The 53,502-nt window shown below is 41.7% G+C and carries 47 protein-coding genes; 44 read left to right on the plus strand and 3 right to left on the minus strand.

All coding sequences use genetic code 11. The features are described 5' to 3' along the window. Positions 1-580 precede the first annotated feature (580 nt). The 10 genes from R7D93_RS23070 (at position 581) to R7D93_RS23115 (ending at position 11,770) form a co-directional block, all read left to right on the plus strand. A complete protein-coding gene (locus R7D93_RS23070; protein WP_025624732.1) occupies positions 581-1,024 on the plus strand; it encodes a DUF2787 family protein in 444 nt (147 codons plus the stop codon). 2 nt (positions 1,025-1,026) lie between these two features. Beyond that, the gene (locus tag R7D93_RS23075) at positions 1,027-1,272 is read left to right on the plus strand and encodes a hypothetical protein (protein WP_025624734.1); all 246 of its coding nucleotides are present in this window, start codon (positions 1,027-1,029) and stop codon (positions 1,270-1,272) included. Between the two features lie 72 nt (positions 1,273-1,344). Further along, on the plus strand, positions 1,345-3,186 hold the full coding sequence (locus R7D93_RS23080) for a VWA domain-containing protein (protein WP_318129523.1): 1,842 nt from the start codon (positions 1,345-1,347) through the stop codon (positions 3,184-3,186). Between the two features lie 74 nt (positions 3,187-3,260). Further along, entirely contained in the window at positions 3,261-3,545 is a 285-nt protein-coding gene (locus R7D93_RS23085; protein WP_318129524.1) for a hypothetical protein, read from the plus strand. Between the two features lie 387 nt (positions 3,546-3,932). Next, the gene (locus R7D93_RS23090; protein ID WP_025624995.1) at positions 3,933-4,268 is read left to right on the plus strand and encodes a hypothetical protein; all 336 of its coding nucleotides are present in this window, start codon (positions 3,933-3,935) and stop codon (positions 4,266-4,268) included. After that, positions 4,255-5,433 carry a toprim domain-containing protein gene (locus R7D93_RS23095; protein WP_318129525.1) on the plus strand — a complete coding sequence of 393 codons (1,179 nt, stop codon included), beginning with the start codon at positions 4,255-4,257 and terminating at the stop codon, positions 5,431-5,433. Before R7D93_RS23090 ends, R7D93_RS23095 begins: the two co-directional genes overlap by 14 nt. Continuing rightward, positions 5,433-5,675 (plus strand): hypothetical protein, encoded by a 243-nt coding sequence (locus R7D93_RS23100; RefSeq protein WP_025624993.1) that lies wholly within the window; start codon positions 5,433-5,435, stop codon positions 5,673-5,675. The genes R7D93_RS23095 and R7D93_RS23100 overlap by 1 nt, the downstream gene beginning before the upstream one ends. Positions 5,676-5,946: 271 nt before the next feature. Beyond that, the gene (traF, locus tag R7D93_RS23105) at positions 5,947-6,942 is read left to right on the plus strand and encodes a conjugal transfer protein TraF (RefSeq protein ID WP_225492084.1); all 996 of its coding nucleotides are present in this window, start codon (positions 5,947-5,949) and stop codon (positions 6,940-6,942) included. 17 nt (positions 6,943-6,959) lie between these two features. Next, positions 6,960-8,357, plus strand: a complete 1,398-nt coding sequence (locus R7D93_RS23110; RefSeq protein WP_118121293.1) for a conjugal transfer protein TraH — start codon at positions 6,960-6,962, stop codon at positions 8,355-8,357. 2 nt (positions 8,358-8,359) lie between these two features. Next, positions 8,360-11,770: a conjugal transfer protein TraG N-terminal domain-containing protein gene (locus R7D93_RS23115; RefSeq protein WP_140150395.1), complete on the plus strand. Its 3,411-nt coding sequence runs from the start codon at positions 8,360-8,362 to the stop codon at positions 11,768-11,770. A gap of 239 nt (positions 11,771-12,009) precedes the next feature. Here R7D93_RS23115 and R7D93_RS23120 read toward each other — a convergent pair whose 3' ends face one another. Beyond that, positions 12,010-12,246: a hypothetical protein gene (locus R7D93_RS23120; protein ID WP_140134545.1), complete on the minus strand. Its 237-nt coding sequence runs from the start codon at positions 12,244-12,246 to the stop codon at positions 12,010-12,012. A 305-nt stretch (positions 12,247-12,551) separates the two neighbouring features. Between R7D93_RS23120 and mobI the strand changes: the two genes are divergently transcribed. From mobI to R7D93_RS23135, 3 genes are read left to right on the plus strand one after another with little or no spacing between them, the layout of a single operon-like run. After that, positions 12,552-13,058, plus strand: a complete 507-nt coding sequence (gene mobI, locus R7D93_RS23125; RefSeq protein ID WP_140134543.1) for a conjugative transfer protein MobI(A/C) — start codon at positions 12,552-12,554, stop codon at positions 13,056-13,058. A gap of 22 nt (positions 13,059-13,080) precedes the next feature. Beyond that, positions 13,081-16,005 carry a helicase HerA domain-containing protein gene (locus R7D93_RS23130; protein WP_318129526.1) on the plus strand — a complete coding sequence of 975 codons (2,925 nt, stop codon included), beginning with the start codon at positions 13,081-13,083 and terminating at the stop codon, positions 16,003-16,005. 59 nt (positions 16,006-16,064) lie between these two features. After that, complete coding sequence (locus R7D93_RS23135; protein ID WP_140134539.1) at positions 16,065-16,565, plus strand: hypothetical protein; 501 nt, start codon at positions 16,065-16,067, stop codon at positions 16,563-16,565. 904 nt (positions 16,566-17,469) lie between these two features. Here R7D93_RS23135 and R7D93_RS23140 read toward each other — a convergent pair. After that, positions 17,470-17,814: a hypothetical protein gene (locus R7D93_RS23140; RefSeq protein ID WP_225492091.1), complete on the minus strand. Its 345-nt coding sequence runs from the start codon at positions 17,812-17,814 to the stop codon at positions 17,470-17,472. 187 nt (positions 17,815-18,001) lie between these two features. Here R7D93_RS23140 and R7D93_RS23145 point away from each other — a divergent pair, with 187 nt between their 5' ends. The 6 genes from R7D93_RS23145 (at position 18,002) to R7D93_RS23170 (ending at position 25,258) form a co-directional block, all read left to right on the plus strand. Beyond that, the gene (locus tag R7D93_RS23145; protein ID WP_140134537.1) at positions 18,002-18,541 is read left to right on the plus strand and encodes a hypothetical protein; all 540 of its coding nucleotides are present in this window, start codon (positions 18,002-18,004) and stop codon (positions 18,539-18,541) included. Positions 18,542-18,974: 433 nt separating this feature from the next. Further along, positions 18,975-19,316, plus strand: a complete 342-nt coding sequence (locus R7D93_RS23150) for a hypothetical protein (RefSeq protein ID WP_118121310.1) — start codon at positions 18,975-18,977, stop codon at positions 19,314-19,316. A 1,341-nt stretch (positions 19,317-20,657) separates the two neighbouring features. Then, a complete protein-coding gene (locus R7D93_RS23155) occupies positions 20,658-21,728 on the plus strand; it encodes a replication initiation protein (protein WP_025624500.1) in 1,071 nt (356 codons plus the stop codon). A gap of 518 nt (positions 21,729-22,246) precedes the next feature. Continuing rightward, the gene (locus R7D93_RS23160; RefSeq protein WP_158297105.1) at positions 22,247-23,479 is read left to right on the plus strand and encodes a ParA family protein; all 1,233 of its coding nucleotides are present in this window, start codon (positions 22,247-22,249) and stop codon (positions 23,477-23,479) included. Positions 23,480-23,487: 8 nt separating this feature from the next. Next, positions 23,488-24,459, plus strand: a complete 972-nt coding sequence (locus tag R7D93_RS23165) for a ParB family protein (protein ID WP_140134535.1) — start codon at positions 23,488-23,490, stop codon at positions 24,457-24,459. A 613-nt stretch (positions 24,460-25,072) separates the two neighbouring features. Then, entirely contained in the window at positions 25,073-25,258 is a 186-nt protein-coding gene (locus tag R7D93_RS23170; protein ID WP_118121315.1) for a hypothetical protein, read from the plus strand. 424 nt (positions 25,259-25,682) lie between these two features. Here the strand turns inward: R7D93_RS23170 and R7D93_RS23175 are convergent, their stop codons facing one another. Further along, complete coding sequence (locus R7D93_RS23175; protein ID WP_140134533.1) at positions 25,683-26,198, minus strand: hypothetical protein; 516 nt, start codon at positions 26,196-26,198, stop codon at positions 25,683-25,685. A 140-nt stretch (positions 26,199-26,338) separates the two neighbouring features. Between R7D93_RS23175 and mobH the strand changes: the two genes are divergently transcribed. From mobH to R7D93_RS23300, 25 genes are all read left to right on the plus strand, one after another. Continuing rightward, positions 26,339-28,186 carry a MobH family relaxase gene (gene mobH / locus R7D93_RS23180; protein WP_140134531.1) on the plus strand — a complete coding sequence of 616 codons (1,848 nt, stop codon included), beginning with the start codon at positions 26,339-26,341 and terminating at the stop codon, positions 28,184-28,186. After that, complete coding sequence (locus R7D93_RS23185) at positions 28,179-28,511, plus strand: hypothetical protein (RefSeq protein WP_140134529.1); 333 nt, start codon at positions 28,179-28,181, stop codon at positions 28,509-28,511. Before mobH ends, R7D93_RS23185 begins: the two co-directional genes overlap by 8 nt. Then, positions 28,486-30,033 carry a conjugative transfer system coupling protein TraD gene (traD, locus tag R7D93_RS23190; protein WP_025624834.1) on the plus strand — a complete coding sequence of 516 codons (1,548 nt, stop codon included), beginning with the start codon at positions 28,486-28,488 and terminating at the stop codon, positions 30,031-30,033. The genes R7D93_RS23185 and traD overlap by 26 nt, the downstream gene beginning before the upstream one ends. Before the next feature lies 1 nt (position 30,034). Further along, positions 30,035-30,685 (plus strand): DUF4400 domain-containing protein, encoded by a 651-nt coding sequence (locus tag R7D93_RS23195; RefSeq protein WP_140134527.1) that lies wholly within the window; start codon positions 30,035-30,037, stop codon positions 30,683-30,685. Positions 30,686-31,400: 715 nt separating this feature from the next. After that, positions 31,401-32,435, plus strand: coding sequence for an IS110 family transposase (locus tag R7D93_RS23200; protein ID WP_222802168.1), 1,035 nt, complete (start codon positions 31,401-31,403; stop codon positions 32,433-32,435). 326 nt (positions 32,436-32,761) lie between these two features. Continuing rightward, positions 32,762-33,682 (plus strand): IS5 family transposase, encoded by a 921-nt coding sequence (locus tag R7D93_RS23205; protein WP_012196880.1) that lies wholly within the window; start codon positions 32,762-32,764, stop codon positions 33,680-33,682. A 205-nt stretch (positions 33,683-33,887) separates the two neighbouring features. Further along, the gene (locus R7D93_RS23210) at positions 33,888-34,412 is read left to right on the plus strand and encodes a hypothetical protein (protein ID WP_225492287.1); all 525 of its coding nucleotides are present in this window, start codon (positions 33,888-33,890) and stop codon (positions 34,410-34,412) included. Positions 34,413-34,642: 230 nt separating this feature from the next. Beyond that, positions 34,643-34,987 carry a hypothetical protein gene (locus tag R7D93_RS23215; RefSeq protein ID WP_225492289.1) on the plus strand — a complete coding sequence of 115 codons (345 nt, stop codon included), beginning with the start codon at positions 34,643-34,645 and terminating at the stop codon, positions 34,985-34,987. Between the two features lie 13 nt (positions 34,988-35,000). Further along, positions 35,001-35,384 carry a hypothetical protein gene (locus R7D93_RS23220; protein ID WP_225492290.1) on the plus strand — a complete coding sequence of 128 codons (384 nt, stop codon included), beginning with the start codon at positions 35,001-35,003 and terminating at the stop codon, positions 35,382-35,384. A gap of 11 nt (positions 35,385-35,395) precedes the next feature. Continuing rightward, the gene (locus R7D93_RS23225) at positions 35,396-35,854 is read left to right on the plus strand and encodes a hypothetical protein (protein WP_140301938.1); all 459 of its coding nucleotides are present in this window, start codon (positions 35,396-35,398) and stop codon (positions 35,852-35,854) included. A 233-nt stretch (positions 35,855-36,087) separates the two neighbouring features. Continuing rightward, a complete protein-coding gene (locus R7D93_RS23230) occupies positions 36,088-36,387 on the plus strand; it encodes a type IV conjugative transfer system protein TraL (RefSeq protein ID WP_025624840.1) in 300 nt (99 codons plus the stop codon). Between the two features lie 21 nt (positions 36,388-36,408). Then, positions 36,409-37,011, plus strand: a complete 603-nt coding sequence (locus R7D93_RS23235) for a TraE/TraK family type IV conjugative transfer system protein (protein WP_140134614.1) — start codon at positions 36,409-36,411, stop codon at positions 37,009-37,011. After that, positions 37,008-37,820, plus strand: coding sequence for a type-F conjugative transfer system secretin TraK (locus R7D93_RS23240; RefSeq protein WP_318129527.1), 813 nt, complete (start codon positions 37,008-37,010; stop codon positions 37,818-37,820). The genes R7D93_RS23235 and R7D93_RS23240 overlap by 4 nt, the downstream gene beginning before the upstream one ends. Further along, entirely contained in the window at positions 37,817-39,130 is a 1,314-nt protein-coding gene (locus R7D93_RS23245; protein WP_140301936.1) for a TrbI/VirB10 family protein, read from the plus strand. Before R7D93_RS23240 ends, R7D93_RS23245 begins: the two co-directional genes overlap by 4 nt. Beyond that, entirely contained in the window at positions 39,127-39,732 is a 606-nt protein-coding gene (gene traV / locus R7D93_RS23250; RefSeq protein WP_140134608.1) for a type IV conjugative transfer system lipoprotein TraV, read from the plus strand. Before R7D93_RS23245 ends, traV begins: the two co-directional genes overlap by 4 nt. Before the next feature lie 25 nt (positions 39,733-39,757). Beyond that, positions 39,758-40,090, plus strand: coding sequence for a TraA family conjugative transfer protein (gene traA, locus R7D93_RS23255; RefSeq protein WP_212733967.1), 333 nt, complete (start codon positions 39,758-39,760; stop codon positions 40,088-40,090). Between the two features lie 16 nt (positions 40,091-40,106). Next, on the plus strand, positions 40,107-40,826 hold the full coding sequence (locus R7D93_RS23260) for a hypothetical protein (protein ID WP_140134606.1): 720 nt from the start codon (positions 40,107-40,109) through the stop codon (positions 40,824-40,826). A gap of 11 nt (positions 40,827-40,837) precedes the next feature. Beyond that, positions 40,838-43,420 (plus strand): type IV secretion system protein TraC, encoded by a 2,583-nt coding sequence (gene traC / locus R7D93_RS23265; RefSeq protein ID WP_140134604.1) that lies wholly within the window; start codon positions 40,838-40,840, stop codon positions 43,418-43,420. Then, the gene (locus R7D93_RS23270; RefSeq protein ID WP_180766959.1) at positions 43,413-43,964 is read left to right on the plus strand and encodes a S26 family signal peptidase; all 552 of its coding nucleotides are present in this window, start codon (positions 43,413-43,415) and stop codon (positions 43,962-43,964) included. Before traC ends, R7D93_RS23270 begins: the two co-directional genes overlap by 8 nt. Further along, complete coding sequence (locus tag R7D93_RS23275) at positions 43,958-45,109, plus strand: TrbC family F-type conjugative pilus assembly protein (protein ID WP_025624951.1); 1,152 nt, start codon at positions 43,958-43,960, stop codon at positions 45,107-45,109. The genes R7D93_RS23270 and R7D93_RS23275 overlap by 7 nt, the downstream gene beginning before the upstream one ends. Before the next feature lie 10 nt (positions 45,110-45,119). Further along, complete coding sequence (locus tag R7D93_RS23280) at positions 45,120-46,154, plus strand: TraU family protein (protein ID WP_318129528.1); 1,035 nt, start codon at positions 45,120-45,122, stop codon at positions 46,152-46,154. Between the two features lie 15 nt (positions 46,155-46,169). Continuing rightward, positions 46,170-46,616: a lytic transglycosylase domain-containing protein gene (locus R7D93_RS23285; RefSeq protein ID WP_025624954.1), complete on the plus strand. Its 447-nt coding sequence runs from the start codon at positions 46,170-46,172 to the stop codon at positions 46,614-46,616. A 144-nt stretch (positions 46,617-46,760) separates the two neighbouring features. Continuing rightward, the gene (locus tag R7D93_RS23290; RefSeq protein ID WP_025624955.1) at positions 46,761-47,432 is read left to right on the plus strand and encodes a hypothetical protein; all 672 of its coding nucleotides are present in this window, start codon (positions 46,761-46,763) and stop codon (positions 47,430-47,432) included. Positions 47,433-47,467: 35 nt separating this feature from the next. Continuing rightward, on the plus strand, positions 47,468-52,918 hold the full coding sequence (gene traN / locus R7D93_RS23295; protein WP_225492296.1) for a conjugal transfer protein TraN: 5,451 nt from the start codon (positions 47,468-47,470) through the stop codon (positions 52,916-52,918). A 278-nt stretch (positions 52,919-53,196) separates the two neighbouring features. After that, the gene (locus R7D93_RS23300; protein WP_318129529.1) at positions 53,197-53,448 is read left to right on the plus strand and encodes a hypothetical protein; all 252 of its coding nucleotides are present in this window, start codon (positions 53,197-53,199) and stop codon (positions 53,446-53,448) included. The last annotated feature ends 54 nt before the right edge of the window (positions 53,449-53,502 follow it).

The raw sequence follows: 53,502 nt of genomic DNA on the forward strand, positions 1-53,502 counted from the left end.
GACCAGTATCCCGATCCCGGCTGGCCGTCCTGGCCGCCACATGAGGCATGTTCCGCGTCCTTGCAATACTGTGTTTACATACAGTCTATCGCTTAGCGGAAAGTTCTTTTACCCTCAGCCGAAATGCCTGCCGTTGCTAGACATTGCCAGCCAGTGCCCGTCACTCCCACTCCAAGGTTTTTTCTATTAGACTAAGCACGATACACACTAACCCTACGTTAGTGTGTATCTCAATGCTGACTTGGGCGCATTGAGATACACATTATTTTGAAAACTAAACAGAGTGTTATAGAATCAAAGAAAGTTAGATTTTAGCCGAGAGTCCTATTTGGACTTTCACTAAATGCTCCACTTGGAGCAAAACCAAGTCCTCTTTATGAGGCAAAAAAGTGGTTGCCGGTAACGGTATGATGTCGGACGAGAATCGTCATAGATCGCGCAAGCGGCGAAAGCAGCGACACCACAAAATCTGCTTTTAAAACATAACCTAATAGTTCCGCTTAACGTGGAATCCTATCAAACCTACGGGTGCAACCATCCGTAGGGTAGTTGTACCCATTTTATTTTAATGAGGTACATCATGCTTACTCTTAAACAAAACCTACCGATTACTGTTCCAAACGAACTCATTGAGTTTATTTCTGAACATGTACAACGGGACGGTATATCAATCATTAGCTTCAACGACACAAAGTACCACCCAAGTACAGGTGGCTTCCGTCCTGTTGAAATCATGGTTGAAAAGCTCGGCAACTATGTTGCTTTGCACTACTACACTGAATTTGCTTATGAGGGACAAGGCAGCTATGCCCAACTTTGTAAGTCAAATGACTTCGATTTATCGCTGAATACCTACTATTCAGAGTTCATGGGTCTAATTCCACTGAACGACGAAGTAGGCGAAACGTTTGAGATGTTTGTAAAGAACACTCTCTCATACGCTAGCTTAGGTATGTATGACGAACTTAAAGTTAGCTTTATCGGCGGTCACTTACTGCTGCATAAAGACATGGTGGAGGCGTAATAATGGAACTAAATTTCTTCATTATCGCCAACGTAAATAACATGGTTCGAGATTGGATAGATGAACTCCGTCTATTCAAGTACACCAACGACTCCTGCTCAGATTTTTTGGTCGATGTAATAGCGACAAAAGAAATGAATGGCGAGTTGGACGAACTACTTACACTTATCAATGCAAACTGCACTGAGAGTTACACTTTGAACGAACTGGATAATTGCCAATACGTTCATGTGCATGTAATCAACTAATCCACTTTAAATACTCCCACTAGGGCAAATACTGCCCTTGGGGTCTAGTGTTTGCCCGTAAAGGAAAACACTATGAACAAGCAAAATCAGCTTATACACAATTCCCTACCATTAATCGCAGCCGGACTTGGAGACAAGTTAGGTGTTCGTATAACGGTATCGGGTAATCAGGCGTGGACCGATGGTAAAACCATCAACATTCCAGATTTCAATATCAAATCGAAAGAACACAAAGATGCGGTACTTGGCTTTGTGTCTCATGAAGCTGCACACCTCAAATTTGATTCTTTCAACCTGCAAGGTGACTTCAGTTCCGCAGCGTTGCAAAACTATTGGAATATCTTTGAAGACTTGCGAATTGAGAATGCAATGATTGAAAGCATGGTAGGTACTAAGAACTGGATTAACCAAATCTGGATCAACCGTCAAAATGACGGTAGCCGACCACCAATCCAAACTGACGCAGAACCGGCAAGCTGTATTTGTGAATTATTACTGATGACTTGTCGTGTTAATCATCGGGGGCAAACGCACTTACAGCCTTACTTAGATGCTGCTGAAGACGCATTTTGTCTCAACCTTGGGTTCAAGCTTTATATGCAAGTCAATAACTTGTTAAACAATGAACTTCCTAACCTATCTTCATCTAAAGATGCTTACGACTTAGCGGTAAAGGTAAATACCCTTATCAATGAGTTTGATCCTGATGAAGATGAACCGGATGAGCCAGATGAGCCTAGTCCAGACAGTTCGAGCCAAACACCGGAGGAAAGTAATCCAGGTGACTCGGCATCTCCTGATGAATCAAATGAACCTGACAGTTCAGATGAAACAGATGAGGGCGCAGGGCAAGCTAATGATGCTGAAAGTGAAGAATCCAACTCGCAAGGGTCGGACAATTCACAATCTAGCAGTGTAGATCCTGAACAGTCGATGGAGAGCGAAGGAAATAACTCTAGCTCAAATTCGACAAGTTCTGGTCAGCACGACTTAAATCAACCAACGTCAGATCAAATCAGAGCAGCAATACAAGCAGCAAATGATTCAACTGAAACGTTTGACGATATGAGTAGTTTCGCTCAATCGCTCGAAGTATTGGCAGAAGCCAATCCAGAGCAATCCAGAGTGTCGCTACCAGAAGTCATCAACGTTGATCCCATAAGCGGAATACGTTGGGGGATTGAGTCAAATGTGAATAGCACTTCATCGCAGATTACTGCAAAACTGCAATCCATCGTTGAACATGAAATGAGAGTGCGCTGTAGAACGAAGTCTTCAGGTTTAAAACTGAATTCTAAAACTTTACACCGTTACGCTGTAAATGATGCTCGGCTTTTCAAACAGAAAAGCAAAAAGCTTCAGATCGATACAGTTGTTGAAGTCTGTGTAGATAACTCAGGCTCGATGACATCTCGTAATCTGATGAGCACAGCAAGGGAAGCACAGCTCGCTCTTGCAAAGGCTCTATCTCGAATCAATGGGGTAGGCATCGGTGCATCTGCGTTTCCTGACTCCGATTGCGATAGCAACATACTTAACTTGTTAGATGAAGGTGAAAACGTCAGCAAACTAGCCATGCGTTATCACAGAGTAGATGGTAGGGGGGATTCAACCCCAACAGCTTCTGCATTGTGGCATTGCATACGCAAAGTATGTAGCAGTAGAAAACATCACAAGGTCATCATCATTATCACTGATGGTTATCCGAATGGTGGTCAAAGAGAAGAACTTGCTCGTTTGGTCAGTAAAGCTACCCAAAGTGGCATTACTGTTATAGGCGTTGCCATTGGCAGCATTTCTAGTAACAAACAAGCGTTCTACCAATACTTCCCTAATGCACTGTTCATTCAGGACATTAGAGAACTCAAATCAGAGTTATTCAAAGTAGCTAAAGATATTTTAGTGACTCGATAACTTATTAATATCAAACCCAATCGGGCAATACTGCCCGTAGGGAATGGTGTTGCCCTTTTTTAAGGAACAACATCATGGAACAGCTATTAATTCCACTAGAGGTTAAGAGCCAAACCGAGTTTTATGGTGTATGGACTGAAAGCGAAATCGTTATGATGCAAGAGGGCATGTTAATTCAAGCTCTTAATGAAATTAATGACGGACGCAAATCTAGCACAATGCGGAAAGAAGCAATCGAATGGTTAATGAACGAAAGTGATGAACCATTTAGTGCCGATATCTGCGCATTAAGTTGTGGCTATGACATAAACACCTTACGTGCTTATCTACGCCCAATTGTTCGGAAATACTACTCTTAACAATCCACTTCTAATTTGATACCCGCCCACACCAAACTCAATTTAAGCCTTGTGCTTAAAGGTCATGATTTGGTGATAGGGCATAAATTTGCGTCTAACTATTGGGCACAAATTTATGGGTTATCACTCATACACCCAAACGGGGCTATTTCCCCGTATGGGGATAGTCCCTGTTAATCAGGAGGCTACATGAGCATTTCTATCCCTCTCGCTATTGTTATTGCTATCAAGGTATCTGTTATCGCTTATGCGTTGCAGGTATATGGCACTCCGATACCTGAGAGTTCAGACAAGTAATTCTATCGACTTCTTCTACTTGGGGCTTTTCAAAGCCTTGCCTGTCCCTTGCGGGCTTCGAAAAGCCTCAAGGACTATAGGAGAAGCATCATGATAGGCATTACTACACAACCAACCAATCAAAAACATCATTTACAGGCACAGCAAAATCAAAGCCTTGTAGATGACATTTCAAATCCAACTTGGACTGACCAAATGATTGAAGATCTTCAATACGGCATGATCAAAAGTGCTATTGACGATATTCGGGATGGTCGGAAATCCAAGTTAATGCGGCAAGAAGCAACCAAATGGCTACTAGAAGATGACTATGTTCATCCTCTGTCATTTTGCAATTGTTGCCGTTCATTAGGTTTAGACGCTGAGCTTTTACGTTCAATGCTTAGCCGTCTACTACAAGGGAGATTCCACTATGAATCAATCTAAAGTAGCTGTAGTAAAAGCAGCGGCAAAGGGTCGCTGGTTAGAGGTTCTTGAGGCTGTCGCGCCAAGTCTTTCCGAAGCAACAAAAAACGTTGAGAACCACGTACCTTGTCCAATAAATGGTGGTACTGATGGATTTAGACTTTTTAAAGATGCAAAGGAAACTGGCGGTGGGGTTTCAAACCAACACGGTGTATTTCGCAATGGTTTTGACCTACTTATGTGGGTTTTAGATCGAGATTTTCAGTACGTTCTAAATGAAGTTGCAGACTATCTTGGTCTTAGTGGCAAGGAGTGGAAGGGTGCTAGTATCCAAACACAACAAACACAGCCACAACCAAAAGTGGATGCCAGTCATCTCAAAAAATGTCGGTATTCATTGCGAAAAGCATGGCAAACCGCATATGACTTGACTGCACCGGAAGCCAAGCTAGCTCGGATTTACTTGTCTCGTAGAGGCTTAGACTTAAAAAAGCTAAACCTCTATGGTTTAAGTAAAACTATGCGCTTTAACCCTGCAATGCCCTTGTATGAAACACGTAAAGTCAACGGCATTAAGAAGAACCTTTTCATTGGCAAGTTTCCAGCTCTCGTTTCGCTGGTCACTTATCCCGATGGTAAGGCAGCAACAATTCATCGAACCTTCTTGGATCATCAAGGCAATAAGCTAAAGATGGCTGTGGAAGGTATCGAGGTTAATGCTAAAAAACTGATGTCTCGATGTGAGTCTCGTCCTTTAACGGGAAGCGCAATACACTTGGCAGAAATCAATGGAGAAATCCTGCACGTAACTGAAGGTATAGAAACAGCATTGTCAGTAAAGCAAATGCTTGCTGACAGAGGTTGTCAAAATGAACCCGTATGGGCGTGTATATCATCAACTATCTTGGAAAACTTTCAGCCACCTAAAGGGGTCAAGTACATCTTTGTTTGGGCTGATAAAGACACTAAACGTGTTGTTCATGGCAAAACCGTAGAAGCTGGATTAGATGCTGCTATGGGGCTTGCAGAACGCCTAGAAGATAGCGATGAATGGGTCGTGATTATGTATCCGACCTGGGATATCCCAACCGGAGTTAAATCTATTGATTGGAATGATGTCTTAGTTGAACACGGCACAAGCAAATTTCCTCATCACCATACACAAATATGGAAGGGGGCTTGCTAATGATTCGTTTCATTACAGATATTCAATCTCAGCAAGAGCCTGATATTCTCACGCCGAACCGGTTCAACCGGTTGTTAATTGTGAGCTTAGAGGGTCAACTGTTAGCTAGCTATAATGCGCCAATGAGTGGCTGGACACACGATGTTCTAGTCAGCCTATCGCAGCTATTCCCTCAGCAGTGGGAGTATTGCGGGGCAGATGCTCTACTTGGTGATCAATTTGTTGGTTCAACAGAAATTTAATTGAGATAACCCACACGCCAAAGGCGTGTGGGATGTCTTTAACTTATACCTAAACACACTTACTCCTTTGATACATTTCCCTCTGAACACCTAATACCCGACATCCAACACCAAACGTCTTAACATTGTTAAGTTGTTCGCTTATCACACTGTTCTAATAATACCCGCAACGCAATCTAGCCTCATTTCTCGCTGACTTTGGAAATTCGAAAAGTGTGAGTCAATAAGAGATGAAACACATTCCGTCGAATTAAGACTAAGGGATTATTAAATGAACAAACTCTTACTACCTATAGCTGTAGGTGTAGTCATTTCCAGTTTTGCTCACGCGCAAAACCAACCAACGCAAACCAAGAAACAAACCTTAGCTAACGAAAGTGGCAGCGATAACAAATACTTCGCAGATAGTGAAAGAGGTTGGTATTGGTATGAACAACTACCGCAAGATGAGAAAGAAAAGTTCCTAGAAAAACTAAAGCAAGAACAACCGCAACCTACACCCAAGCCAGCCAAAACCAAGCCAGAAGAACAGCCACTATCAAGCGCATGGTTTAGAGAGAATTTTCAAAAATATGCTGATGCCGCGATGAACAATCCATATGACCAGGAGGCAATGCGAACTTATCTGTATTTAGAAAAGTTTATGCGTGATCGCGCCGTTGCGTTTGGTATGGAACGACAAAAAGCGGTAATGGCTGAACCGTTCCTTGACCAAACCTCATCTCGCCCAATCGCTAACTTTGGGATGAAGACTATGAATGTACAAGCATCTCAAAATAAGCATGCGCTACTAGAGGAAATGGGTAACGAGTCCGGCTTATATTTCTTCTACCGTAGTGAAGATGTATTCAGTGAACAGCAAGCAGAGCTAGTGGCACAGTTACAGTCGGAATTTGGCTTCACTGTATTCCCTGTTTCAATGGATGGCACACCTCCACCAACCGTTCTTGGTGAAGCCTTTGAAGTCAACACAACACAAGCCCAATCACTAGGTATTCAAGTCCTACCCGCTACGTACCTGTTCAACCCAAAAACCAGAGCAATTGAACTAGTAGGTCAGGGGATGCACTCCATAACCGACCTAAAGGATCGCATTTTGTTTGCTGCATTGCGTTCAGGTCTGATTGACGAACAACAGTACCAATTAACCAAACCAAGCGGTCTGTATGTTGATCCAAATGGCTACGTAACCGGTGGACTTCAAGTTCCTGAGAATGCCCCACAAGAATTTCAAAAACTTTATCAACAAAGCTTATCAGCGCAATAAACAAGGAGATTACTGCAATGAAACTAAATCTATTAACGGGCAGCTTGTTTATGGTCAGCTTATTAAATACACCACTTGCTACTGCAAGCTTAGATGACCAAATGCGCGATACCTTCAATATGCTAACCAACACAACAGATCCTAATGCCTATAACACTGCTCGTCGAGGCGTGATATCCGGTGGTAGCTTGTTTATGAAAGCCCCTATCAAACGCTCAAACTTAGTATCTGCAACCGCGCCATCAGTATCCGCAGGGTGTGGTGGGATAAATCTGTATGGCGGTAGCTTCTCGTTCATTAACAAAGATGAATTTATTCAAACATTTCAGGCAATTGGCGCAAATGCTCTTGGATATGGTGTAAAACTGGCTTTGCAATCAGCGTGTCCAACCTGTGAACAGATCATGACTTCTCTGGAAAAAACAGCGCAGTTTGTCAACGACATGAATATTGATAGCTGCCAAGCGGCGCAAGGCATTGTTAATGCGGGAATAGACTTTGCGACAACGGCAAAAGCCGATACATCAGCGAAGACTCTCGGTGTCAACAGCGGTCAATGGGAAGACCTAAACGAAGCATGGGGATGGGCTAATGAAGCTGGTCGCTCTCCATCTAAAGTTTTGGCTACAGCTGATCCTACAACCACGAAAGAAAAAATCACTATCAATGCGACATGGAAAGCGATGAAGGAAAGCGAAGTTCATAGCCTATACGGTGGAGATGACGAGTTCCTAGAGTTACTTATGACCATGATTGGTACAGTAGTAATCAAAAACGGAAGTAGCGATCCAGAATCAGATCCTAAGCCTACGGTGTACCAGGGACGTACCATTAGACTAATCGACTTAATAGACGGTGGCACATTCAAAATTTATGACTGTGATACATCGGATAAAAACGGCTGTCTAAATGCACCGCTTGCACCATCTAAATCTGTCACTATCAAAGGGTTACGTGAGCGTGTATATGATGCCTTGCTTGGAAGCGATGGTGTCATTGTTGCCTACCAAAATGACACTGAGTGGAGTACTAACGCAAAACAAACTCTCAAGTTCCCAACGATGATTGGTCAGCTTTGTAATCAAAAAATCTACCAAGCCGCGGTTAACGGCACTGTGGCTACGGTTGGTACTTACATAGCCAATACCTGTGCGGAGCGTTTGGCTCTTGATCTCGCATACATGCAAGTAACGTCCTACATCCAAGTTACACAAGCTGCTCTTAAAAACCTTTTCACTACTGACAGTCAAGAATCAGCGAAAACGCAAGCTGAAAAGGTGCTCCTAGATAGCTCTAAGTACTATCTGGAAGAATATAACCTTCTATCTAAAGACTCTGATTTCCAAGATATCAAAGCGAAGCTTGATAGTGTCAACTTTGGTGAAGGTGAAACCAATACACTGACAGGTAAGTAATTATGGTTTGGAACATTGTAAGCTTTGGGGATGTGGTAACACTTCAAACCGTTTTTAACGCTGTTGGTGCAATATCGGCTAACTCAACTTACAAAGCAGCAGCGGCGGCTGTTGCTTTGTTAGTGTTCGTTATCGCTATGCTTTCTTCAGTGTCAGATGGAAAGCAGGAGTTACCCATACCACGACTACTAGCGGCGTTTTTCATATACGTGGCTGGATTCAATACATTAGGTACAGTCGGCATTGAGAATAGATATGATGGCACTACCACCACCATAGACAATATTCCTATTGCCATCGCTGTACCAGCTTCGCTAATCAGTAATATTGGGTTAGAGCTGGCTGAACTGACTGAAACCGCATTCGGCAGTACCAACCCGCAGGAACGTGTTACGGAGAGGGGCTATCTAAGCCCCTTAAAAGCATTGGCTGCATATAGAGATATCGCGTATAAGTCCTGTCCGGCAGGGGATGGTAACTCTGTATTATCCGGCTATAGATTTTGTCCTAGTTTCCACAATTACATGCGTGACTGTGCGATGGTTAAAGCAAAGCGAGATGGTTTGACTCGAACCATGAAAGAAGGGGACTTTTTTACCAACATTCAGTTCAATTCATCGTCATTCGCAACATTTCTAGTGCGCTCAAGCGGAGTTATAGAAGAACAATCCTGTAAGGACGCATATTCGAAAATTATCACTATGATCAACTCTGGTGATTTCGTCACCATGTATTCCCACTTCAACGAGAGAATGGGGGTACGTACTGGCGAGGACGTAGAGAGTGTGACTAGTGATGTCCTCGCTTCAATTGGCGCTGATGCTGCTATGAATCGTAATCTGATGAAAACGATGATGGCAAGCAAACTCGCTGAAGAAGGTGAGCTATCGTTCTACTACAAAAACAACGCTTCCGACTACGCAGAAAACCTACAAAGCTCCGTAGAACAGAGAAACTACGGCTGGATCATCCAAGGAGAGATGTGGGTACAAATCGTAAACAAGTTCATTGCCATAATGGAATGTTTGCTATACGCCCTCACACCGTTCATTGGATTGATGGCGCTATGTGGCTCTGTAGGCTCCAAGACGCTACTTCTATTCCTACAGATGCTTGCGGTCATTCAATTAATCCCGATGCTACTGGTTGTCGCTCAGAGTGTTGTTATGGGACAGATGGCTAGAGCAGTGACAGAGATAGGATTGCAATATGAAACTGGCTCAATTGAATGGATACAAGCAATATTTGAGCAAGCAAAAGATCTCTTAGGTTTAGGGGGAATGATTGCGGCTACTATCGTACCGGCTATGGCTATGTCGCTCGTTACCGGCTCTGGCATGGCGATGATGGGAGCAATGAAAGGTGCAGCAGCAACCGCTAAAGACACAGATGCCACACCAGAAATATCGAAACAGGGCGGCGCTATTGAAGATTGGGGATCATTAAACAGCGGTACTCGTGATGCGTATGGAAACACCATGACTCAGAGCGCGGAATCGCGTGTCGGCAACATTTCAAGAAATTTGGCGAACTCAAGTTCTGTATCAGATGCCCAAACTAGGATGCAAACAGCACAAGCGAATTACCAGCAAGCAGTCGAGAATGCCCTAACCAATTCGAACGGTAATGCTTTCAGCACTAACGAGATACTAAAGGCAGGTCAGTCTATTAATTCCGGCTCAAGCACCATGCAAAACTTCGCTGAGAAACACCTCACATCTCTTGCTGACTCATATGGTCTACAAGGACAAGAAAAGAATGACTTCATTCAGGCTATGTCTGCCGGACTCCAACTAGTTGGCACTGGTGGGAAAGCGGCTGAGCAATTTGCAGAATCTCTATCGTCAAATGTAGCCAAAGCATATCAAGACGCGACATCAGGTGAAAAGGGTATTGCCCTACAAGCTAAGTTCGATGAAGCGAAAAATGCAGCCTACGAAAATGGCGAGTCTGTTACCACAAATAACAGTGAAATGGACTCACGAGCAGAGAGAGTATCGCAAGCTAGACAAGAGGTAGAAGCCAGCACTGACCAATACCAAAATGCAGTGAGTGCTACAGATACAGCGTCAATCATGAACGACGACGTAAGAATGGGACTAGCCATGATTGGACAAGACGAGAATGTTCAACGTAGCCTCGATAAACAGATCAACGAAAACAGAGATAACCCTGAGTGGTTAAGAAGATTTTCTCAGAACTATCAGGAAATGGATGGTGGCGTAAATGGTACAGATTTAGACTCTGACAGCGCCAAACTAGCAGCGTTTATGGTAACGAATAACGAACTAGGAAATATGGAAGATAACCAAGCTGTTCTTAGTCAATATCACGGACAACAACCATCTACACCAGAAGAAATCAGAACTAATGGAGTCAATCCAAATATATCTGAAGGACTACCGAATAACCCAAAATATGGTGATTTGGATAGGCAACCAATTGTTGCTCCAACGCAAGGTGTAGTACCAGATAGTCTTAATGTCGATGAAAATGATCCGCTATCAGGAAATAGAGCTAACTTGATGGGTAATTTCACCAAGAATGCTAATGACGTTGAACAATTTGGGGATGACTTTTTCAACAGTGACCAATTTAAACAGTATCAAGGCAAAGTCGATGATATGAAGCAAAGGCTAGGAATTGACGATGATACCAATATTGTTCCTCTAGAACATACACAAGAGAATATAAAGGACTCAATTGCTAGCATGCTATCTGACGGTTTATTTGACGATATTTCACAGAAAGTTGGACGCGTTGCAAACCCAATATCTGAACAGGTAGATAATGCAAAAGAAGCCGTATCGAATGCATATAACACAATGAGAGCTGCCTTTTATGAATCACCAGTAGGACAAGCAGAGACAGAAGCGACTGAGGTTATTTCTGAAAAGTTCAATGCACTAAATGAATATTTGGACAGCAGTGAAGCGTTAGATAACCCACAGCAATTAAATGAAACAGTTAGTGGGTTTATTGATGATGTTAGTGGAGAAATGGCTAATCTATTCACATACGAAAATGAATCTAATACGCCAATTGTACCTAAAGAACCTGAACAATCTGAAGATGATAATCACACCTCAACATCACAGACTAGCGATAACGAAATTATTTCCCCTCTAGTTGATGAGAATGGAAACCAATCGGAGGAAAGTACTATAGGCGAAAATAGTTCACCTATAGTGAGTGATAATTTAAACTCAAACAACGAACCGTTTAGACAGGGCAATGATAGTGCGCCTGAATACAGTACCAATTATCCCCACTACGAAAAAATAGCAAATGACAGACAGGAAGAAATAGAAAAAGAAGAAAGGAGAGATGAAAATAGTAGAAATGAACTTGAAAGATTACAGTCAATAGATGACAACTATAATCCAGTAGGGGTCGATGACATACCTCGATAGAAAAGAAAAAACCTCGGATATTTCCGAGGTTTTTTTATAAGCTTTCATCATATTTGTTTTTAATAGTGTTAAAACCATCCTTATCTATAGTTGCATCACCTTTGAATTTCACATCAGGATAACTAGGACTAGAATTACCTAAGACTGAACCATAAACACATTGAATATCACCTTTAATGAGCTTATATATAATGTAGACAAAAAACGATATAGCAATACACGAAAACATAAACTAACTCCTAACGTCGAATTTTAATTGGCGCATCATCATAAGTGCCAACACTCTTATTAACAACCACACTCTTATCTACTTCAACAAAATATGCTCTATAAACAAGGTAACAACAAATACCTATAAAAGCGTCAAACAAACCAAATCCATAATTTATATATCCAAAAGAAAGAATTGCGAATATAATTATGAAAACGGTAATGTCCCCAATTTTCCATAATATGTTGATTGACCTGTCTTTCATAACCACCTCCATTTACTGATATAGTAACAAATAAATATAACTTCCAAAACATAGAGCGCATAAGAAAAAATAGAACAGCACCATAGTACAGTATTCATAATTAGAAATCACAAGATCGTTCACATAGAGCCAAAAACCTCCATAAAAGTCTTCACTTTGGCAAGCGATTTACCCTAGAGCCAAAAACCAGCTTTTTTGGCTCTGTATCTTATAGTGCCAAAAACCTACCTTTTTGGTTACTATATTTGTTATGGTATGATTTGATGAAATCAACTTATATCATAATCACTGGTATTGGAGATTACATGCAAGCGATAGTCGATGCTATCTACGAAGAAATAGATGGCTTGTATAAAAAGACAGAAGCGATTCAAGGTGTTTGGCGAAGGGCTATAGCAGAGAGAGAGTTCAATAGGGACTATTCAGATAAGAGAAACATTGAGTCAACAAATTATGAAATGCGAGTCGAGTTTGTAGGGTTTAGTTTCCGTGTTCGTTGGCATGAAGTTCGGTTTGTTAAGAATGGAAATAAAACTGTACGGTTAATAAAGTCTATTGCTGTACCTGAAAGCGGTAAATATAAGGCATCACAATTTGGTAAGGCTCAAGAATGGGAGCTTCTTCTTATAACAAGAATGGAAGATGCTCTATCAGAAATCCGTTACCAATTAAAGCATTTAGGCAAAGCTCATAATGCAGTCGTTTGGGCTTCCAAACGTTCTAAGCAAAAAATCAAGACAATAGAAATTAAACATCGTGTTGAGAAAACAAATCGTTCTATCAAAGCGATTAAAGAGTCATTGAAAAAATAGGATGTAGTTGATGGAAATAAAAGTGAGAACAATTGGCGAACATGATTTAACAGATGAAATGAATGCTTTAATGGATGCAATTGAAGCGAAAGAAGATGTTAAGGGATTCGCTTATGCTGGCTCAGGGAAAAGTACATTCCTAAGAGCTGTCGAGAAATATCAAAAAAATAAGATGGGCATTTACCTTTGCTATAACAAATCTCTTGAGCGTGAAGCTAGAAGTTTGTTTGTTGGCACTCATGTTCACATATATACATCTCACTCTTATGCTTTATCAACGTTCAGTAAGGAAGTAAAAACAGGCTTTTTAAGAAAAGTTAATTTGAAACCTAACATGAAAATGGTACTAGACCATTCAGAGTTCAATTTGGACAATCCATTATTCAATGCACTCGACATGAAAAAGAATTGGCGTGTATTAATTGATATCTGCGATTGTTTTATTCAGACCGCATCACTTGAACTAACAGAACTACATCTTACTGAGAAAGCTAAAAAACTAATCACCAGTAAAGTTAACAGCAAGGCAATAAAATCGAACCAAAAGCAAGTAGCTTTATTGTACTTGGTTAATCACGCTAACTTATTGCTAAAGTCAATGTTTGATACGAGCAATGAGTGTTATTGCTCACATGATGGATACGTTAAATATTGGCAGCTTTCAAAGCCAGTTATTAACTATGACTATGTTATGTTTGATGAGACACAGGATGCACCGCCAGTTCTTGTTAACGTAATAATGTCTCAAAAGATTCAGAAAATATTTGTCGGTGATAAATACCAAAATATCTATCAGTTCAAAGGCGGCGTTAATGCAATGACTGTGGTTCCGTGTGAGTCATTTCCATTATCTGTTTCATTTCGATATGGACAAGATTTAGCAGACTTAGCCAGCAAGATATTAAAACACTACGATACTAGCGTAAAAATTACGGGTCGAGGGTTTGACACGGAGATTATAAAAGGCTCCGACTATGATGACTCTGACAATATGTTGTACATTGCACACACCAATATTCACTTATTGGATATTCTGATTGATTGCTATAAATCTAAGATTCCAACGGTGTTTGTTACGGACAACAAAGCCAGCTTTACATTAATGAAAGCAGAGTCCATTTTGAACATTTCACAAAATGGTGAAGGTATAGGCTTTTATAAAAAGTACGACAACATTGACAAGCTAATTGCCGAACAGCGCGATTTGGAAACAAAGGTAATTATCGAGTGGTTTAAAGAAGACCGTGAAAAGTTCATGGATCTAATAATGGCATTAAGATGGACGCTAGATATTATTCCTGACAAAGCGTTTGTGAAATTATGCACCGCACATGGAAGTAAAGGCTTGGAATCTGATGTGGTGATGTTGGCTGATGACTTTAGTGCCGTTGAAGCTGCGTTCGGTGATGGACAGCCACTTGCTGAAGATGAATTGAATCTGATTTATGTTGCTGTGACCAGGGCGAAGAAGAAGCTCATTTTGTCTGATACGCTTTACGATGCTTTGAATAAGAACCTAGCATTCACACTCAAGCGCCATAAACCCGCGAAGTGTATGTCTGACAACCTCATTCCAGAGTCTTACCAAGTGAAGGGCAAAAAAGCCAAATCAAAACCTAAGCAGCCAGTCAAACCGGCACAGTCAGCAGAAAGTAACCTCGCTGCAGAAACTCACAGCGTCCAACCGGAACAATCAAATTCAAACCTCGCAGCTTCTAACAATCCAGCTTCGGATAGCGAGAACCAGGCTAAGAGCACTAAGCCTGAAAAGTCCTCTCCTTTGGTCAGCTCATCAAAGAGTGCGCCGAGCAAGGAAATGGCTATCGTGGTGGGGCAATCAAAGGAAACTGGTGAAGATATGCTTTGGTGTCCAACGGATACCAGTTTGTACTTAAACCCTAACCTTGCTGTCGCCGGTACAATGGGAACCGGTAAGACGCAGACGGTGAAAAGTATCGTCACACAGCTTCGAAGACAGAAAGAGCTCAACACCGGTGGCGAGTCACTTGGCATCCTTATCTTTGATTACAAGTCTGACTACGTTGATGATGAGTTCGTTAACGCAACAGGTGCAACCGTGTTAGAGGCGAACAATCTACCGATTAACCCGTTTGCTTTACACTCAGACCACCGCTTGGCGTTAATGAACAATGCGAAGGTCTTCATCTCCACATTGAGCAAAGTTTTCCGTTTGGGAGTAAAGCAGGAGCAAATGCTAAAGAACTGCATCCTCGCTGCCTACGAGAACAAAAACATAGACAATGGTGATGTAAGTACCTATAGCCACACTCCACCGACTCTGAGGGACGTCATCGCAGTCTATAATGGTCAGCGTAAGATTCCTCAAGACTCCCTTACCTCTGCGCTTTCTGACTTGTATGACTTCGAGATATTTGAGAGCAACGGAAGAAAGTGTAAAACGCTCTATGATCTCCTTGATGGGAATGTTGTGGTCGTGACATTGGGTGGTATTGATCCAAACTTACAAAATCTCATCGTTGCGGTACTTTTAGACCAGTTCTACACACAAATGCATCTAGCCCCAAAACCAAGCCCAATTGGTCAGAATCGAGCGTTGAAAAAACTAGTGCTCGTAGACGAGGCGGACAACTTCATGGCGAATAATTTTCCGAGCTTGCGAAAAATACTCAAAGAAGGGCGTGAGTTTGGGGTAGGGTGCCTATTGTCAACTCAGGGACTGGACCACTTCCAAACTAGTGAGAATAGCTATAGCGATTACATGACAGCGTGGATAGCTCACCGCCTCAACAACCCAAAGAGCAAAGATGTTGAGCAACTTCTAAACACCAAAACGAAACAGGAGCTTGAAAACCAGTTAAACATGGTTCGAGAGTTAGAGAAACACCACTCTCTTTTCGTTGATGGCAAAAAACATGTTACTCATCAACGTTCAACAATGTTTTGGAAATTGATTCAAAATTGTTAAGCTTATCAACGAGGAGTATCCAATCAGGGACACTCCTCTTTTTTAAAAGGAATAAAAATTTGAAGAAAGTAAAACTTTCCGTAGCTGCTAGCATTCTAGCAGTGAGCCTATCAGGTTGCAGTACGCAACTGCCCGTAAAACCAGTCACACAGCACTATTCATTTGGTCCCGAGCAAAGTGCAAAGCACACTGTGACGTTTGAGTATCAAAACCTCGCTAGTGCTCCAGAATACCAGAACTACGAGATCACGCTAAATCTTGACTCTCTGCCACAGCAAGTTGAGTTTGACTTGTGCCAATTCGTCGAAGCATCAAACAACTGCAAGAGCACTATCAAGGTTTGGGAAGAGAGCGATAGTAGAGTGTGGATTGACTATCAGATGATCGTTCCTACGGAACTCAAACAACTAAAAGGAACTGATATTTTAGCGGTTGATACCAAAGGACTCGTTGGACGTAGTGCCGGAGAGTGGGGTGAGGAATTACCATCTGGTAAAACAACGGTTTATCAAGATGGTGAGCAAAATGTTACTTATCACCTGACTATTCTAACGAACTAACCTGGTAATAAAAACGAAGGGAGCTGATTGGCTCCCTTTTTTAATGCCAGTTATTGGCTAACCTATATCACTCCGATTCAGTTAGTCTCTGAAGCACTCAAATAGGTATATTAAGCCTTTGATAACAAAGGATGGGTTCAATTTAAAAACTAAGACCACGTTTTTTAACACCTTGCCGAGCAAGGCTTTTACATTGTCAAAATCCATCGAATATTCCTTCTAAATTTCGATTTTCGATTTGCCAATCCGGTCACTGGTGATCTATAGTCTCGATTGTTCGGTGTCGAGATATGATACCAGTAGTTAGTTTCGAGTAGCTCCAACTACTCTAGATTGACTCCTATTATAAACCCTGCTTTTTTGCGGGGTTTATTCGTTTTAGGCTCAAATATACAGTGCAACCAAAACCCGTAATTGGTGTTTCTATTGCCACTACATCTAGTAGCCCTTAACCTTGCGATTTACAAGATAGTGCGATTGAAAAGATTGTTCAAGGTACATATTTGGGTTGACTTGTGGATAAGTAACCAAATGAAAAATATCAGTAAGTGACTACTTACTGATTGCGAAAGGACGGACTTGACTAGGTAAAATCACAGGTTTGAGTTCGGTTTAGAAATAACCGTACAGAAAAAAATTTTCCTTGATCTTTGGGCATTTTCCTTTGCGAACAAATGGATTTGCCAAAATGTCACTCAGACCACGAAAAATAACGCATTAGGTACTTTACACGACAGACTTGTTATTCAAGAGAATTGGGGGGAAGTACACAGGGATTCTATATTTTGTTTCGGTAACACACTTCCCATGAGCGATTTAGCTTAAGAAATTACAATGCTCAAGTAATGTGAAGCTCTTGCCAATGACAAAGCCACAAACAAAGTCATAGGACCAGAAATGCCTGCTAGTTCGAACTGAACAATATCGGGTGTCCATCCTTTAACAGAACATAAATTCCTCCGTTCAACCATGCGCCCACAACATAATGGTCGCTAGGAATTTGATTCCAGTCTCGCAGACCGTCTTCATCAAATGTATAGCCTGTCAAGTTAACTATTTTAACTCGTTTCAAATTACCAATTGGGACAATATTGGCAGCACCTAAATAGGGATAGTAAGCAAGCTCCCCATTCTTGAGCTTTACGGCAACATTGTTACCAATAACTGATTGTCCAAAGAGAACGCCATGCTCACTAAGCACTATCGAACCATAGTGGTATCGGTGTCGGATAACTAACATTTCCATCATAAAAAACTGTACAAAAATACAGTATATAGATTAGCCAATAGGCTGTGCAACCTCAGTATGCCTACGAAACAAGGAGCTTTTATCACAAACACTCATTTAGGAAACCAAGAGCACAACCGTATTCTTCTAGTGATTGGGACAATAAGCCCATACCGAAAAAACAGAACTCCATCACAAGGAATCCAACATGTTAGAAACGCTAATCATTGGTCAGCCCTATCCAAATACGATACCGGTTTATGACGGAGCCATAGCTGAGTTCCTGCGTCCAACCTACAACAGATTGTTCATAGGTCTACCATCTATGACGAATGAAGAATGGGTAACTCTGTCTGAAGGGCGTGTGAGCGCCAAAATATATGTAGATAGAGACTCATCTGCGATGATGCTCGTATTCTCATTTGAGCGCGGCGGCTTTCAATTAAATTTCGACTGTCCGTATGACGCATCAATAGTTGGTGACATACAACTGCCTGAAGTCCTTAACAACTCAAAACGACTTGCCATTGAAATTGTGATAGTTGATACCGAAACACTTGTCCTTAAAAGTCTGAGGTTCATCACAATGTCTGAAGAACTTACCTCAGCGTTTCTTGGTCAAGTAGAAAAGCAATTATCTAGGGAATTTAATGCTTCAGAAGCAAATCATTGGATTGATAAACAACGTATGTTGTTTTCAGCGAATGAACTCGCAGCGTTACCCTTTCCCAAGTTTAGGTTAGCCTGAAACCTAGTTAAACCGGCTAACGCTCAAATGAAAATCTAGACAATATGAGAACCAAAAAGACATTAAAACTTGCCAGCTATTTAGTTGGAGCTTGCTGCTGTCTAACCATCAGTGCAGGGCTAACATTTGATATTGTGTGTGTTCCATACGCTTCGCTTGATGAATCATTAATGATATTTTTTGTATTCGTAGTTTCGTTGATACTCATGGTGAAACAAAAACAATAGTGAACCCAAAAAAAGGTGCAGTGATGGATGAGTATGACTTGTTTGATGTAACAGGCGAGACAAGGTTCTGAGTCCCCATTAAAGTCGGGAGACATTGACCAAAACAGAAATGATATCCGTATCCCCTTCAAACACCACCTGATAGTTTGGAAAGCGAGAATGGCTGATATCGTTTAAGTATCTAAATTAGTCAGTGGTAAAACAACATGAATTACGACAACGATGAGAACATATTTGGAAAAGCTTTGACGGTATATCCTGGCAAAGAGTCAACGCAAGATGCTCTCCAAGAACTGCATAGCAAGCTTGTTAAATCTGGTTTGACAAATACTGAGGCTGACCAAAAAGTTAAGGTAGTATCCACGGCATTGAAAGACAACGCGATTATAGCTCAGCTTCTAGCAATATCCGTAGATTCGAAATCAGTGTCACCGCTTGGTGACTTAACACAGCTAGCATTCGAGTTAGCTCATCAAATACGAAACCGTTTACCGTTAGAGAAACAAGAAGAACTCGACTCACACTTGAATACACTCAAAAGCTCATAACGGCAGTTATTATAAAAAAAGCGTCCATTGGACGCTTTTTTTATGCCGCTAGCAGCTCTAATTGACAGACTACTACACCAAGTTCATTTTTAATCAGCCAACTCTTGTTGCTCAGCAGAGAAACATAAACACTCGAACATGCCCACGTTCTATCACTACTTCTTCTTTCGTAATACTCCATTGCAAGCTCACACCTATAAAGCTCAGTAAGCTCAAAGCTGTCAAACTTCAATGTAACGTCTTCCGATTTCAACAATCTATGACCGTCAACATCCTCAATCAAAATTGCCCAAAACTCTCTCACTTATAACTAATAAGCTAACTGCTTATTCCCAATGAATTAATATAGATCCCAAACAACATCGTTGCAGATTCAGTGGTAGTGTCACTTAAACTCAAGTACATAACTGTAATCACTGCAATTGATGTAGTTATACCGCAATGATTCAATCATACCTCGCTCACTTTCCTAAACGGACATTAGGTACACTTAACATTGTTAAGTTAAGAAAAATAGAAAAGTATTTTATTGTTTATTTTATAACCCTATGATCTTACCTTTGTTTACCTTTAGAGACTTATGATCACCTCTAAGATCTTCTATATACCTATAAGGCACGAAAAATAAGCGCAAGATTATGATTATCAATGGTTTTTTCGGTTGTTCGTGTATTTCTTTTTGGTGTTTTTGTATTTGATTTTGTGCGGAATGATCATTTTTTTGTGTTGAACGATCATTTTTTTGTGATAGGTAGATTTAATTTTGTGATCTTTCGACTTTTTTTTGTGGCTACTTGAATTTATTTTTGTGGCAAATCACAGGTTAATAACAATTTATACACAGGTTATTGTATATGGTCATGAGGTACAAGCTTCACTAAAAGCATACATATATTTGTACAGCTTAACTTTTTTTTGTGTTTGAGTGCTTAAAATTTGTGAAGCTATGCTGGTTTTTAGGTGGTTTTAACTTATTTTTGTGCTGTTTGTATTTAATTTTGTGGTGATTGAACTGAGTTTTGTGGTCGTGTACTTTGTTTTGTGGTCATGTACTTTATTTTGTGGCGGGTCTATTCGGAGAGTTCATTTACAACTTGAGGTTTAGGAAATCCAAAGGCAAATGGTATAATGCATTAAAATGTTTAAAATCAACACTTTATATTACTTGTTGCATAGAAGGGTATGTTCTTTACGAGAATGCTGCTACTAACAACTCGTGATATGCCCCCCATTGTAAACTGAGTTTTGTGCTAGTTTTTACTTAGCCTTGTGCTAGTATGAACTGAGTTTTGTGTCTATTGGACCGAGTGTTGTGGTGAAACAACAAATTTAAGTACACGTATGACGGAAATGAATATAGAGCTGGTTACTGAAGACCACTTAGATTATCACTTTAAAACGCATGGGTTAATTTATGCGTCAACTAGTCTTACATGCCGAATGATGGACATGTTCGCTTTAATGCTAACCCATATGAAAGAAAGTGACTGGAACAAGAATAACGACCAACATTTTGTTCCTGAATACAGGTTCAACACGAGTCAGTTAACTCAATGGTTTGATATTGATGTTAAGTACCTGGCTACTGCCCTGAAGAACCCCGCGAAGTCTCTTGGCGAGAAACAAATAGGGATTGAAGATGACAAGGGTTCGTTCGCGTACTATCCGCTTTTAGCTAAAGTCACTTATGCTGATGGAACGCTTACAATTAAACCTAACGGCGAACTTAGACAGCTATACATCATCAACTCTCACAAAAACGGTCACGCCAAAATTGATAACAAGATATTTAAGAAGCTTACAAACCCTAACACCAAAAGAGTTTTTGAGTTTTTGTGCCGTTACCGTTCCAATCAGACTGAAATGTATTTCATTTCGGTGGATAAGCTTCAGGTACTATTTGGTGTTAAAACCGACAAGGGCAAAGTGCTCAAGAAAACATACATGAGGCATAGTGCCTTTATTAGTCGGATTATTGCCCCTGCACTTGCGGATATTGCTACGAATCCAATCGCTAAAGATAAGTTAGAAATCATCACTAAGGACGGACTACAAGGGTATGAGGTTGAGCCAACCAGTGATGGCGGTTGTAAAATTCGATTTTTGGTCAAGTGGAAGAACCAACTCAGCATTAAGGAAGCTGAAGCTTGTTACAGCAAAATATCTTCTTTGATGAAACAGAAGCAAGATATTGAATCTGAAGGTGGTGATGTTTTACCAACACTGCGTGAGATTCATAGTTTGTTTTTACGACTTGGCAATGAAGGACATGCTGAAGTTCTGGAAGATGAAATAAATAAACTTGTTGAGAGCAATAGGATTCCAGATGAACCTAATGAAGAAGAACTGAAGCTAGCTGAAAAACGCCGTGAGGTAGACAACCTGTTTGAACAAATGTTCTTAAAGAAATAACTTAGCCAAACCAAGCAAGGCTCCCCTACCTTGCTTGGTTGATAAACTTTTCATAGTCACTATGCTGGCTGAAGATATGTATGCTTTCACCGGTCTTTACCAACCTTTCGTACTTGCCCAAGCTCAGAGTTTTATAGCCGTACCGACTTGATACACGAAACCTTACTGCTCCTTCGCTAAGCATTCTTAGTGCTTTCTCTGTCTTCTTTCTCAGTTTGTCGGGTGCGTTCTTAGGATAAATAATGTTCATGCCGGTCAAATCCTCTGTTTAATTCATAACCTTATAGTTTCAAAGTATCACCCCATTAGATCTTTCCTAAACTCATAATTTTTATTCAATAAGAAAATAGCTTATTACATATTGTTTTTGATTCTTGTAGGAAAATGAACCAAAAAATGCAAAATGAACTTGTTAAAGGTTCAATTTGCATGTAGTCTGGTTTTAACTTAAAGGACATACTCAACAGGATTAATAACGAATGAACTTCAAAGAAAAAGCTACCGACCTGGGAACCAGAATGTTTCATGAAAACGTATCGCTTAAAGAAGAACTGTTAGAACAGTCAGCGATTCGTTTTAAAGATGACCTTTTGGAAAATGGTGTAACGCGCCTAGTCCATAACCATGCTGTCAACAAAACTACTCTAGGTGTCGATATTCTTGGTTTATCGAAAAACACGTATAACAAACGAATTGCACAGTTGATTGAAGAAGGTGTTATTGATGAACCCTACTTCTACAATAGAAGCCACATGTTTACACTAGAGCAAGTGCATGCCGTAATGAACCACTTTGGCTTTGAAAAGTTCTCTGATAATCATGATTCAACAGTTGTGTTAGTCAGCAACTACAAAGGTGGTACGGGTAAAACCACGACGAACACATCACTTGCTGTTAAAACGGCGCTAGACCTTAATCTGAATGCTCGTGTTCTTATTATTGACCTCGATCCTCAAGGCAGTGCGCGAGGTATCATTAACGTAGAGGATGAGAGTGAGGAAGTTTTCATCACACTATCTGACTTGCTTCGCTCACTATTTAAAGAGTTTGATTCTCAAGAGTTTGTAAATGAAGCAACTGAATTCCAAGAAGCAGGACATAGCTTTGAGGATGTGGTTCTAGCGGCACCATTCTCGACACATTTACCAAACCTCGATGTCATGACAGCTTTCCCAACAGACGAGCAGTTTACAAAACTTTACTGGTCACTGGACAAAGAAAAGCGTGTTGAATTGCTAACAGCGTTTGCCAACAAAGTTGTGCCAATTCTGAAATCACAATACGACATCATTTATTTAGACCTACCACCTCAAAATAGCCCTATTACTTGGTCAGCTATTGAAGCTGCCGATATGATCCTGTCTCCTGTAACGCCAAGAACTTACGACTACGTTAGTACAATGTCTTACCTTCTAACTATGTCTGAGCAATTAGAGGATTTGCCATCTCAAGGTGACAACGTGAAGTGGTTCAAAATCTTGCCGGTAAACTACAATGAGGCGAATAAGCAAGAGCGTAAGACTTATGACCGACTTCTAAGAACGGTGGGAAGCGATATGATCACAAAGGCGATTAAGCATAGCCCGTTCTTCCATGAAGCTGCTGACAAGAATCGTACTATCTATGACATCATTCGTTCTGAAAGTACATGTACTGATATTCAATACTATGATGCAATCAATTCTGTGAACGAGGTATACAATACGTTTATCTCTGATTTGAAAGCGTTAACAAGTAAGAACAATAAGTAGGTAAATCAATGATGAAAAAAGGCAAGAGCTTGTTGACTGGCAGCGCCAAGTCACGCACTAGTAGCCTAACCAGCTCTCAGACTCGAACATATTTAAATGGGGCGGTAACGGCTAAGCGTGTTGTCATCCCTGCATCTGAAGTTGAGTCCAAAACAGATATTCACCCTCTCAACCCACGTAACCAGGAAGCACTTACGTTAGACGCTGTCAGAGACATTTTTCCGTCTATCTGTGAGAACGGCGTTAACCAGGAGGGTGTTGCTGTTAGATGCCCTACCACTGGCAAGCTATTGCTTCTAGATGCAAGTCGTCGTCGTTTTTCGTGTATCAATGGTGGTGTTGATTTACCACTGTGGGAGTTACAGGAAGATGTTAGGGACGATCAAATGCTTGGTATCATCAATGATAGCCAAGAGGTTAAGCGTTGGTCTTACCCTGAACATGCAAGGTATCTTTTGACCATAGCGGAACGTAAAGGTATTGATGTTGAAAATACTAAGGTTGAAGACTTAGCAGCAGCACTTTCAATCGGTAGGGAGTCACTACGTAAGCGACTCGAAGCGAATAATGTTGAGCTTTCAATGCGCAAAGTATTTGTGGATTTTGAGGGTATACCAAATAGTTTCTACAGCAAGCTTGCTAAATACCAAAGAGCACTAATTAAAGCGGGTAAAGAAATTGACAAATCAATGGCAGAGTTCAAAAAGAACCTGACTGATTTAAGCTATGACGTTTCTGAAAGCCAAAGGGAAACCTTAGATCTACTAGAATCGTTCGTCGTAGAAAATACTACCGGTAAGCCTAAAAAAGCTACATGGGAGACAAATAAGCTGGCTGAGTTTGAGGACAAAAACGCTTACGCAAAAGTAAGTCGCAGTGCTGATAGAAACATGGTGAAATTCGAGTTCTCTCGCATTGGTTCTGAAAAGATGAACAAGATTGATGCATACATCAAACGTGTTTTATCTGGTGATGAGTAAAAACAACCTTTCATCACAGTGATACTTGAGGCTATATATAACAAGGGGTTGGGCGATTATTTTAAGTAAAACAATGGGGGTTGTCACAGCAAAACAATGGGGGTTGTCACAGCAATAGTGTTGACGGATAGGTGATTAGCTTAGAGCAAGTGAAAGACCAAATCCCGTAACAACAAACGCGACAATAATCCCTACCTCCAACATTATGCTATTGATAATCGCTGACCAAGTAATCGCTTGTTTAAATACTCTGTTCAGCATCAGTTTATAAAGGAATAGGTAGAGCCAAGCTAATAGCAGATATATTGAGAGTGAAAGTAGCACCCAATGAATTGCATTCGTAATAACACCCACTCTGAATATTTCTATGAGCAGTATGGCAAGGAAGCCAAAGATTAAGCCAAATGGAAATTTCAACAATCCCCGACTCGCAACTACTTTGATTCGGGTTGTCCATGACGCTTTAGGTAGCAGGTAGCAAACGGAAGCGAAAGCGGGTATGGCTCCGAAAAAAATAAAGTAGAAAAACCACTCCATCCTATGCCTTTTTCTTTGGAACTAAAACGTTAATGATAGTCTGGATATAGTTAGCAACCAAATCAATGCGAACACTATGAGAGCAACGTTATACAAAAACTCAGGCTTGGAGCAGCAAGTAGAACGATTTACAGATGAGTGTGACCTTGAGCTTGCACTTGAAAATGTTATGGGGCGATTTCCAAAAGCAAAATTGATTGTCGATGGGAATCATTTTAAATGGGTTCAGGTGGGAGATAACCGCATTTTGATTAGTCGGTAACAATTGAAATGAAAAGGCTCTTGAAGGTGCGAACTTCAAGAGCCGGATGGTTAAACCATCGAGCCAGAACTATTAATGGGATTAGTAATAATGGCTGAGAAAATAATAACAGCTTTTCAAACCGGAAAGCCAGTCAAAATTGAGAGCATGAGTTGGGCTGACTTTCTTTCTATGCTTGACCAAATAGGAAGTTCACATCAAACAACACTACGGGAGCAATAAGCCGATGCAAGAAAGAATCACTAAGTTTCTAAGTGTCTATGCGATGACTGGTTTAATTGGGGTTGCCTTCTTTGAACCGACACTCAAACACTATGCATCAATTATACTCAACATTACTGGCTAGACGTACTGGTAAAAACAATAAGGGCAAGCTGAAATTGGCTTGCCCTTTCTTTATCTTAACTTTGTTAAGGTGACTTCCCTACTCCACCTCTCCGATAATCTCTGACATTGCATCATGAGGAATAATGTCAACTGCTTCATAGTGAACCTGATTTCCATAGCATGAGCGAACAAACGCAGCAGGAGCCATTCTGTACCCCAATCGGGACAGAATGAAAGAATAAAAGCTTAACTGCAATTGATCTGAAAATGTTGGGGATGCATGGGACTTGGTATCTACGAGAAAGTACGTTCCATCGTACTGATACATCTGGTCTATGCGTCCATATAGATTTAAGTCTCTGAACAAGCACGCAATGTTTTCTTCTGACTTTGCCAAGGTAGCCAAGCGCACAACAGAGGGCATGTTTTCATTGGTTAGCCAAGAATCTACGTTTTGTGGTTGTGGAACTGACTGAAGTTGATATTTGCTTACGGCAATATGGTGAGCGTAATGCTCAATAATGCCCTTAATTCGTGGTGAGATAGAACGGTGCGTACCCCAAGTTACGAATTGACTAGCAGAAAATGGATAAGTCGTTGTTGCAGTACGCATATCACTCTCTTGGATTTAGGAAACTTATACCGCCAATGTACCATTTAGAAGTGATTTCCAAAGTTTAGAGGTCTATGAAAATATGGTTGTTCTAAGAAAAATAGGTGGTATCTCGCCTTGCTTTTGGAGTGTATGAAAACATGCTTAAACGTTGGTTCAAGAAGCTAGTTTGGCAAGCTGATAAGCAAGCATTTGTAGACTCAAAGCGCGAGATGTATGGTTTAAGTAACCTCGATGACGATGCCATAGGATATCCTCCAAATCCAATAGGCATTCCGGTGGTTCAGCCTCATGTGTTACTTGAGCGTATGCAGGGGCAAATTAACGCGATCAGAAACGAAATCGGCGTTAGTAAAGAAGTCTTTAACGAATATATCTATCCGGTATTTGAAAGCTTCATTCGTTATGCAGACTTACTTCCCGCTTCGGAGTACAAACATCACGCCACTGGCGGCGGTTTAGTCTCGCATTCACTAGACGTTGCGCACCGTTCTATGAGAGCTGCGCAGATGACACATTTTCCAGTTACCGTTGGTAGTTTGACTGAAACACAGCAAAGTAATATCCAGTGGCGCACAGGGACAATACTTGCGGGGCTTTTGCATGATGCCGGTAAGATACTAGCAGATGTACAAGTTCACGATGGTAATGCGAAAACTTCAGAACGAGTTATTTGGGATGCTCAAAGCGGTACGACGATCCATGCTTGGGCTGCTGAACATCAGATAGAACGGTACTTCATTACATGGAACCGCGATAGGCATATGAAGCATCAAAATGCTTCATTGGTGATGATGGAGCGTTTGATTCCTGCCAAAACGTGGTCATGGTTAGAGAAGTGCTATGACGGTAAGCATATTCACTCAATGATGTTGGCAAGTGTCGGCAAAACAAACATGTCTCATCCGATGCCGCAAATTATTGCCGAAGCGGATAGCGCCTCCACGAAAGCTGATATGTTCTCTCGCAACTCTCACATTACAAAAGAGATCAAGCGAGTCCCGCTTTCAGAATTACTTTGCGACCTGATTCGTCATTACATCCTCATTGGAAAATGGAAGGTAAATGAGAAGTCGGCGTACCTGTGGTTTGTTGAAGAACAATTGTATGTAATTTGGAATAACGCTGTCCCTGAATTGGTCGAAGAAATGGTAAATGCAGGGTATAACATTCCGTCCGTCCCTGAAGTTCTAGCCCGAATCATGGTTGAAGAAGGACAAGTTACGAGTAATGGTGATGAACTGTATTTTGACATCTACCCTGAAATACTCGGTGATGCTAAGAAACCGGTGAAGGTTAAGGGTCTGAAGTTTCGTAATGTCCAACGTTTAGTTCTTGAGCCGGAAAAGCTCTACTCACTCAAGGAACACTCAAAGCGCCCGAAAGTAGCGAAGCCTGTACAAGAAAAGGTTGATGAGCCACAACCAAAAGAGCAAGTTGTACCGGATAGCGAGATTATTGAAGAAATATTTGATGAGCCAACTGATTACACTGTTAGTGGCAATATGCATAAACAAAAGACGCATGAAACCAGTAAAGAAACATTGGGGCGTGTGCTCAAAAATATTAGTAAATCTCTCACTCTAAAGGCTGTTGAAAGAAAACCGTCAGCACCGGTATCGAAACAGAAGCATGATGCACCAAAGGAAATTGAAGTTCCGAGTTATACCAAACAACACGAATCTGAATTTGTAGATGCAGATAGTTCAAGTAATACACCGGATGAAGCGACCGATAATGTGTCAACTGAACACTCCGAGTTAAACGAACAACCTGAACTATCCACTAACGAGAGTCCATCTATCGTTAGTTTTACTACTCCAATAGCCCAATTCATTGCCAAGCACTACGACTATGAAGTTCAAGAACAGCGTATTCAAGTTCCAAATGACGCAGTGATGGATATTGTCATGAAAGCAGAGTTAGAGCTTAAAAATGTCTCGATGCTTGATCTGTTTGATTCACCGGAGATTGTAATCAATGACTGATAGTACGAACCCGACCAAATACAACTTCCCTTACAGAACGAACTACGAAGCTTACTTGATCGCTACGTGGCTGATTGCCGCAATGGTTCTATTTTGTCTGCCTTATGTTTTTGAAGTACCCAAGCAAACGTATTGGTATGCGGCACTTGCTTGTATTGTCATTGGTGTTGTCACCGGTCATAAAGCTTTCGAAATTCATATTAGAAAGAAAAGACTAAAAGGGTATCCATTGGAGTTTATAGATCCAAGTAGCACTAAAACACTGAAGATGTTTGGTATAGATGGAGAGGTGATCGAGCGTGTCCAACGAAACAGTAAAAAATAGCTTATTCCTGGGGTGGGGATCTTCTGTAGGTTACAACGAGGCTCAATTAATCTACGACATTACCAAACGTGAAATGGATGACATCATTGGTAAGCAAAATGTCACGGAAGGAAGTGGATATATACATGGTATCTTGGAAAAAGAAGAAGATATCCGATTTATGTTCAAGTGGGCTGATTTACACACTCTTATCACGGGAGCTTCTGGCTCTGGTAAAACCCGCTTCTTCGATCTTGTCCTTACTCAGCTTATCTTGAGGAAAGAATGCTGTATTTTTCTAGATCCGAAGGGTGATAAGGACATTAGAGCTATTGCTGAACGAACATGTGCAGCGATGGGGGAGCCTGATAGATACCTCATGTGGCATCCTGCCTATCCAAGAGACACAATTAGGCTTAACCCTCTAAAGAATTTTTCTCGTTCTTCTGAGTTGGCTGCAAGGGTAACAGCACTTATACCGGAAGATGGAGACTCATTCTATCGAGATATTGCCAACACCGTATTGCAGTATTTGATCGACGCCATGCACTTAATTAACGAACAAGTTACGCTCACGGCAATTCGTTACTACTACGAACACTTTGGCTTACTTATTGAAAAGGCGGTAGTTGCGTGGTGTGAAGCTAATCGAGTCGATTGGAAAGATAAGCTTTACTCGAAATTGGAATCGTCAACGAACGAAGAAGTGAGAGCGTTACTTTGTGTTGATTACTACCGAAACAGAGTTGCTTCCAAGTTCACAAATGCAACCATTGAATCAATGGCGAGTATGTACATCGACAAGCGAAGAACGTTGGAGCAATCAACGGGCAACCTGTTGGCTAACCTTTCTAAAGTCACTAATGGTGAGCTGGCAGAAATGCTATCTCCAACCAACCTAGATGATTCTCGCGGAGTATTCGACATGAAAAATATCATCGCTGACAACAAGGTGCTGATCATTGGTACGGATTCACTTTCGGATAGATTGGTTTCGAGCGCAATAGGGAAAATGATTCTTGCTGATGCGGCTGCTGTAGCTTCGGATCGCTACAACTACGGTGATGAAGATGACAAAGTCATTAATCTATTTGTAGATGAAGCGAGTGAAATGCTGTGTGAACCGTTAATACAAATGGTCAACAAAGCTCGTGGCGCAAGGTTCCGTTTATGGATAGCGACACAGACTGTCTCTGATTTTGAAGCTGAATTGGGTAGTAAGGCAAAGGCTGATCAAATAATTGCATCAACGAATAATTTCATAAGCTTTCGATGTGCTGACGTTCCTACTCAAGAGCGAGTCTTAGCACAGGTTCCAAAAACAAGAGTTCGATATGTGATGCGAACACAGGGCTTTAATGCTTCCAACGATGAGTTGGATGGGTTAGGAGCGAACATTGGTGAGCGTTTAATGGAAGAAGAAGCTGACATGTTTCCAATGCAACTAATGGGACAGCTCCCTAACTTGGAGTATGTTGCCTCGTTTGTTGGGGGGAACCTCAAAAAAGGTCGTGTACCTATTCTAGCGAAACCAAGGAAGTAATATGGCAAAGGACAAGAAAGATACAGGGCTTATTATTACGCTAATTTTTACTCTGGTAATGCCGATATTATTAATTGCGACACTCTTTTTACCTTCTGTTGTTGAGTCCAGTATGCAGCAAGAGTTGGAAAATATGTCTCTTTTTGTCGGTACTGATGAGGCAATTGAAATTTATGAATCTGTGTCATATCTGTCGGACTCGCTACTAGTGGATTCGGGCTTTATACAATGGTGCCGAGAAGTGCTGCTGCCAGTCGAGTATTTGAAAGGACAAGATATCAATGACAGGCTGTTCTTCAATACTGGATTTTGGAAAAGTGTAGATCAGGCTATTTGGGGCTTGGCGCTCAACTTGGATTTCGTTCTACTCAGACTGTGGGGGTTGAAAATCTGGATCGCGGCAATGATTGTCTTTACCGTTGCATCAATGATGAGTGGATATTGGATACGAGAGATTAAGAAGCATGGCTTTGAATACTCATCACCAATGAGGCATGGCATTAGTAGGCGAGTTCTGTACTCATTACCGCTGGTTGCACTGTTCTACATTACAGTTCCCCTGGCACTTCCAGTTTATTTTGTACCGATAGCTTGCGCTGTCTACTCAATGTCGGTCATGACAATTGTAGCGAACACAATCAAGCGAGTGTAGCAGTAGTTAATTAAGGGGTCGGAGAGTGTAAGTTTGATGCCTCCGATCCCCTGTTTTCCCTATGCTTTATTCAATATTCAACTCTTAGTCTATTCTTGATCTGTAGAGTACCGCTTTTCGAAGTGTAGATGGCGTGGAAATGAAGTGACTAGCTCTACTCACTCCACACATGAGGGGCATACTCTTACAATGTGCAATTCCGCCGAATAGGCGGCGTGTGGCTTCATGGCTTAGTTGCTTGCAGCGCTAGGAGTCACATTATGTGATCTGTCAGAACCTCCGCCGAATAGGCGGCTAAACCACTGCCGAATAGGTAGCTGACAATAGTAAAACACGATCACATGTTCCAACTACTGCCGAATAGGCAGAGAAACAATAGAAGCCCGTCTATTATTGGCGGGCTTTCTATATCTAAATCTACTTTTTCGCTTTCCCATAAAGCTAACAACACCAATATCCTGATCACTGATTTCTTTCCTTATTGCTGTTAGCGTGTGTGTTTAATCTATTCAGAGGCAAAAATACATGAGTTGTCGGTGGACAACAAAGATCGAAACTCTGACGATAAAGTTCGCCACTTTTACATTAAAGATTGAAACTTTATAAGGAGCAGTGCTTACAGGATAAGCACGGCTTTGATGTGATGGACGCACCTCCCTTCTAGCGTCGTTGTACCAAACTAATAGTACAACCATTAAGAGCAGGAGTAACAAGTATGTCTATTAAAGTTGTCGGTATTGATATAGCGAAAAATCTCTTCCAAGTGTGTGTTCTGGGTACAAATGGACAAATTTTATCAAACAAAAAGGTAAAGCGAGATAAGCTTCTAGATACTGTCCGCCAACTACCTGAGCAAACTGCTCTAGCAATGGAGTCATGTGCAACTTCTCATCATTGGGGCAGAATATTTCAAGAGCTAGGATATACAGTGGCTCTTATTCCAGCTCAGCATGTAAAACCATTTGTTGGGCGGCAAAAGAACGATGCTAATGATGCAAGAGCCATTTGCGAAGCCTATTCTAGACCTAATCTTCACTTCGTTCCTGTTAAGTCTGTTGAACAACAAGACCTTAAAGCGATACGCAGTGTCCGTAAACGTTTGGTAGAAAACAGAACTGCCTTGGCGAACCAGATCAGAGGATTGGCTGCTGAATACGGGGTAGTATTTCCTCTCTCTATTAAAGCTTTACGAAGTCATTTACCGCTAGCTCTTGAAGACGCAGAGAATGCCCTTTCCCCAGTAATGAGGAACTTACTGCAAACTTTATACTGTGACTTTGTCAGTCTTAGCGAAGAGATAGATGAAATGACCCAAAGTGTCACCATGTTGAGTCAGCAAAATCCAAAATATGAGGCTATTCGGAATATTCCTGGGTTTGGCCCGATTTTGACAGCGGCACTGATTAGTGAGGTAGGTGTTGGAAACCAATTCCAAAATGGTCGCCAGTTCTCAGCATGGTGTGGCCTAGTTCCAAAACAAAATAGTACAGGCGGAAAAAGTAGTCTTGGCTCTCTATCGAAGTATGGCAATCGTGAATTGAGAGCATTACTTATTCACGGTGCTCGCGCAGTGGTTCGGTGCGGAGCTAACAAAGCGGATGCTATGGGAGCATGGTTGAGAGGACTCATTGCACGCCGAGGAAAAGCAAAAGCGATTGTCGCTCTTGCAAACAAGCTCGGTCGGGTAGCATGGCACATCTTGGCGAAAAATAGTGAATACGATATTAATCAGGCATTTAAGCCTGTTTGACTAAAAATACTAAGTTCTAAGGAGATATCCTCAAGAAGCCACTGAGTTTGCAATAGCTGATGAATAAACGGTGAACCATCCTTACTACACTCTGATAACGCAACGAGGTTATTGAAACCGAGGCTTTGAAAAGACAGTGAGGAGCGGATTACATCATGGCGCAGGTCACATAGTAGACCTAGAAAGACGTCGGATATATGTTAGCGACCGTATCATTGAATCAGTCATTGCATCCTGAGGTGCGTCCATATATGTTGCTTAAATCGATGGAACTAAATCAAGAAGCTACGATCTGATCGGCTACACCCATTAATCGTCGTAGCCTCATGCCTAAACCTCGTTACAAAACAACTAACTGGACGCAGTACAACAAAGCCTTAATAAACCGTGGTTCTCTGACCTTTTGGATTGATGAGGAAGCGATAGCCGAGTGGAAGCAAAACAAACAAGGCAAGCGCGGCAGACCTCGCCAATTCAGCGACTTAGCCATTACTACTGCACTGATGGTGAAACGCATATTCTCTATGCCGTTGAGAGCACTGCAAGGATTTCTAGACTCGGTATTTAAGCTGGCTAACATCCCGCTAGTTTGTCCCCACTACACCTGTATAAGCCGTCGAGCTAAGGAAGTTGAGGTTTCATTTAAAACTAAAACCAGAGGTGCGATACAACACCTAGCCATTGATGCCACTGGCCTCAAGGTTTATGGCGAAGGCGAATGGAAGGTCAAGAAGCATGGTACTGACGGGAAGCGTAGGGTTTGGCGTAAGCTGCATATCGCAGTAGATACTAGCACCCACGAAATAGTCGCAGCAGAGCTGAGCTTATCTAACGTAACCGATGCCGAAGTACTTCCCAACTTGCTTAAGCAGACACGCCGTAAAATCATTGAGATATCAGGCGATGGTGCTTATGACACAAGGAATTGCCATGATGCCATACGGCTCAAGCGAGCTGTTCCGCTCATTCCGCCACGAGAAGGGGCAGCCTTCTGGGAACGAGGACATCCTCGCAACTTAGCAGTGGGTTGCCAGAAGCTCTACGGCTCTAACAAGAAATGGAAAAAGCGGTATGGTTATCATAAGCGCTCGCTCTCAGAGACAGCAATGTATCGGGTAAAACAGTTGTTAGGTGGGAAATTAAGCCTGAGGGACTACAACGCTCAAGTTGGTGAGACTTACGCTATGATCAAAGCGCTGAACAAGCTTACAGGGCTAGGTATGCCTGAAACTCAGTATGTTGTTTAAGAACTGAACAACATGGGGCTACCATGTCTTCTCATCGAATTAAGCAACAAAGCCCCCTAGAGGTACAAGAAATGGTTACTGTAGTCATACTTGTGAATTCAAGGACAAGCAAGAAAAAGACGTAGAGAGGAACAAAGCCTGATTTTGCTTTTCCTTAAGTGATGCTTAAAATGATATTTTTATAAACTGATAAAGAGGTTAGTATATGATAAGTTGGCTATTCGAAAAACTGGGAAGGAATTCAAGTAAGATTCAGGATAAAAGAATTTCAAGCTATCTTAATCAAGATATAATTAACAAGAAAAAAATTAATTCTTCTGACCCTACTATAGATACATCAGCATCTATACTAAAGAACGATCTTAAATCACAACTAGAAATTATTGAAAAATTAGATTCGGCTTTCGCGATTAATCACAATACGCTAGCCTACATCATGGCTCATGGTGCAATGATAATGAAAAGAGACTTAACAAAAGATGAGTGTGAAAGGATATGCTATCTAGTTTTGCCTCGTGTCCACGAATCTCATATCCAATCACTATTTATGATGGCTCGACATTCGTTAGCAAAAGCTTCAGAAGGTAATGATCTATTTAGTAATGCAAATAAAAATGTAATACCAGTAGTAATTGATGAGATGAGAAATTCATATAAATCAAACTTTCTACTTGATGAAATCGAGAGAATGAAATCAGCTATTGATGGCATGTTTAATCCTACAGCTTAGATTCTGACTCTTATACAACGTTTGACATTACAATGAAACTGACTTTGCATAAGCATCCAACATTAGAAATTGTTGGTCAATATATTCATTTTTGTTTGATAAAGAGTAACGACTCTAAGCAGGAAAGGGGCAAAAGCTTGCTACAGCAAAAGACAAACTATGACAAAAAGCGTCGAAAAGTTTCGAACTTTATTGTTACTTCTTGCTTTGAGTTGGCCTATTGAGTGAAATTGAGTTTTGATCTTTATTGTCAGTTCTTTGCTATAGTGTCACGTAGCAATCTGCCCCGCGTAACAGAAAAGTTTCAATCTTTGTTGTTCAGCGACATGAGTAATAAGGCTATTAAGCTTAATGAAGCCAATCAAAGGTTGACAGAGCTAATTAATGAGTTGCAGGAGCGTGAGCGTGAATATGACAAAGCTCTTGAGCATTCTGCAAACTATTTAGGTAACGATGAGCGTATAGAGCAGGGTAGGGACGCAAGGGCTCAGGCTTTATTAGAGAGCGTTTCAAGCGTTAAGAAAGAGATAGCGAGTCAAACTCAGGTAGTGAAAGAATTGGCAGCTAACTATTAGGTGGGGTTAATTCATGGCAGAAAAATGTCCTTTCTGTGGTGCTCTTTTTACAGTAACCGAAGTTGGAGGCGGTGGGATTTGTGGGGCTTGTCGTGAGCCTATTGATTGTCCTTATTGCAACGAAACGGTTCGAGAAGAGCGTACTACAGGATTTTTTAAAGAATCGCTTGTAAAAAAACCAGAAAGTCGTCTTTCTCAACATCTGGGGATTACTGATGAAGAATGGGATGAAATGGACGTTGAACTTAATGCAGATACCGGTAGTCATGACGAAATGACTTATTGTTATTGGTTTGAAGTTCCAGAAGGTACACTGCAAGAAATCCTAGATAAAACGGGGTGGAAAGTTGGAGATGTTATCAATGGCATTCCAATTTCGGTTGTTGATACTGAATAGAGGAAAGTTCGTTGAAGTTAGATGACTATTTATTTCATACGATTGAAAATTCGGACTTTCTTTCAGGCTTTGTTGTCGGTCATTTGGTGCTTGAGTCATTAATGAAAAAAGCAGTAGCTAAGTATGACCAAGGGTTAGGTAATTACGCAGATAAGCTAAAGTTCTCTGGTCTTGTTGGGCTGTGTTTCGAAGTAGGTATATTTACGAAACCACAGCAAACCACAATGAATGCAATCAATAAGATGAGAAATAAGTTAGCACACAATCTGGAATATACTCCTTCAAGACAGGAACTGAAGGCGGTTTTTGAGCTAGCAAGCGACTCTTTCTCTGATATCTCAGATGGAATATCACAAGGCATAGATACTTTAAGTGATCCTAGCTGGAAGCATGAAAAAGGTGATTACACTTTGTCGGACTTGTTTATACAAATCGCATATGACTTAGACCTTTTCGATGAACACTCATAGAAAAAGTTGTTCATGCCTTTATGCTCTTTTAACCAAACCTTAAAATCTACCAAATACATAAAACGTACAATCAATTCATTTAGATAGAGCGATAGCTTAACTTTGTTAAGTTGTCGCTTTTTTTTACCCCTTAGATAATTGCGCCCACTGTGAAGTCTTTCTTTCTCCGTCGATTTTGGAAATTTAAAAGCATCATTAACATATGAGAAAGGCAATAAATACGAGGCGTTTAAATGTCGGATGAAAAACCTATCTCAATGCCGGATCTAGTTGATGAACCCGTCCATTTTCTAATCTGGCAGTACGATGAAATTGCAACAGTAGCTATTGGGCTAGTCGTGGGCATCATTATTAACTCTCCCATGCTTGGGCTGCTGGCAGGTTATTTTGCCAAGGTCACTTATATCAGGATTCGAGATGGTAAGCCGAGGGGCTACTTCATTCATCGTTTCCGTGAAATGGGGTTTGCATTTGAGAAGGTAGAACAGCGTAGTTCTATGCAGCCTCCGTTAGTAGATGAGTGGCATTCGTAGCAAACGACTTAGGGATAAACCATGAATTTCCAAAATTTGAAAAAAAGCTTTTCTGAAATGAGAGGTCAGAGTGCGGCAATAAGCTACGCCAATGCGGGGTTAGTAGTCATGCTCGGCGTGTCACTTTGGGGGAACTTCCAGAAAGATACCGTTGTTATAAACAACTTAAATGAGTCGTGTCAGGAGTCAGAGATTTCGTCTAGTTCAATGAATGAAGCGAATCATCGACGCTTAGGTTTCTACTTGGCAGGAATGTTAGGAAACATTACACCGGCTTCAGCTTCATACGTAGAGTCAGCCGTGGCACCTTTCGCTTCTCCTGAAATCTATCACAAGGTTAATGACCTTATCGCTTACCAAATAGCTAGCCTAGTTGAAGAAGAAGTGACCATGAAGTTTTCAGCGGAACGTGCGTTTGTTGAGGACGGTAAAACCTTTGTTACCGGTAAAGGTTCAATGCAGGGGATGACAGGAAAGGCGGATAAGTATGTTCGTACCTATGAGTTCATTTTCGATGTCCAGAATTACACACCTACTTTTGATTACATAGATGTGTACGACGACGTTCCACATGACAGTGAATGGAAGCAAAAAAACCGTAAGAAGTTGGAGGCAGATAAATGATGACCCCGATTAAAAAAGTGTCCTTACTCTTGGCAGTTTGTGGAGCATCATCTCTGGCAAGTGCAACGGATATGGCTAAGTTCAATTCGAACAGTACAGCGGCGCAGCAAGCGACAAGCTCAGAAAATAAAGAGCAAGGTTTGTATGTTATTTCGAATCGTCATCCTAACCGTATAGTCACACCATTTAAGAAACCTTCGCTGAAGATTGATAAGAGTGAAGGAATAACGCATAGCGTTCGAGGAAATGTCGTGTACTTGGCAACGAAGCTCAACACCAATATCGGGGGATTTATAACTGAATCGGGTGATCAGTCAGCAGCGATTGATGTTGTGTTTAAGCCAATGCCTGTGCCACCACAAGAAGTTGTGTTGAAAGGTGGAATCAAAGGAGGATCTGAGATTGCTCGAAGGTTTGAGCGTTCGTCGCCTCGCACTGAATCCATTGTGTCGATCATGTCTGGTATTGCTACCGGAAATCTACCTGCCGGTTATCAAGTTGAAAATGTAAACGCTAGCTATCTGCCGAAGTGTCAGCAGTTAGAGTTGAGCTTTGATTTTTATAATGGTCAGTTTGTCTCTGGTGGTGATTATGTTGTGTCGATTGGTACAGTCGTAAATAAGTCGTCGCGTCCCGTAAAGTTCAAAGAAAACCTCTGTTATGAAGAAGGTGTCGTAGCGGTAGTTGCTTATCCAACGTATCAGCTAATGCCAAAACAAAAGTCTGAAGTTTTGGTTATGTATCATCGAGTGAAAGTTCCAGCTAAAGCCGAGCGAAAACGCCAGTCTCTATTGGGAGGTTCACAATGAAGCTCAAGTTCATGAACAAATACTTCTCTCCATCACAGCAAGGTCGTGTCTACGTTGTCCTAGCTGTAGTAGGTGTCTTTGTTGCAGCGGTAGCGATCATGACCATCCTAGAACCTGAGAGGTCTAGACCGAGAGCTAAACCAGAAGTAGAAAACATCATCACTGATCGCAATTCTAGAGAGTTCGGTATCGAAGCTATCAACGATAAGTTGGTGCAGCAGAAACGAAAGATGGATGACTATGAAAAGGAAGTGGAAATTCTCAACAAGAAAAATGAATCCTTAGAAAACAAGGTTCAAGACACAAAGAGGTTGAACAATGATGTTCGCAACGCACAACGAACAATAGCTCAGCTAAATGATCAACTCGAAAAATTGCGTCAAGAACAAGCTGCTTTTAAAGATAAGCAATTAACTTATTCCAATGAACTTGATGCAGTAAGAGAACAGGGAAGTGGTGAGATCAAGCATCCAGATTTACAAGTGAACCCTGAAAGGCGAAAGGTATCGAGTACTTCATTTTCATATGGTGGTAGACAGGAGCCGAGCTTCGGGGAGTCATCAAGTTACCAGGGAGATCGCAATGTAGTGGTTTCACCTAGACATGTAGCTGAGACAGACACTAGATCAGAAGGACTATTTACGATTGTCGAGGACACTACCCCTGAGAAAGATGACTCCGAGCCTGAAATTTATTTGCCGAGAGGTTCTATTCTCACTGGCGTTTTGATTACAGGTCTTGATGCTCCGACTAGTGCTAAAGCTGCCGATGAGCCTATTCCTGTTTTGGTTCGCATAAAGAAGGAAGCCATCTTACCTAACTTTGCTGTGCTTGATGAGGTAAACGAATGCTTTGCTCTAATGGCTGGCTATGGTGACTTGAGTTCAGAACGTGCCATGTTGCGTGGCGAGTCAATTACTTGTGTGAAAGTTAATGGGGAAGTTATCGAGGCTGACTTCAGGAGCTTTGCTGTTGGCGAAGATGGCAAAAATGGTCTGAAAGGGACGTTAGTTACTCGTAATTCAAAGATTCTTGCCAACTCGATGATGGCAGGATTTGCTGCCGGTTTATCCAGCATGTTTGATGTGAACCCTGTCCCTGTTTTGTCCACAACGTCGAATGGGCAAACACAGTATCAAGATGTCTTTAGTACCGATGCATTACAAGGTGGTGCGGCAAAAGGTGCGTCAGACGCAATGAATAGACTCGCTGACTACTACATGGAACTAGCCGATGCGATGCATCCGGTTATTGAAGTCGGTGCGGGTCGAGTAGTGGACATGATTGTGACAAATGGGACTGGGTTATGAATTTAGTTAAAGCTATTGGTGTGCTGCTATCTGCGGCGTTATTGGGTGGCTGTGCAGTTGGTCAGAGTGAATTTAATTGTTCTGCTGGCGATGAAAACGCTCTTTGTGGTTCATCTAGAACTATCTATAAGGCGACTGATGGCACGTTAGTAACGAATGACACTCTGACTTATATCGAAGATGGTGAACCAAGACAAATTACACTTGATGAGCTTAAAGATATTGAAAATAAACAAAAAAATAAAAAAGTTGCTTCAGGGATTTCGGAAATTTCCACCTATGGGGCAAAATTTAATTACGTACCTCAATCATTCAGTTTCGATGGGGATGTACTGCGAAAAGATGTGAAAGTCTTACGTGTTTGGGTTGCACCTTTTGTCGATACAAATGATGACCTTCATTTGTCTTCGATGGTGTACACCGATATCGAACAACGCAGTTGGGAGCTTGGCACTGTCAATCCCAATTTAAAAACGAGAATTGCTCCACCGGTGACAAAGTCCTTGGTAAACCCTTCCAAATCAGAACAGCGAAGTGTGAAGGAATATCGAGTACCAAAAACCGAGAAAGCAAAACTACAAACAACTTTTGATAACAACTAATCATTTAAACCACACGGAGAAAAAAATGATCGCAACTAACAACAACGTAAGTTTTACGGCTACAGAAAATAACTTGATGAAGATGAAGTTCGCTTTGTCATTAGTTGTTCTGGCAGTGGTATTCAGTGCGTTCGCATCTGCGGGTACGGACACAACATTTGATTCATGGGTGAATCAAATGACTGATTGGCTAGAAGGTTCTCTAGGTAAAGGTGTGTCTATCGCATTCGTTATTGTCGGTATCGTCATCGGTATTATGCGTCAAAGTCTAATGGCATTTGCTGTTGGTGTTGGTGCTGCTCTAGGTATGAACTACACACCAGACATCATTAACAGCATGTTCTCAGCAGTACTTTAATATTTAGGGGGATGTAATGAAATTCACTAAACTAATTCCTGCAACTCTTTGTTTAACTTTGATTGCATCCCCTGCCTTAGCTACCAACGGTGCTCAAGAACAGCTAAAAGCATCCTTAACTCAGGCGAGTAAAGCCGAAAAACTACCCAATGCAAAATCTGTTGTTGTCTTTGGTGGTAGTGAGTCCGTAGTACTAACCGATAACCCTCGATGGGTTATCAAAGGGCAGCTATATGATATGTGGCAAAACACTGAGATTAACAGCAAATCACAGCTACATGACGCCGCAAAGAAGATCCCAATTCAAATCATTAATGTAAACACAACCGATGTTGTAGACATAAGAGTGAATCCAGAAAAATCGGAGGTACTGACGGTTTTTCTTGATCCATTTTTGGAGCATTCAGCCAACGAAATGTACTTGTTAAACAAGTATGCGGCTGACTACCAGATTCGTTACATATTTACCGCAATGTCCCAATCGAACATTAAGCCGTTCTTCTCTTTTGCATGTGAGACACAAACCCTTTCAACTGACCAAGTAATAGAAAAGGTTGTTGATAAGCAGTTTGCTTATGGCAAACGCAAATGTAGGGAAGTGCAAGTAATGAATAGCTTTGGCTTAACACAGTTTCTACATATCAAAGAGTCACCAACGCTTATTGCCCCCAATGACGTTTTCCATGTGGGAATGCCTACCGAGTTATTGGGCTGGTTACGAAAGAATACTAAATAGGGAGATAAACGATGTTTGATTATAAGTTTAATGAGAATGAAGCAAGTCGTTTATTTCGACCTCTAGCGTTTGATGCTGATACTGACCTGTTTTTGTGCGATGACAACATGCTGGCGTTCAGCTTCGTTTGTCAGCCAACTAGTGGTTGGGACACACAAATGCTATCAACAATCGAATTGTTACTATCTCAAGATCCGTACCCTACTAAATCTTTGCTTAGCTTTTCTTTGTGGGCTAGCCCTGATGTTAGGGAGTTCCTGAAAGGCTCTGACTATCTGAGAAGTTCTTGCCGAGAGGTTTTGCATCGAGAGGTTCATGACAATGCGTTAGGCTATCTATGGTCAGCTACACGCGATTCGGCAGAGGTTGTTCAGAATACGAAAGTCCGTAATTTCCAGCTTCTTGTGACATTCAAACTGCCTGTAGAGTCATTGGATGTGAATCCCGAAGAAATTCAGGAGATTCAGTCCATTCAGAGAACGATGGAACAGCGTTTGATTAAAGCGCAGCTTGCACCACGACGAATGAACAGCGTAATGCTGGTCAATATTATGAATACGGTCATGAACTGGCAGGAAGACGCTGAGTGGCGAACTACGCAACAACTACCTGTTGATGAGTTTAGTACGCTTAATGAACAGTTTGTTCAATATAATACTGGCGTGTTCAAAACACAGGATGGGGTTGTACTTGGTACTAAAAAGAACCCAACATTTGTGAAAATGCTCACGGTTCGTCGTTTTCCCCGTAAAGCTTATACCGGTCAAGCATTTAAGTGGTTTGGTGATCCATTCGATGGACAAGGCTGTGTAAACCAGAATTTCATGATCACCGTGAATATTCATTACGCTGACCATGCAAAAGAGAAAGGACAAGTAGAGACTAAGAAAAGTCATTACATCAAACAGTCGTTCAGTTCACTGACTAACTTTGCCCCGAAAATCAAGGATATGAAAGCTGACTTAGAAGAACTTTCATTATCTTTACAGGACAAGGGTAAAGCGATCAAAGTGACGCTTTCGGCTGCTGTCTTTGGTCGAACTGAAGAAGATGCTGAAGCCGGTATCACTGGTTTACAGTCTTACATGAAGCAATCAGGGGTAACGATGGTGTCAGAGGATTCATTCTCTGTACCGTCATTCATCCAATTGATGCCGTTCGGGGCTTGTAACCATGCTGTAGCACACTCTCGTCGCTACTTCACGATGGCTTCTAACCATGCACTACCGATACTTCCTCTCTTTGCTGAGTGGAAAGGTACTGGAACCCCAATGTTACAGTTTGTGAGTCGAACAGGGCAGTTGATGAATATTGACCTCTATGATTCAAAAACCAACTTTAACTGTGTGATTTTTGCAGAGTCGGGAGCTGGTAAGTCATTTCTAACTAACGAAATTATTCGCTCCTACCTCAATACAGGTAATAAGGTTTGGACGATTGATGCAGGTGAATCCTACAAGAAACTTTCAAGTAGCCTTGGAGGGAGTTTTACTGCATTTGACTCTGGCTCAGACCTAAGCCTTAACCCTTTCACAATGATCGATGACTCCGATCCTGAAGCATTTCTCGATTCTTTGGAAATGCTGTCTGGTTGTTTGATTGCTATGGCATTCACGAAAGAGTCTCCGACCGATCTACAGTCTTCCGAAATGGAGCGAATCTTAACTCAGGTTTGGAATGAGAAACGTCAGTCAGCCAAGATTGACGATATTCGCGCTAAATGCTTAGAAGACGAGGATATTCGTGTTCGTGACATGGGCAAACAGCTAAGTGCGTTTTGTTCTGATGGGCAGTTTGGTAAGTATTTCGATAAACCACACAACGTAGAGTTCAATGGGAACTTCAACGTGCTCGAATTGGATGGTTTGAGTGAGCGTCCTCGCCTTCAAGCGGTAGTTCTTTTCCTATTGATGGTTCAAATCTCGCACTCGATGTACCACGAGTTCAAAGAAAACCGTGACGTAAAACGTTTGGTTATCATTGACGAAGCTTGGGACTTGCTTGGTAACTCGAAAGCTGTTGAAGCATTCGTTGAAAAAGGTTTTCGACGCTTCCGTAAGTATGGTGGGTGCGGCATTGTCGTTACACAGTCAATTATGGACTTGCAAAAATCATCATCAGGTAAAGCGATTGCCGAGAACGCTGCAAACACCTTTATCCTGAAGCAAAAAGATTCAACCATTGCTAATGCTAAAAAAGACGATTTGATGGCATTGCCACCGGCTGGTTATCAGTTGTTGAAGAAGGTAACTACTGAAATTGGGCATTACTCAGAAATTTTCTTCAATACCAATGCTGGCATGGGTATCGGAAGGCTTATTGTAGATCCGGTTCGTATCATGATGTACTCAACACGAGCGCAAGATAACCAAGCGATTGAATCGTACACCAAAAATAACGTTCCACTATCACAAGCCATGAAGCAGGTCGCACAGGATAGGCAGATGATCCGCTTTCCTGTAGAACGCCCTGAATTTCTAGATGAGCCTGTGACTCAAACTATTTCCATGATGGATGCACAAGTCCTTGAGATGCCGAGTAAGAGTAAACCAACGCTTCACTTGGTAGAAGATGATGGGGTGGTCAATGAGTAGTGAGGGTGTGATGACAGGAACAGAGACTAAACGTGCTCATCCATTGAATTTCCCGATAAAAATGGTTTGGGTTGCAATTGCTATGATTTTTACGTTCCACCTAGCAGTTACAACACTAACTAAGCACTATTTGTTGGTGGTTGATGGCAAGGACGCTAGTGAGAGATGTATCCCTGAGTTTTCCGTGTATTTACTAAAGAGAAACTACGGTCAAATTGAGCATGGAAAAATCTATACGTTTAAAGCAAAGGGTATGACACCGTTCTATCAGGACAACATGCTTATAACGAAATATGCAGTAGGGTTGCCAGGTGATGAGGTCATTCAGAATGCGAAAGGAGTTTTCATTAATAATGAGCGCATTACTGATGACTACCCATTGATAGATAAGCTTGGCGTGGATCAGGAAGCTCTATATAAGAGCTACCACCTTAAAGATAACGAAGTGTTTTTCACTGCACCGGCTGAGCGTAGTTTTGACTCCCGCTATTGGGGAACGGCAGATATCAATGAAATCGTTGGTGAGGCGATTCCGTTATGGTAGTTGCTAAGCAAACACTCTTGAGCCTTATTTTGTTTTCCGGCACCGCATTCGCTGATAGCAGTGCCGAATATTCGAGCATGCCTGATAGCATTGTTCAGTCCAAACAAACTGCATTAACCCAAGGACAGAACGCTTTGGGTGATGAGTACATGAACAAATTGCTGCGCAAAAATGAAGCAATACACTCGGCAACCTTTTCAACTAAAGTGGCAACCGAACATCAAGATGGTGTTGAGCCTCAAACCGATATCCACTATGTGATTTTAGTTAGTGATGCTATGGGCAAACGTGAGCTTAAACACTTATTCAAATCGTTGTCTCACCGCAACGATGTGTCTTTTGTTGTAAGAGGTATCTTGCCAACAGAAAAGACAATTACCGATGTTGGTAAGCGAATTATTGGGCTTATTAAAGACCTCCCTGAAGTTCCTAACGTGAATCTAGATCCGCGACCATTCCAAAATATTAACGCTGAATATGCACCTCAAATCCTTATGTACAAAGGGGACTCGGTTGTTCTCTCTGCTGCTGGGTTGGTTAACCCTAACTACCTAAAAACTGAGTTTGAAAAGGGAAAACGAGGTGATTTAGGAAATTTTGGGAGCATGGTTAAGATATCTGAAAGAGATCTAACTGAGGTTCTAAAAGAACGTGCAGCGTTGCTCGATAAGGAAGCGTTGATTGCTGATGCAAAGGATAGGTTTTGGGATAACGTAGCGTTTACTGCATTACCGAACGCTACTGAAACACTAGTACGCAGCTTTGTGCCGGAAGTAGTTGTCCGTGAAGATATTGTCACTCCGAACGGTGATGTTATTGCGTTCGCAGGAGAGAGAATTAATCGCCTGAATACCCTCCCATTTACTCAACGACTAGTCGTGTTCGATCCAACTGACCGTAAGCAAATGGAATTTGTTCAGTCATTACCGGAATCACCGCTACGAACCAAATTTATCGCAACACGTTTTGATAGAAGCCTTAAATGGGATGCTGTTAAGTCGGTAGAAAGACAACTCAATGCATCTGTGTATCAGCTAAAACCAGAGCTAGTCACAGCGTTTGATTTGCAAGTCGTACCAAGCATCGTAACTGCTGATCATCAAAGAAAAGTCTTTGTTATCAGTGAAACCAAAATGGAAGACTGAGACTTTTTACATGCTCAAGAAAGTAGCGTTAGCTGTTGCTCTAGGAGCAATCACGTTTAGTGAAATGACACTAGCAGACGATGTAGCACAACTCGGTGAATGTCGTGATGGTGGGGTATTAGATGGGTCTATGTTTACTGACGTTCCGTGGAATGCCATGTATCCAATCCGATTAGCAGGAGTCAACCTTAGCCCAAGTGGAAATGGTGCGCCTAGTGACGCTACAAAAAAAGCATTCTGTGCATGTGAAGATGACTTGGGGATAGCAGTACCAGGATTTACACAATCAATGTATGAACCGGCTAGGCTCATTGAGCTGGTACGTGAACCCGACTGCATGATGTCATTAGGTGGTGCTGAAATGGGTATGACTAATGGACGCATGAGGGGATCTACTGGACAAAATGAGCAAGAGGGTGGTCAAGGCGCTCAGAACGCTTTTTGGCACTATCACTACTTTGCTTACCCCTTGCTATTAATGCTTGAAATGGTTGTCGCTAACCGTTGTGGTGATGGGTTCATGTCTATGGATTTACTTTATGTTAGCGAACTCGATCCAACATGGAATGATGCTGAATTGGCGGCATTTTCTAATCCTGAAGCTGCGCTGTTTGGTAATCCTATCGCGTTAGCGTCATGTCTTGCTGATGGGGCTGCTGCTGCTGTTGGTAAGTCAATGGATGAGCTGTTTTGGTGCGCAGGGGCATGGGGTGGTATCTATCCGCTTTCTGGCTTTGTATCGACTAAAAGTTCTATTGCCACAAAAACAAGCTTGTTAGCAACGCGCTCAGTTGCAGCTCTACACCGAAGACTACTAGCGAGAAAAACCACTGGTGATGATGCCCTGTGTGATGCTCCCCTTTTTCCAACTATTCCAAAATCACAATACAAAATGAACATGATGTATCCCGTAGCCGAAAGGAACGAGGCGCACGAGATAGGCGAACCATCATTGCTGTGGGGAGAATGGCGAAACATACCATCCCAAGAAGATGCGATTTACATGCTGTGGCGATACAACGATTGCTGCACCACCTACTACTAATGTGAGGTGCGAACAATGTTACTTAGAAGTGCTTTGGTTGCTTGTTGCACGATTTCTTTTTCAGCGTGGTCTTTCTGCTTTGATGAAGCGGGTAGGCGCTTTGATGTAAGCGTTCCTTTGCTAAAAGCGGTTTGCTTTACAGAATCGAGCATGAGAGCCAATGCCATCAATGGAAAAAACTCTAACGGGACTGTCGATTACGGTCTATGTCAAATCAATTCGTGGTGGTTTCCCAAACTAAAAAAATACGGGATCACGAGAGAAAGCTTGCTGAATGATCCATGCGAAAACACGCTGGTTTCGGCGTGGATATTAGCCGGAAACTTTGAAATTACATCGGATGGATGGAAAGCGGTGGGAGCTTACAACGCAGGTTGGGAGAACACACCTGAGAAGGAAGCAGCAAGGCAAGAGTACATTGCCCTGGTTAAACAGAACTTGGAGAAAATGACACATGAGTAAAGTGTGGCTTTTAAACGCGATGATATTGGTCAGCTTGGTTGGGTGCACCTCAACAATTAAGTGTGGTCAGCCATTCACGATCATTGACGGAATGAAGCAGCTCCAAATAGAAAATAATTCAAGTCAATCAACGGAGAAATAGATATGGCTACTAACGAAAAACGCGCGTATTCACGCCCTGCAATAAAGAAGATGCTAAGTGTGAAATCAGAATCAGCTATCAATGCTGTTGAAACGTACATGAATAAAACGCTGAGTGCTATCTATGCACTTGATGTGATCCTGTTTTACATCAGCGATGAAGCGACTAGCGAAGCTGCTAACCAAAAAGTAGCTGATTTGTTCGATGAAAAAATGAAGTTCTTCAACAAGAAGATTAACCACTACAACAACATTGTTGAAGACAGTGGGATGGTCGATATCGTTTGGACACAAGAGTTTTCTGAAGAATACCTAATCTTCTCGCCACTGTGCGGTCAGTACATTCAGCTCATCAAAAAGTTCGACATTTTAACTAGCTTGATTGAACAGGCATGGTTAAACGGACACATTCCTTCAAGTGAACGTAAAGACCGACAAAAGGCACTTCAGAGTCATATGCGTAACGTTTCTCGCTATGTGATCAATGCATCTCAAACCGCGATGCGTTTAGCCAAATCTGCGGGTAAAGAAAAAGAGGTCATTGAATCTGTTGAGAAGATTGGCGTTACCCATGAGATCGCAAAAGAAGTCTTGGATACCACAAAAGCTGTGCAATCAGCGGAGATGGAAAAGACTGAAGACGGTGAAGATGAGCCTGTTGCTCATACCGCCTAAGCAACATAAATAGACGAAAGAATAGGGTTTGCTTGATGTTAAGAGATAGGTTTGATGGGTTTGTAGGGCAACTAATTAGCTATGTGGTGATGATTACAACCACTCTATTGCCGCTACGCATGGCATATGCTCAGCAGGAGTTTGATCAGGCGGTAGTTAATGCGAACTCATTTGCTCAATCTATGCTCAATCAACGAGCAAACCCTACCTATGATGCTGAAGGGAATCTTCTGGTCGATGGGCAAGTGTACATGAGCCAGAAGCAAATAACGGGGCAACGTGATAACGACTACCTACCAGCAGGGGTAGATGTGTATGGGTCTGATGCTCAGACCATCATGCAGGGACAAGCAGCACAAAAAAAGTATGAGGAAAAAACTCTAGCCACGGCTGAAACATCTGGCGAACGCGCTTACCACATTCTAAAGAAATCAATCTCAAACCAAAAACCAGACTTAGCTAATGATCCTATTTGGGCAGCTACAGACGATGTGTTCAATAACTTAGAAGAAATTGCTCAAGACTTTGCTAATTGCACTATTGATAAAGAATTGGTGTATAGCGGTGATTCTTACCACGTTCCTGTGTACAAAACCTGTGAAAAGCTTCCAGCTATCGAAGAGAGCTATAGCGTTTTTCATGAGTACAAAGTCGGTGTTATCAAGCACAGTTCAGGAGCAACCAATATAAGTTCCTGTGGTGATGGCTGCACTACTCTATGGTTAGGAACAATTGGGAACAACTACTGGAAGGGGAGTTGTAAGATTTTTGAAGAAAGTATGGCTGTTGAAGTTATTCAACCGTCAGCTATTCAATCGGCAATTATCGACTACGCGAAATTCGATGACTGGTTCCAAATCTATTTAAATAGCAGCAAAGTCTACAATGCACCATATCCTGACCAATTCCCGCCTGAAACGGCCGGAAGTTGTGAGCTTAGCACGAGTTGGGTTAAAAATCCGAATATCAATGTGGTCAATTCTTTTCGTAACGTTCCTGAAAATACCATTGTTGAATTCAAAAATCGCACTTCAGTGAGTGGTAGTGGGGAGGGCTATGCCAAGATAACCATTAATTATGATGTCGAAGACTTGGTGTATGAAGAAACTTGGTCAGACCAAGATTTGATAGATAAAGCCTACCAAATAAAGCAGCAAGCCGATGATAGGTTTTGTGAGGCTTCCTTTACGTGTGCCAATATGCCAACCACTGTCGATGAAAATGGTTGTGGTGTGATCAATGGCGTCAAAGTGTGTGAAGAGAACTTTGGAGATAACCCACTGGCGGGATTAGGTATTAGTCCATTTTGTCAGCGTGTTGATATTCAGAGTAACTGTGCTTTCAACGAAGGGGAAATATGTACAACAAACACTGAAGGTGTAAAAACGTGCTTCGACAATGATACTGTCGATAACAACCAGTGCGCTAAATACGAGAATGACGAAACATGTAGCTACATAAAGACAGAGTGCGTGGAAGGAGCTGAAGGTGCTAGCGGTGAGTGCTATGTACAGTTAGATACCTATGACTGTGGTTTTGATGCCTCTACGGGAACCGCTCACGAAGAAGAAGTCTTACGCTGTGATGGACAAATACAATGTATCGGAGAGTCCTGTTATAACCCTGAAAGAGATTTAGCCAATAATGATTTTGGCGAAGTTAACGCCTACCTTGAGATGCTTAGGTATGCCCAAGCGGATATGACTTGCGAGGGTATACCGGAGCGACCATTCGATCCAACAAATCCACCGGATAGGTATGAACCAGTTCCAACTTGTCCTACCGGAGCCGTGTACGATAAGACTACAAACAAATGTCTGAAGCAAACAGCTTGTGAGTATTCCGACAACGATTTTTATGCGGTAAGTCGTCGTGACGGTATTCAAGTGCTTATGAATAACACTGTTGTTGCAAACGAACCTAGCGTTCTGACTTGTACAACTCTCATAAAAAACGGCACTGCCTACACTTGTGGCGAAGCTCGTAAGAATGTGGGTACTGATACGTTCTATGAGGTGTGTACTAATACCGTTAGTGAACCTACGCCAAATACTTGTCCGTCAGATGAGCATGAGTTGAATGAGAATACGGGGTATTGTGAAGTACCTCCTATCGTGACCTGCCCTGATGGATTTGTGCTAGTTCAGGGTTCGGATATGTGGAGTTCCGAAGACGATGTTTGCCGCCTTGAGACTCCGGTAACGTATAACTGCGACAAGTCTCATGAATACTACAATCCCGAAACCGGTGTTTGTGACGGTTTGTTGTATGACGTTGCTACCTGTGACGATCCGATGAACTTGGAAAATGATATTTGTACGGCAACATTAACTGATGATGTTCAATGCCCTTCTGGTCAGTCATTTATCTCAAGTCAAGAAGTGTGCAGCCAAACATTAGTGAACAACGCAACGTGTCCTAGCGGCTCATCTTTAGAAAATGATCGATGTAATGGGTTGCTTGTTGAGCAAGCTGAGTGTCCATCGGGACAGGCGCTTAAAAATGGTGTGTGTACCGTGACTTTATCTCAGCCAGCAGGGTGTCCATCGGGTTACACGCTAGAAGATGATATCTGTTCTATTACTTTAACAACTGATCCAAGTTGCAAAACAGGGCAAAGCTTTGATTCAAAAGCCGGAATGTGTAGCCAAACTTTAACTAGCAATGCAACGTGTCCTAGCGGTTCATCTTTAGAAAATGATCGTTGTAATGGATTGCTTGTTGAGCAAGCTGAGTGTCCATCAGGTCAAACACTTGAAAATGGTGTGTGTAGTGTAACTTTAGCAAGCAACGCTACATGCCCATCTGGTTCCACATTAGTTAATGATCAATGTAAAGGCACAGCAACATCAGCTCCTAACTGCCCAAGCGGATATGCTTTGAATAATGGGCAATGTGAGAGAGTGTTAACTACATCGCCTGAGTATTCATGTGCTAACGGTGGCGTTTTTGGATCAACAAACGTATGTATAGATGAATACACAGAATGTAGGTATGACGATAACAACTTTGTTCATATCGCCTTGCACCCTACGTTTGGTATTCCTGTTGCTATGCATGGGTATTGGGATGGAAGTTTAGTCAACTCTGAATCTGCTGATTTAACTGGTGATGGCATTATCGGAGATGATGGGACGGAATACAGTCTAGGTGAGCAAAAAGCAGGAGGTTCAGGTCATTCGAATATACGTTATGAGATCTGCTCACTACAATCCAAAGAAACGGAGGCTATCGCTACCTGTCCAGATGGTTACAGTTTGCAGGGGGATGTTTGTGAGTTTTATAGTGCACAGCCCGTTAGTTGTTCAAGCGGATATAGCTATAACTCCACATCAGGAATGTGTGAAAAAACCACTGTATCAAGTCCATTGTGTCAAAGTGGGTACGGATATAACACTCAAACTAATCAGTGTGAAAAGACAGTAAACAGTAGCCCTACCTGTGACACTGGATATGGCTTTAACCTGTCAACGAATCAGTGTGAAAAAGAGATCGATATGGCTCCTATTTGCTCAAGTGGGTACAGCTATGATCCAGTGTCGAATAAGTGTAAGAAGACCGTTGAATCAACACCGTTCTGTCAATCAGGATATCAATACAACGACGATTTACAGCTTTGTACAAAACACCAAACATCTTCACCGCTATGTCAAAGCGGCTATGGATATAACACTCAAACTAATCAGTGTGAAAAAACAGTAAACAGTAACCCAATTTGTGAGACAGGGTATAGCTTCAACTTATCTACTAATAAGTGTGAAAAAGAGATCGATACGGCTCCTATTTGTACAAGTGGATACAGTTATGATCCAGTGTCGAATAAGTGTAAGAAAATTGTTGAAAGTGAGCCTCAGTGCCAAACTGGGTACGAATATTATGATGGGCTTTGCTACAAAGAGATTTCATCTGCCCCTAATTGTCCTGATGGATATGCATATAGCACAATTACAGGTCAGTGTGAGTTGAAAACAAGCTCTCAACCGCGATTAAGTTGTGACACCGAAGGGACTAGTTACTATGCGCCAACAAATACATGTCGCTTAGATATTGAGGCAGAGCAATCATGTCCAAGTAGTTTTCCTGTATGGAGTGACGACGAAAACCGTTGTATGTCGGGTTCTCTTAGCCCGTTAGCAAAAGTTCGAACCAAGTTGGAGTTGAACGCCGACATTGACGCCAACAATCCTAATGAGGCTCAGGCTTTAATAGCGTATGCCGTGGCTCCTTTCTCTCATCTTGCTTCGGCACTTATGCCGACAGCTTATGCAGAAGAAGTTGCAGAGCCGGAAGATAGTGTCACTCAAGATACTATGAATGCATACATTGGTGAGAAGTTCGAATATGCAGCTCAAACATTTGACTACCAAAAGGCGATGTTTGCTCAAGGTCAAAGCCAGCTATTAGGGATGATGTCTAGTAGCGCACCGTCTGATGGTCAAGGCACAACGAATGTTCAATGTGAACTGTTTAAAGGTGAGGCAATGGAATGCAAGCAAGCGGTTGGTGGCATGCAGGACTGTTGTGAATCGCCAGTCACCGTTTCGCTTGGTGATTACATCACTTTGACAAGACACATGATGAGTATGGACTCCCTCACAGGGCAGGTGTTTGGCTTAGACGGCTATACGGGAGTTTGGGATATCGCTTCAAATTGGACTAGCGAAGCCGCTAGTACAGCTTTTGATGCAGTACAGAGCACATTTACGTCTGGTGCTGATGTGGTTGCTCAACAAGGTACAGAAGCTGTTGGTGAAGGTGCAGTGAATGCAATGGCTCAATCTATGATGACCTATACGAACGCATTCTTGACCGAAGCATTTGGTCCTGAAGTCGCGGGGATGTTCTTTCAACAGGCAGGGACCGATGCTGCCGGTAATGCAGTACTTGGAGCATCACCACAAATGGCTGCTGCGGGACAGGCTCTTATGTATTGCTATTACGCTTATTTAGCATATGTAGTCTTCAATTTGCTCGTAAACATCGTTTTCGCCTGTGAAGAAGAAGAACTCGATTTGGCTATGAAAGTGGAGCTACTTTCAGCCCATTATCTTGGTTCGTACTGTAAGACCGAAGTTTTAGGAGCGTGTATTGAAAAGAGAAAATCATACTGTGCCTATGACTCCCCGCTTTCCCGTATTTTGATGGAGCAAATATATCAGCAACCTCAAATGGGTTTGTCCTGGGGCAGTGCAAAGAATCCAAACTGTTCGGGATTAAGCATAGAAGACATTGGCAACGTAGATTGGGATCAAGTGAATCTAGATGAATGGGTAGGAATACTCATTGAAACGGATAACTTTATCCAAAACGATGTTATTGATATTGAGCGTTTAACCGGTAGTGGTTCGCTACTTAACTATGGTGACACCACTGAGACAGAGCGCCAGAATGTATTAGAGAAAAACACGGATAGATTTGACGACATTGATGTGGATGAAGTTCGCAGAGATGCTTATGAAGATGCATGGAACGAGCAACAGAATTGATAGGTGAGTAATGAGTAATAACAGTGTCGCGTTCGCAAGTTGTGCAGGAACCCTAGAAGACTACTTTAAGTCTGATATCTGTGCGAACAGAACAATATATTGTCAGTTTAGGCTAGAGAGTTTAGGGGTTTTGGGCGAACACTTGGTGCAAGAGGCAGTAAATAGAAACAAAATAAAGTATGTCATTTTCTGTGATGGGAAAGTGATTAAAAGGAGTTAGGAAAGCAAGCTTAGATAGTAGAATAAGAGTAATTAAATTATTAGTGGTGCAGGGAATTATGTCTTTAAAAACGTTAGCAATATTGGTCAGTGCAGTTTCTCTTACAGCGTGTGTGAGTGCACCTAAGCAGGACTATACACATTTGCCATATGACAACGCTCAGAGCGAAGCGTACAACATAGCTAAACAGACAAGTCTTTTAAAGGACTACTGGCATGGCTCGACTATAGCGAGTCCATTGAAGGACTTTTCAACATCAGAAATAGATGCAACAGAAACCAGTTTGCTGTCGGTGGACAACAAAGTTTGAAACTCGAACAATAAAGATTAGAACTATGACAATAAAGTACGAAACTTTTCGGTG

Origin of the sequence: Vibrio sp. YT-15 (assembly GCF_033337445.1) — a bacterium.
Lineage (GTDB): Bacteria > Pseudomonadota > Gammaproteobacteria > Enterobacterales > Vibrionaceae > Vibrio > Vibrio alginolyticus.

What these genes read in the sequence shown, in the direction of transcription:
- R7D93_RS23070 (WP_025624732.1), top strand. Translation starts at nt 581, where the DNA reads ATGCTTACTCTTAAACAAAACCTACCGATTACTGTTCCAAACGAACTC.
- R7D93_RS23075 (WP_025624734.1), top strand. Translation starts at nt 1,027, where the DNA reads ATGGAACTAAATTTCTTCATTATCGCCAACGTAAATAACATGGTTCGA.
- R7D93_RS23080 (WP_318129523.1), top strand. Translation starts at nt 1,345, where the DNA reads ATGAACAAGCAAAATCAGCTTATACACAATTCCCTACCATTAATCGCA.
- R7D93_RS23085 (WP_318129524.1), top strand. Translation starts at nt 3,261, where the DNA reads ATGGAACAGCTATTAATTCCACTAGAGGTTAAGAGCCAAACCGAGTTT.
- R7D93_RS23090 (WP_025624995.1), top strand. Translation starts at nt 3,933, where the DNA reads ATGATAGGCATTACTACACAACCAACCAATCAAAAACATCATTTACAG.
- R7D93_RS23095 (WP_318129525.1), top strand. Translation starts at nt 4,255, where the DNA reads ATGAATCAATCTAAAGTAGCTGTAGTAAAAGCAGCGGCAAAGGGTCGC.
- R7D93_RS23100 (WP_025624993.1), top strand. Translation starts at nt 5,433, where the DNA reads ATGATTCGTTTCATTACAGATATTCAATCTCAGCAAGAGCCTGATATT.
- traF (WP_225492084.1), top strand. Translation starts at nt 5,947, where the DNA reads ATGAACAAACTCTTACTACCTATAGCTGTAGGTGTAGTCATTTCCAGT.
- R7D93_RS23110 (WP_118121293.1), top strand. Translation starts at nt 6,960, where the DNA reads ATGAAACTAAATCTATTAACGGGCAGCTTGTTTATGGTCAGCTTATTA.
- R7D93_RS23115 (WP_140150395.1), top strand. Translation starts at nt 8,360, where the DNA reads ATGGTTTGGAACATTGTAAGCTTTGGGGATGTGGTAACACTTCAAACC.
- R7D93_RS23120 (WP_140134545.1), bottom strand. Translation starts at nt 12,246, where the DNA reads ATGAAAGACAGGTCAATCAACATATTATGGAAAATTGGGGACATTACC.
- mobI (WP_140134543.1), top strand. Translation starts at nt 12,552, where the DNA reads ATGCAAGCGATAGTCGATGCTATCTACGAAGAAATAGATGGCTTGTAT.
- R7D93_RS23140 (WP_225492091.1), bottom strand. Translation starts at nt 17,814, where the DNA reads ATGATGGAAATGTTAGTTATCCGACACCGATACCACTATGGTTCGATA.
- R7D93_RS23145 (WP_140134537.1), top strand. Translation starts at nt 18,002, where the DNA reads ATGTTAGAAACGCTAATCATTGGTCAGCCCTATCCAAATACGATACCG.
- R7D93_RS23150 (WP_118121310.1), top strand. Translation starts at nt 18,975, where the DNA reads ATGAATTACGACAACGATGAGAACATATTTGGAAAAGCTTTGACGGTA.
- R7D93_RS23155 (WP_025624500.1), top strand. Translation starts at nt 20,658, where the DNA reads ATGACGGAAATGAATATAGAGCTGGTTACTGAAGACCACTTAGATTAT.
- R7D93_RS23160 (WP_158297105.1), top strand. Translation starts at nt 22,247, where the DNA reads ATGTTTCATGAAAACGTATCGCTTAAAGAAGAACTGTTAGAACAGTCA.
- R7D93_RS23165 (WP_140134535.1), top strand. Translation starts at nt 23,488, where the DNA reads ATGATGAAAAAAGGCAAGAGCTTGTTGACTGGCAGCGCCAAGTCACGC.
- R7D93_RS23170 (WP_118121315.1), top strand. Translation starts at nt 25,073, where the DNA reads ATGAGAGCAACGTTATACAAAAACTCAGGCTTGGAGCAGCAAGTAGAA.
- R7D93_RS23175 (WP_140134533.1), bottom strand. Translation starts at nt 26,198, where the DNA reads ATGCGTACTGCAACAACGACTTATCCATTTTCTGCTAGTCAATTCGTA.
- mobH (WP_140134531.1), top strand. Translation starts at nt 26,339, where the DNA reads ATGCTTAAACGTTGGTTCAAGAAGCTAGTTTGGCAAGCTGATAAGCAA.
- R7D93_RS23185 (WP_140134529.1), top strand. Translation starts at nt 28,179, where the DNA reads ATGACTGATAGTACGAACCCGACCAAATACAACTTCCCTTACAGAACG.
- R7D93_RS23195 (WP_140134527.1), top strand. Translation starts at nt 30,035, where the DNA reads ATGGCAAAGGACAAGAAAGATACAGGGCTTATTATTACGCTAATTTTT.
- R7D93_RS23200 (WP_222802168.1), top strand. Translation starts at nt 31,401, where the DNA reads ATGTCTATTAAAGTTGTCGGTATTGATATAGCGAAAAATCTCTTCCAA.
- R7D93_RS23205 (WP_012196880.1), top strand. Translation starts at nt 32,762, where the DNA reads ATGCCTAAACCTCGTTACAAAACAACTAACTGGACGCAGTACAACAAA.
- R7D93_RS23210 (WP_225492287.1), top strand. Translation starts at nt 33,888, where the DNA reads ATGATAAGTTGGCTATTCGAAAAACTGGGAAGGAATTCAAGTAAGATT.
- R7D93_RS23220 (WP_225492290.1), top strand. Translation starts at nt 35,001, where the DNA reads ATGGCAGAAAAATGTCCTTTCTGTGGTGCTCTTTTTACAGTAACCGAA.
- R7D93_RS23230 (WP_025624840.1), top strand. Translation starts at nt 36,088, where the DNA reads ATGTCGGATGAAAAACCTATCTCAATGCCGGATCTAGTTGATGAACCC.
- R7D93_RS23235 (WP_140134614.1), top strand. Translation starts at nt 36,409, where the DNA reads ATGAATTTCCAAAATTTGAAAAAAAGCTTTTCTGAAATGAGAGGTCAG.
- R7D93_RS23240 (WP_318129527.1), top strand. Translation starts at nt 37,008, where the DNA reads ATGATGACCCCGATTAAAAAAGTGTCCTTACTCTTGGCAGTTTGTGGA.
- R7D93_RS23245 (WP_140301936.1), top strand. Translation starts at nt 37,817, where the DNA reads ATGAAGCTCAAGTTCATGAACAAATACTTCTCTCCATCACAGCAAGGT.
- traV (WP_140134608.1), top strand. Translation starts at nt 39,127, where the DNA reads ATGAATTTAGTTAAAGCTATTGGTGTGCTGCTATCTGCGGCGTTATTG.
- traA (WP_212733967.1), top strand. Translation starts at nt 39,758, where the DNA reads ATGATCGCAACTAACAACAACGTAAGTTTTACGGCTACAGAAAATAAC.
- R7D93_RS23260 (WP_140134606.1), top strand. Translation starts at nt 40,107, where the DNA reads ATGAAATTCACTAAACTAATTCCTGCAACTCTTTGTTTAACTTTGATT.
- traC (WP_140134604.1), top strand. Translation starts at nt 40,838, where the DNA reads ATGTTTGATTATAAGTTTAATGAGAATGAAGCAAGTCGTTTATTTCGA.
- R7D93_RS23270 (WP_180766959.1), top strand. Translation starts at nt 43,413, where the DNA reads ATGAGTAGTGAGGGTGTGATGACAGGAACAGAGACTAAACGTGCTCAT.
- R7D93_RS23275 (WP_025624951.1), top strand. Translation starts at nt 43,958, where the DNA reads ATGGTAGTTGCTAAGCAAACACTCTTGAGCCTTATTTTGTTTTCCGGC.
- R7D93_RS23280 (WP_318129528.1), top strand. Translation starts at nt 45,120, where the DNA reads ATGCTCAAGAAAGTAGCGTTAGCTGTTGCTCTAGGAGCAATCACGTTT.
- R7D93_RS23285 (WP_025624954.1), top strand. Translation starts at nt 46,170, where the DNA reads ATGTTACTTAGAAGTGCTTTGGTTGCTTGTTGCACGATTTCTTTTTCA.
- R7D93_RS23290 (WP_025624955.1), top strand. Translation starts at nt 46,761, where the DNA reads ATGGCTACTAACGAAAAACGCGCGTATTCACGCCCTGCAATAAAGAAG.
- traN (WP_225492296.1), top strand. Translation starts at nt 47,468, where the DNA reads ATGTTAAGAGATAGGTTTGATGGGTTTGTAGGGCAACTAATTAGCTAT.
- R7D93_RS23300 (WP_318129529.1), top strand. Translation starts at nt 53,197, where the DNA reads ATGTCTTTAAAAACGTTAGCAATATTGGTCAGTGCAGTTTCTCTTACA.